At 71.6% G+C, this 54958-nt stretch carries 56 protein-coding genes (1 of these 56 cut by a window edge); 30 read left to right on the top strand and 26 right to left on the bottom strand.

The genetic code is table 11. The features are described from left to right. Positions 1-86 carry the start of a Tim44/TimA family putative adaptor protein gene (locus F6X53_RS11855; protein ID WP_151000233.1) on the bottom strand. Its footprint begins 643 nt before the window's first position, so 86 of the gene's 729 nt are visible here — the first part of the coding sequence; it begins with the start codon at positions 84-86; its stop codon lies beyond the left edge, outside the window. A 388-nt stretch (positions 87-474) separates the two neighbouring features. Here F6X53_RS11855 and secB point away from each other — a divergent pair, with 388 nt between their 5' ends. The 6 genes from secB to hisG all read left to right on the top strand — a co-directional run bounded on the left by secB (position 475) and on the right by hisG (position 6859). Further along, positions 475-981, top strand: a complete 507-nt coding sequence (secB, locus tag F6X53_RS11850) for a protein-export chaperone SecB (protein WP_151000232.1) — start codon at positions 475-477, stop codon at positions 979-981. Positions 982-1152: 171 nt separating this feature from the next. Then, complete coding sequence (locus F6X53_RS11845; protein WP_151000231.1) at positions 1153-2403, top strand: MFS transporter; 1251 nt, start codon at positions 1153-1155, stop codon at positions 2401-2403. 59 nt (positions 2404-2462) lie between these two features. Further along, positions 2463-2957: a DUF3429 domain-containing protein gene (locus F6X53_RS11840; protein WP_151000230.1), complete on the top strand. Its 495-nt coding sequence runs from the start codon at positions 2463-2465 to the stop codon at positions 2955-2957. A 78-nt stretch (positions 2958-3035) separates the two neighbouring features. Then, positions 3036-4571, top strand: coding sequence for a histidine--tRNA ligase (hisS, locus tag F6X53_RS11835; protein WP_151000229.1), 1536 nt, complete (start codon positions 3036-3038; stop codon positions 4569-4571). A gap of 126 nt (positions 4572-4697) precedes the next feature. Then, complete coding sequence (locus F6X53_RS11830; protein WP_151000228.1) at positions 4698-5846, top strand: ATP phosphoribosyltransferase regulatory subunit; 1149 nt, start codon at positions 4698-4700, stop codon at positions 5844-5846. Positions 5847-5860: 14 nt separating this feature from the next. Continuing rightward, on the top strand, positions 5861-6859 hold the full coding sequence (hisG, locus tag F6X53_RS11825) for an ATP phosphoribosyltransferase (RefSeq protein ID WP_151000339.1): 999 nt from the start codon (positions 5861-5863) through the stop codon (positions 6857-6859). A 9-nt stretch (positions 6860-6868) separates the two neighbouring features. On the opposite strand, the gene F6X53_RS11820 is transcribed toward hisG, so the two are convergent. The 3 genes from F6X53_RS11820 to F6X53_RS11810 all read right to left on the bottom strand — a co-directional run bounded on the left by F6X53_RS11820 (position 6869) and on the right by F6X53_RS11810 (position 8895). Then, a complete protein-coding gene (locus F6X53_RS11820; RefSeq protein WP_151000227.1) occupies positions 6869-7219 on the bottom strand; it encodes a lysozyme inhibitor LprI family protein in 351 nt (116 codons plus the stop codon). A gap of 98 nt (positions 7220-7317) precedes the next feature. Continuing rightward, positions 7318-7758, bottom strand: coding sequence for a protoporphyrinogen oxidase HemJ (hemJ, locus tag F6X53_RS11815; RefSeq protein WP_151000226.1), 441 nt, complete (start codon positions 7756-7758; stop codon positions 7318-7320). Between the two features lie 3 nt (positions 7759-7761). Continuing rightward, complete coding sequence (locus tag F6X53_RS11810) at positions 7762-8895, bottom strand: uroporphyrinogen decarboxylase (protein ID WP_151000225.1); 1134 nt, start codon at positions 8893-8895, stop codon at positions 7762-7764. Positions 8896-9396: 501 nt separating this feature from the next. On the opposite strand from F6X53_RS11810, the gene F6X53_RS11805 reads away from it, so the two are divergent. The 10 genes from F6X53_RS11805 (at position 9397) to F6X53_RS11755 (ending at position 17250) form a co-directional block, all read left to right on the top strand. Beyond that, the gene (locus tag F6X53_RS11805) at positions 9397-10227 is read left to right on the top strand and encodes a pyruvate, water dikinase regulatory protein (RefSeq protein ID WP_151000224.1); all 831 of its coding nucleotides are present in this window, start codon (positions 9397-9399) and stop codon (positions 10225-10227) included. A gap of 135 nt (positions 10228-10362) precedes the next feature. Continuing rightward, a complete protein-coding gene (locus tag F6X53_RS11800) occupies positions 10363-10650 on the top strand; it encodes a hypothetical protein (protein ID WP_151000223.1) in 288 nt (95 codons plus the stop codon). Positions 10651-10702: 52 nt separating this feature from the next. Next, positions 10703-11362, top strand: a complete 660-nt coding sequence (locus F6X53_RS11795; RefSeq protein WP_151000222.1) for a Maf family protein — start codon at positions 10703-10705, stop codon at positions 11360-11362. A 57-nt stretch (positions 11363-11419) separates the two neighbouring features. Further along, positions 11420-12451, top strand: a complete 1032-nt coding sequence (locus tag F6X53_RS11790; RefSeq protein WP_151000221.1) for a cation diffusion facilitator family transporter — start codon at positions 11420-11422, stop codon at positions 12449-12451. Between the two features lie 91 nt (positions 12452-12542). Then, positions 12543-13382, top strand: a complete 840-nt coding sequence (locus F6X53_RS11785; RefSeq protein WP_425324690.1) for a shikimate dehydrogenase — start codon at positions 12543-12545, stop codon at positions 13380-13382. Beyond that, a complete protein-coding gene (gene coaE, locus F6X53_RS11780; RefSeq protein ID WP_151000219.1) occupies positions 13379-14047 on the top strand; it encodes a dephospho-CoA kinase in 669 nt (222 codons plus the stop codon). The genes F6X53_RS11785 and coaE overlap by 4 nt, the downstream gene beginning before the upstream one ends. Before the next feature lie 289 nt (positions 14048-14336). Beyond that, the gene (locus tag F6X53_RS11770) at positions 14337-14564 is read left to right on the top strand and encodes a type II toxin-antitoxin system HicB family antitoxin (protein WP_151000218.1); all 228 of its coding nucleotides are present in this window, start codon (positions 14337-14339) and stop codon (positions 14562-14564) included. A 53-nt stretch (positions 14565-14617) separates the two neighbouring features. Continuing rightward, positions 14618-15346 (top strand): DNA polymerase III subunit epsilon, encoded by a 729-nt coding sequence (dnaQ, locus tag F6X53_RS11765; RefSeq protein ID WP_151000217.1) that lies wholly within the window; start codon positions 14618-14620, stop codon positions 15344-15346. A 239-nt stretch (positions 15347-15585) separates the two neighbouring features. Continuing rightward, positions 15586-16011: a CopG family transcriptional regulator gene (locus tag F6X53_RS11760; protein ID WP_151000216.1), complete on the top strand. Its 426-nt coding sequence runs from the start codon at positions 15586-15588 to the stop codon at positions 16009-16011. Positions 16012-16077: 66 nt separating this feature from the next. Next, positions 16078-17250 (top strand): extracellular catalytic domain type 1 short-chain-length polyhydroxyalkanoate depolymerase, encoded by a 1173-nt coding sequence (locus F6X53_RS11755; protein ID WP_151000215.1) that lies wholly within the window; start codon positions 16078-16080, stop codon positions 17248-17250. Here F6X53_RS11755 and panC read toward each other — a convergent pair. The 10 genes from panC to F6X53_RS11705 all read right to left on the bottom strand — a co-directional run bounded on the left by panC (position 17247) and on the right by F6X53_RS11705 (position 26008). Then, on the bottom strand, positions 17247-18110 hold the full coding sequence (gene panC, locus F6X53_RS11750) for a pantoate--beta-alanine ligase (RefSeq protein WP_238297729.1): 864 nt from the start codon (positions 18108-18110) through the stop codon (positions 17247-17249). The genes F6X53_RS11755 and panC overlap by 4 nt on opposite strands. 56 nt (positions 18111-18166) lie before the next feature. Beyond that, positions 18167-18523 (bottom strand): hypothetical protein, encoded by a 357-nt coding sequence (locus tag F6X53_RS11745; RefSeq protein WP_151000214.1) that lies wholly within the window; start codon positions 18521-18523, stop codon positions 18167-18169. A gap of 59 nt (positions 18524-18582) precedes the next feature. Further along, positions 18583-19056, bottom strand: a complete 474-nt coding sequence (ybaK, locus tag F6X53_RS11740) for a Cys-tRNA(Pro) deacylase (RefSeq protein ID WP_151000213.1) — start codon at positions 19054-19056, stop codon at positions 18583-18585. Between the two features lie 28 nt (positions 19057-19084). Then, positions 19085-20428 (bottom strand): BatD family protein, encoded by a 1344-nt coding sequence (locus F6X53_RS11735; RefSeq protein ID WP_151000212.1) that lies wholly within the window; start codon positions 20426-20428, stop codon positions 19085-19087. Next, the gene (locus F6X53_RS11730; RefSeq protein ID WP_151000211.1) at positions 20422-21351 is read right to left on the bottom strand and encodes a tetratricopeptide repeat protein; all 930 of its coding nucleotides are present in this window, start codon (positions 21349-21351) and stop codon (positions 20422-20424) included. Before F6X53_RS11730 ends, F6X53_RS11735 begins: the two co-directional genes overlap by 7 nt. Before the next feature lie 50 nt (positions 21352-21401). Further along, positions 21402-22331, bottom strand: a complete 930-nt coding sequence (locus F6X53_RS11725; RefSeq protein WP_151000210.1) for a VWA domain-containing protein — start codon at positions 22329-22331, stop codon at positions 21402-21404. Then, on the bottom strand, positions 22328-23350 hold the full coding sequence (locus F6X53_RS11720; protein WP_151000209.1) for a VWA domain-containing protein: 1023 nt from the start codon (positions 23348-23350) through the stop codon (positions 22328-22330). The genes F6X53_RS11725 and F6X53_RS11720 overlap by 4 nt, the downstream gene beginning before the upstream one ends. 16 nt (positions 23351-23366) lie before the next feature. Beyond that, a complete protein-coding gene (locus F6X53_RS11715) occupies positions 23367-23831 on the bottom strand; it encodes a DUF4381 domain-containing protein (protein ID WP_151000208.1) in 465 nt (154 codons plus the stop codon). A 180-nt stretch (positions 23832-24011) separates the two neighbouring features. Further along, positions 24012-24863 carry a DUF58 domain-containing protein gene (locus tag F6X53_RS11710; RefSeq protein ID WP_151000337.1) on the bottom strand — a complete coding sequence of 284 codons (852 nt, stop codon included), beginning with the start codon at positions 24861-24863 and terminating at the stop codon, positions 24012-24014. 80 nt (positions 24864-24943) lie between these two features. Then, positions 24944-26008, bottom strand: a complete 1065-nt coding sequence (locus F6X53_RS11705) for an AAA family ATPase (protein ID WP_244965557.1) — start codon at positions 26006-26008, stop codon at positions 24944-24946. Between the two features lie 230 nt (positions 26009-26238). Here F6X53_RS11705 and F6X53_RS11700 point away from each other — a divergent pair, with 230 nt between their 5' ends. Together F6X53_RS11700 and F6X53_RS11695 are read left to right on the top strand one after the other, a co-directional pair. Then, positions 26239-26955: an MgtC/SapB family protein gene (locus F6X53_RS11700; protein WP_151000207.1), complete on the top strand. Its 717-nt coding sequence runs from the start codon at positions 26239-26241 to the stop codon at positions 26953-26955. Between the two features lie 80 nt (positions 26956-27035). Further along, the gene (locus F6X53_RS11695; RefSeq protein WP_151000206.1) at positions 27036-27722 is read left to right on the top strand and encodes an SDR family oxidoreductase; all 687 of its coding nucleotides are present in this window, start codon (positions 27036-27038) and stop codon (positions 27720-27722) included. Positions 27723-27729: 7 nt separating this feature from the next. Here F6X53_RS11695 and F6X53_RS11690 read toward each other — a convergent pair whose 3' ends face one another. Continuing rightward, positions 27730-28098: a hypothetical protein gene (locus tag F6X53_RS11690; RefSeq protein WP_151000205.1), complete on the bottom strand. Its 369-nt coding sequence runs from the start codon at positions 28096-28098 to the stop codon at positions 27730-27732. Positions 28099-28400: 302 nt separating this feature from the next. On the opposite strand from F6X53_RS11690, the gene F6X53_RS11685 reads away from it, so the two are divergent. Together F6X53_RS11685 and F6X53_RS11680 are read left to right on the top strand one after the other, a co-directional pair. Further along, entirely contained in the window at positions 28401-29309 is a 909-nt protein-coding gene (locus F6X53_RS11685) for a C40 family peptidase (RefSeq protein ID WP_151000204.1), read from the top strand. Next, positions 29306-29755 carry a GNAT family N-acetyltransferase gene (locus tag F6X53_RS11680; RefSeq protein WP_151000203.1) on the top strand — a complete coding sequence of 150 codons (450 nt, stop codon included), beginning with the start codon at positions 29306-29308 and terminating at the stop codon, positions 29753-29755. The genes F6X53_RS11685 and F6X53_RS11680 overlap by 4 nt, the downstream gene beginning before the upstream one ends. 327 nt (positions 29756-30082) lie before the next feature. On the opposite strand, the gene F6X53_RS11675 is transcribed toward F6X53_RS11680, so the two are convergent. The 3 genes from F6X53_RS11675 to F6X53_RS11665 all read right to left on the bottom strand — a co-directional run bounded on the left by F6X53_RS11675 (position 30083) and on the right by F6X53_RS11665 (position 33868). After that, on the bottom strand, positions 30083-31222 hold the full coding sequence (locus F6X53_RS11675) for an HPP family protein (RefSeq protein WP_191970807.1): 1140 nt from the start codon (positions 31220-31222) through the stop codon (positions 30083-30085). Positions 31223-31680: 458 nt separating this feature from the next. Continuing rightward, a complete protein-coding gene (locus tag F6X53_RS11670; RefSeq protein ID WP_151000202.1) occupies positions 31681-33354 on the bottom strand; it encodes a formate--tetrahydrofolate ligase in 1674 nt (557 codons plus the stop codon). Between the two features lie 292 nt (positions 33355-33646). Continuing rightward, positions 33647-33868, bottom strand: coding sequence for a heavy-metal-associated domain-containing protein (locus F6X53_RS11665; RefSeq protein WP_151000201.1), 222 nt, complete (start codon positions 33866-33868; stop codon positions 33647-33649). A gap of 206 nt (positions 33869-34074) precedes the next feature. Here F6X53_RS11665 and F6X53_RS11660 point away from each other — a divergent pair, with 206 nt between their 5' ends. Together F6X53_RS11660 and F6X53_RS11655 are read left to right on the top strand one after the other, a co-directional pair. Beyond that, the gene (locus F6X53_RS11660) at positions 34075-35517 is read left to right on the top strand and encodes an EAL domain-containing protein (protein ID WP_151000200.1); all 1443 of its coding nucleotides are present in this window, start codon (positions 34075-34077) and stop codon (positions 35515-35517) included. Between the two features lie 68 nt (positions 35518-35585). Continuing rightward, positions 35586-36500: a TIGR01459 family HAD-type hydrolase gene (locus F6X53_RS11655; RefSeq protein WP_151000199.1), complete on the top strand. Its 915-nt coding sequence runs from the start codon at positions 35586-35588 to the stop codon at positions 36498-36500. A 24-nt stretch (positions 36501-36524) separates the two neighbouring features. Here F6X53_RS11655 and F6X53_RS11650 read toward each other — a convergent pair whose 3' ends face one another. Together F6X53_RS11650 and F6X53_RS11645 are read right to left on the bottom strand one after the other, a co-directional pair. Continuing rightward, complete coding sequence (locus F6X53_RS11650; RefSeq protein ID WP_151000198.1) at positions 36525-37058, bottom strand: protein phosphatase CheZ; 534 nt, start codon at positions 37056-37058, stop codon at positions 36525-36527. 120 nt (positions 37059-37178) lie between these two features. Then, the gene (locus F6X53_RS11645) at positions 37179-37562 is read right to left on the bottom strand and encodes a response regulator (RefSeq protein ID WP_151000197.1); all 384 of its coding nucleotides are present in this window, start codon (positions 37560-37562) and stop codon (positions 37179-37181) included. A 282-nt stretch (positions 37563-37844) separates the two neighbouring features. Between F6X53_RS11645 and F6X53_RS11640 the strand changes: the two genes are divergently transcribed. Continuing rightward, positions 37845-38831 carry a bifunctional riboflavin kinase/FAD synthetase gene (locus F6X53_RS11640; RefSeq protein ID WP_151000196.1) on the top strand — a complete coding sequence of 329 codons (987 nt, stop codon included), beginning with the start codon at positions 37845-37847 and terminating at the stop codon, positions 38829-38831. A 13-nt stretch (positions 38832-38844) separates the two neighbouring features. Here F6X53_RS11640 and F6X53_RS11635 read toward each other — a convergent pair whose 3' ends face one another. The 3 genes from F6X53_RS11635 to F6X53_RS11625 all read right to left on the bottom strand — a co-directional run bounded on the left by F6X53_RS11635 (position 38845) and on the right by F6X53_RS11625 (position 41596). After that, on the bottom strand, positions 38845-39627 hold the full coding sequence (locus F6X53_RS11635) for an anti-sigma factor family protein (protein WP_151000195.1): 783 nt from the start codon (positions 39625-39627) through the stop codon (positions 38845-38847). Between the two features lie 110 nt (positions 39628-39737). Next, positions 39738-40355 carry a sigma-70 family RNA polymerase sigma factor gene (locus F6X53_RS11630; RefSeq protein ID WP_151000194.1) on the bottom strand — a complete coding sequence of 206 codons (618 nt, stop codon included), beginning with the start codon at positions 40353-40355 and terminating at the stop codon, positions 39738-39740. 86 nt (positions 40356-40441) lie between these two features. Next, positions 40442-41596 carry a patatin-like phospholipase family protein gene (locus tag F6X53_RS11625; RefSeq protein WP_425324689.1) on the bottom strand — a complete coding sequence of 385 codons (1155 nt, stop codon included), beginning with the start codon at positions 41594-41596 and terminating at the stop codon, positions 40442-40444. A gap of 371 nt (positions 41597-41967) precedes the next feature. On the opposite strand from F6X53_RS11625, the gene ispG reads away from it, so the two are divergent. The 5 genes from ispG to F6X53_RS11600 all read left to right on the top strand — a co-directional run bounded on the left by ispG (position 41968) and on the right by F6X53_RS11600 (position 49354). After that, positions 41968-43278: a flavodoxin-dependent (E)-4-hydroxy-3-methylbut-2-enyl-diphosphate synthase gene (gene ispG / locus F6X53_RS11620; RefSeq protein WP_151000192.1), complete on the top strand. Its 1311-nt coding sequence runs from the start codon at positions 41968-41970 to the stop codon at positions 43276-43278. A gap of 229 nt (positions 43279-43507) precedes the next feature. After that, positions 43508-45529: a potassium transporter Kup gene (locus F6X53_RS11615; protein WP_151000191.1), complete on the top strand. Its 2022-nt coding sequence runs from the start codon at positions 43508-43510 to the stop codon at positions 45527-45529. 379 nt (positions 45530-45908) lie between these two features. After that, entirely contained in the window at positions 45909-46397 is a 489-nt protein-coding gene (locus tag F6X53_RS11610) for a (2Fe-2S)-binding protein (RefSeq protein WP_151000334.1), read from the top strand. Next, the gene (locus tag F6X53_RS11605; RefSeq protein WP_151000190.1) at positions 46394-48736 is read left to right on the top strand and encodes a xanthine dehydrogenase family protein molybdopterin-binding subunit; all 2343 of its coding nucleotides are present in this window, start codon (positions 46394-46396) and stop codon (positions 48734-48736) included. The genes F6X53_RS11610 and F6X53_RS11605 overlap by 4 nt, the downstream gene beginning before the upstream one ends. 234 nt (positions 48737-48970) lie before the next feature. Next, the gene (locus tag F6X53_RS11600) at positions 48971-49354 is read left to right on the top strand and encodes a hypothetical protein (protein WP_151000189.1); all 384 of its coding nucleotides are present in this window, start codon (positions 48971-48973) and stop codon (positions 49352-49354) included. A 22-nt stretch (positions 49355-49376) separates the two neighbouring features. On the opposite strand, the gene F6X53_RS11595 is transcribed toward F6X53_RS11600, so the two are convergent. After that, positions 49377-50060 carry a DUF1194 domain-containing protein gene (locus tag F6X53_RS11595; RefSeq protein ID WP_238296025.1) on the bottom strand — a complete coding sequence of 228 codons (684 nt, stop codon included), beginning with the start codon at positions 50058-50060 and terminating at the stop codon, positions 49377-49379. 646 nt (positions 50061-50706) lie between these two features. On the opposite strand from F6X53_RS11595, the gene F6X53_RS33665 reads away from it, so the two are divergent. Next, positions 50707-50841 carry a hypothetical protein gene (locus F6X53_RS33665; protein WP_280526023.1) on the top strand — a complete coding sequence of 45 codons (135 nt, stop codon included), beginning with the start codon at positions 50707-50709 and terminating at the stop codon, positions 50839-50841. Between the two features lie 55 nt (positions 50842-50896). Here the strand turns inward: F6X53_RS33665 and F6X53_RS11590 are convergent, their stop codons facing one another. After that, entirely contained in the window at positions 50897-51118 is a 222-nt protein-coding gene (locus F6X53_RS11590; protein WP_151000187.1) for a hypothetical protein, read from the bottom strand. 389 nt (positions 51119-51507) lie between these two features. After that, a complete protein-coding gene (locus tag F6X53_RS11585; protein ID WP_151000186.1) occupies positions 51508-53253 on the bottom strand; it encodes an ATP-binding response regulator in 1746 nt (581 codons plus the stop codon). 452 nt (positions 53254-53705) lie between these two features. Between F6X53_RS11585 and F6X53_RS11580 the strand changes: the two genes are divergently transcribed. Then, complete coding sequence (locus F6X53_RS11580; RefSeq protein ID WP_151000185.1) at positions 53706-54446, top strand: response regulator; 741 nt, start codon at positions 53706-53708, stop codon at positions 54444-54446. The last annotated feature ends 512 nt before the right edge of the window (positions 54447-54958 follow it).

The following is a 54958-nucleotide window of genomic DNA, read 5'->3' as shown; positions in this document are numbered from 1 at the left end:
TGTCCAAGCACCGAGCGCAGGCGCCAGATCACGAAGACCGCGAGCGCCAGGAAGATGATGGTTGTAATATCGAAGCTGTCCTGCATCACCGATCCGCTGGTGGCCGCCGCGCTGCATGCCGTCTGGGGCGCAAAATTCTGTCGCAGCGCCCTTTACCCGACCCTGCCGCAAGGATCGAGCCGAAGTTCACCGGGCGCGATCCCCGCTCTAACGGGCATATGGGGCGGTTTGACGAAGGGTTCCAGGCAGGAACATCGATGAGACGCGAGCGATCCGTTTCAAGCAAGCCAGAGGGTCACCGGGGCCCGGCGCTCTCGCTTGTTCCTGTCGGACGGGCATGTTAGCGCGCTCCCGCACCGGGCCTCACCGAAACGGGCCTGTCCTGCCGCGATCGGAGGCGCGTGCGTGCCCATGGGATTGGGCGCCCGCGCCGATCCGGTCGCACCAGACGATCTTCGAGGAGGAAGAACCGCCATGGCCGACTCTCCGGCACCGAACGGCAACGGTGGCGCCACGGCGCAGCCCGACGACATGCCCGCGATCAACGCGCTGGCGCAATACGCCAAGGATCTCTCGTTCGAGAACCCGAACGCGCCGCGCTCCCTGCAGCCGCAGGAAGGTCAGGGCCCGCAGATCAGCATTCAGGTCAACGTGAATGCGCAGCAGCTCGCCGAGGCGGATTTCGAGGTCGAATTGACCCTCGAGGGCGACGCGAAGGTCAACAACGAGGTCCTCTTCGCCTTCGACCTGAAATATGCGGGCATCTTCCGCATGCGCAACATCCCGCAGGACCAGCTCCATCCGGCCGTGATGATCGAGTGCCCGCGGCTTCTGTTCCCCTTCGCGCGCCAGATCGTCGCCGAGGCCGTGCGCAACGGCGGATTCCCCCCTCTCTACATCGATCCGATCGACTTCGTCGGGCTCTATCGCCAGAAGGCGATGGAAGCGCAGGCCGAAGCCGGCGGCCCGCTCGCCTCGTAAGTCTACGGGGCCGGCGCGCAAGCCGGCTCCCCTGAGAACAACCCCGGTCGCGGCAGGTGCGGCCGGGGTTTTTTCGTGACGTTCGTCGATCGGCAACGCGTTGTCCGCCGGCCTTCCGCGCCCGGATCGAAGGGTCCTGCGGAAGCGTCGGCCGCCTAACCCCCCGGATTCATGAACGCGACCACGCATCTCGGCCTCATCAACGTCTTCATCGGCAATATCCAGGGTGGCCTTGGACCGTTTCTCGGCACCTGGCTCGCGGAGACGAATGGCTGGTCGCCGGCGCGGGTCGGGTTCGTCACCACGCTCGTCGGCATCGGGGCCCTGGTCATGAGCGGCCCAGCGGGAGCCCTCGTTGATCGCCTCGGCCGTCCGCGCCTGCTGATCGGGCTGGCCTGCCTGGCCATCCTGGGAGGCACCCTGCTCATCCTGCCAGCCCACGGCTTCCTGACCGTGCTCGCGGCGCAGCTCCTGGCGGCGGCCGGGGGCGTGCTGCTCCTGCCGGCCGTGACGGAACTCACCCTCGGCATCGTGGGCAAGGACCGCTTCCCGCAGCAGCAGGGCCGCAACCAGGCCTTCAACCACCTCGGCATCCTGATCGCGGCCGGCATCATCAGCTTCGGCACCGCCCATCTCGGGCCGGCCGTCGCCTTCTGGGTGCTCGGCGCCATGGCGGTGCTCGCCATCGTGGCAACCGCGACCACGCCGGGCCATTGCTACAACGGGCGCCGGGCGGTCGGCTGGAAGGAGGACGACGCCGACGACAAGCCGGAACGCGCCAGGACCCGCAGCATCCTGTCGAACCGCAAGCTGCTGGTGCTGGCGGTGGCGCTGGCGCTGTTCAATCTCGGCAATGGCGGCATGCTGACCCTGCTCGGCCAGAAGCTCGTGGCCACGGCCAATGATGCCACCGCCTGGACGGCCCGCTACGTCATGGTGGCGCAGCTCGTGATGATCCCGGTGGCCTTGTTCGCCGGCTCGCTCGCCGACAAGCGCGGGCGGCGCAAGCTCCTGCTCGTGGCGTTTGCCGTGCTGCCGGTGCGCGCGGCGCTCTCCGGCTTCATCGACGACCCGATGTGGCTGATCTCGGCGGAAGTGCTCGACGGCGTCGCCTCCGGCATCGTCGGGGTGGCGGTGCCGGTGGTGGTGGCGGACCTGACCTGGGGATCGGGGCGGACCCAGACGGCGCTCGGGGTCGTCAACGCCGTCCAGGGCATCGGCGGCGCCCTCTCGGCCTGGTACGGCGGCCTTGCCTACGCGCTCCTCGGCTGGACCGGCTCGTTCCTGGCGCTTGGCGCGCCGGCTCTCGCCGCCCTGGCTCTGGTGATCTGGCTCGATGCGACGACCGAGCCCGGTCGCCGCACCCGCCGCCGCGAGACCCTGGCGGCCAGGCGGCCGGCCGAGCAGCCCCATCCGGCCTGACCTGCGGAACCGTGCCATCCTCTCCCCGTTCCCCGTGCAATCCAGGAGCGGGTACGGCGATGCGAGACGACGCGGCAGGGCGGACCATCACGGCCTACGAGCCGCGCGAGACACCCTGGCTCAGCGTCGTGTTCGGATTTGGCCCGATGCTGCCCTTCGCCGCCGGTGCCGCCAGTGCGTGGCTGCTCGGCGGTGATCCCAGCGAGCTGGCCCTCACCCTGACCATCCTGTGGGGCTGCGCGATCCTGCTGTTCCTGTCGGGGGTGCGCCGTGGCGTCTCCTTTCGCACCGAGGGCGGTCCGACCGTCCTGCAGATCGCCACGATGCTCGGCCTGTTCTGTCTCGGTTTCGCGGCGCTTCTGGCCACGACCTTCGGCTGGACCAACACGGCGCTCGCCCTGCTCATCGCGGGCTACGGGATGGTCGCGGTGCTCGATCCGATCGCGGCCGCGCGCGGCGAGGCGCCCCTGTTCTTCGCGCGCCTCCGCCCGCTTCAGATCCCGATCGCGATCCTGAGCCTCGGCGCGCTTCTGGCCCTCAGGATCGGTGTCTGACCCGCGCCGCTTGCCGCTTCTCCCGGCCCGGGATAGAGCCCGGCAGGTTGTTTGAAGCGCGAGACGAAGCGAAGACAGATGGCCAAGGCCGATCCGAAGAAGGCCGACACTCTGAAGCCGCGCCTGCCGCGCGGGTTCCTCGATCGCCGCGAGGAGGAGATCGCCGCCCAGCACAGGATGCTGGAGGAGATTCGTCGGACTTTCGAGCTCTACGGCTTCGAGGCGCTCGAGACGCCCTTCATCGAGTACACCGAGGCCCTCGGCAAGTTCCTGCCCGACCTCGACCGCCCGAACGAGGGCGTGTTCTCCTTCCAGGACGATGACGAATCCTGGCTCTCCCTGCGCTACGACCTGACGGCGCCGCTCGCCCGCTTCGTCGCGGAGCATTTCGACGCGATCCCCAAGCCGTATCGCAGCTTCCGGGCGGGCTACGTCTTCCGCAACGAGAAGCCGGGCCCGGGTCGCTTCCGCCAGTTCATGCAGTTCGACGCCGACATCGTCGGCGCGCCGAGCGTCGCGGCGGATGCCGAGATCTGCATGATGGCGGCCGACACGCTGGATCGCCTCGGCCTCAAGGGCCAGTACGTCATCAAGGTGAACAACCGGAAGGTGCTAGACGGCGTCATGGAGGCGATCGGGCTCGCAGGCGACGACCAGGCCGGTCGCCGCCTCACGGTGTTGCGCGCGATCGACAAGCTCGACCGGCTCGGACCTGACGGCGTTCGTCTCCTCCTCGGCGCAGGCCGCAAGGACGAGAGCGGCGACTTCACCAAGGGCGCAGGCCTGCCCGAGGACGCGATCGAGCGCATCCTCGCCTACGTGTCGTTCCAGGCCTCACCCAGCGACGGCGGCGACCGGGTCCATTTCTGGGAGCAGTTCTTCCGCTCCTGGGGGAACGTGGTGGGTGATTCGGAGACCGGCCGCGAGGGCATCGCCGAGTTGCACGCGATCATGCGGCTCTGCACGGCGGCCGGCTACAGCCACGACCAGATCCGTGCCGATCCAAGCGTGGTGCGCGGGCTCGAGTACTATACGGGTCCTGTCTACGAGGCGGAGCTGACCTTCCCGGTCACGAACGAGGAGGGCCAGGTGGTGCGCTTCGGCTCGGTGGCAGGGGGCGGGCGCTATGACGGTCTCGTCGGGCGCTTCCGCGCAGAGCCCGTGCCGGCCACGGGCTTCTCCATCGGCGTCTCGCGCCTGTTCTCGGCGCTGCAACTCGTGAGGAGCCCGCTCCTCCAGGGGACGCGGAAGCCCGGGCCCGTCGTGGTGCTGGTGCTCGACCGGGAGAACGTCGCGGATTACCAGCGCCTCGTCGCCCATCTGCGGGCGGCCAATATCCGCGCCGAGCTTTATCTCGGAGGCGCCGGCATGAAGGCGCAGATGAAATATGCCGACCGCCGCCGCGCGCCGGTCGCGATCATCCAGGGCTCGAACGAGCGCGAGGCTGGCGAGGTCCAGATCAAGGACCTGATCGAGGGCGCGCGCGCCGCCGAGACGATCGCCAGCAACGCCGAGTGGAAGGCTGCCCGGCCGGCTCAGTTCTCGGTGCCGGAAGCCGAGATGGTGGATCGGGTCCGGGAGGTGCTGGCGCGGCATTTCAGTCCGACGGCCTGAGATGCGCCGCGCCGTGATCCGAACGCGGGCGAGGTTTCCGGCCTCTCCGCAATCATTCCTGCCGGTCGCGGTCGCCAAGGCCCGCCCCGGTTGCTAGAGAGCCGGCCAGAGACGGCGAGTGAACCCATGATGTTACCGGAGGCAGGCAGCCCGAGCGCGGGTGAAGATGCACAGGCGCGGCTCGCCCGGCATCTTGCGGAGGCCGGCTACGGCACCGTGACGCCGCCCGTGCTCCAGCCCGTGGAACCGTTCCTCGAATTGTCCGGCGAGGACATTCGGCGCCGGATCTTCGTCACCCAGGACGAGGGCGGCACCGAACTCTGCCTGCGGCCCGAATTCACCATCCCGGTCTGTCGCCTGCACCGCTCCCGCGCCGACGGGCAGAGTGCCGATTACAGCTATCTCGGGCCGGTCTTCCGGCTCGCCGGCGACGAGCCCGACGAGTTCCTGCAAGCTGGGATTGAATCGATCGGCCGCACCGATACGCCCGCGGCCGATGCCGAGGTGATCGGGCTCGCCCTCGAGGGCCTTGCCCTGTTCGGCCGGACCGATCTCACGGTCCGTCTCGGCGACATGGGCCTGACGGTCGCGCTCCTCGACGGGTTGTCGGTTCCGCCCGCCGCCAAGCGGCGCACCCTGCGGGCCCTCGCCGCCGGCCGCTCGCTCGAGGGCGTGACCAATGCCGCGACCCCGGACGATCCGCATGCGGGCCTCCTGGCAGCAATCCAGGGCCAGGACCCGAAGGGCGTGCGCGCCTTCGTGGAGGACGTGCTCTCGATTGCCGGCATCTCGCGCGTCGGTGGGCGCAGCGCGGGCGAGATCGCCGAGCGCTTCCTCGCCAAGGCCTCGGCACAGGCCCATGGCGGCGCGGGCCTCAACACCGAGAACCGCGCGATCATCGAGCGCTACCAGGCAATCGAGGGTGACCCCGATTCCGCGGCCAAGGCGCTGCGGGCGCTCGCTCGCGATGCGGGGCTCCACCACCCGCCCTTCGAGGCGGCGCTGAGCCTGTTCGAGGAGCGTACCGGCTTCATGGCCGCGCGCGGCCTGCCGGTAGAGCGCTTCCGCTTCTCGGGCGGCTTCGTGCGCAATCTCGACTATTACACGGGCTTCATCTTCGAAGTGACGGCGGGTGTCGCGGGCGCACCCGTCCTCGTCGGCGGCGGCCGCTACGACGGGCTGCTGACGCATCTCGGCAGCCCCGTCCCGCTCCCGGCGGTCGGCTGCGCCTTCTGGCTCAACCGGGTGGTTCAGGCGGGAGGAAGACCGCGGTGAGTGAGACACAGGCCATGACGGGTTCTGCCGAGACCGCGGCCGGCGGCTCCCTGGTGCTGGCGGTCCCCTCGAAGGGACGGCTGCAAGAGAATGCGAGCGCGTTCTTCGCCCGGGCCGGCCTCAAGCTCGCGCAGGGCGCCGGTGCCCGCGATTACCGGGGCAGGCTTGTCGGCGTGCCGAATGTCGAGGTGCGCTACCTCTCGGCCTCGGAGATCGCGAGCCAGCTCGCCTCGGGCGCAGCCCATCTCGGCATCACCGGCGAGGATCTGATCCGCGAGACGCTGCCCGACGTGCGCGGTCAGGTCGAGTTGCTGACGCCCCTCGGCTTCGGGCAGGCCACGGTCGTCGTCGCTGTGCCGCAGGCCTGGATCGACGTGAGGGCCATGGACGACCTCGATGAGGTCGCGGCCGCGATGCGGGCGCATCACGGTAAGCGGCTGCGCATTGCCACGAAATACGTCAATCTCACGCGCCGCTTCTTCGCCGAGAAGGGCGTCGCCGATTACCGGATCGTCGAGAGCCTCGGCGCCACCGAGGGCGCGCCGGCCGCGGGCTCGGCCGAGATCGTGGTCGACATCACCACGACCGGCGCGACGCTCGCGGCGAACGCCCTCAAGATCCTCGAGGACGGGGTGATCCTGCGCTCGGAGGCCAACCTCGTCGCTTCCCTGAAGGCGGTCTGGGGCGAGAGCCAGCGCGAGGCCCTGCGGGCCGTGCTCGGCCGGATCGCCGCCGAGGAGCGCGCCCGCACCACCCGCGAGGTCCGGGCCGGCCTGCCGGAGAGCGGCGCGATCGACCTCCCGACCCTGGCGGGCCTGCACGAGGCCGAGTTGCCCTACGGCGCGCCGAGCGGACCCGACGGCGAGATCGTGCTGCGCTGCCCCGTCGACGCGGTCTTCGACCTCTCGGATGCCCTCGTGAGGGCCGGGGCTCGCTCCGTCACGGTGCGACGCATCGACTACGCCTTCGCGGCGGAGAACCCCCTCACGGAGCGGCTCCTCGCGCGGCTGTGAGGCTCGCGGTCACTGCGGTCCCTGCTTGGCGAATTCCGAGAAGACCGCGCGCAACGTCTTGAGCCGCGTCTCGTAGGCCTGCCGCAGGCAGGCCGTGTCGGCACCGCAGCTGCGGCGCTCGGCGAGCCACGCCTCCTGATCGTCCCGCAGCTTGCCCCGGCCTCCCATGGGCAGCAGGTCCTTCAGGATCTCGAACCGGACCGCCATCTCAACGTCGAGGTCGTTGAGGGGAAGGTTCGCGCAGACCGCTCTCTCGTCGGGCGCCTCGGCCTTGGCGCAGGGGAAGCTCGCGGCCTGCGCGGAACCGGCGCCCGCGGCTGCGAGGACGAGGGCGATCGGCACGATCCATCGAGGCGACATGGGCTTATCCAGATCCGGAGATGGGCTGGAGGCTCGCCCGAAACCGCCCCGGCGGCAAGGCCGCGCCCCCGTCATTGGCGGATCACAGGACGACAGGATCAGACGAAGGCCGGCTTCACCACCGCCAGGATGACGATCCCGATCATCAGGAGCGTCGGGACCTCGTTGAGGATGCGGTAGAATTTAGGGGCGCGCGTATTCCGGTCGGCGGCGAAATCCTTGACCATCCGGGCGAGCCAGCCGTGGATGCCGGACATGGCCAGCACCAGCAGGACCTTCGCCTGGAGCCAGCCCGACGCGTAGAAGCCGCTCATGACGGCGAGGCTCAGGCCGAAGATCCAGGTCGCGATCATGGCCGGGTTCATGATCGCCTTGAGGAGGCGCCGCTCCATGACCTTGAAGGTCGCCGACTGCGCGGCCGAGGCCGGACCGGCCGGCAAGGCTGCGTGATAGACGAAGAGGCGGGGCAGGTAGAGCATCCCCGCCATCCAGGCGATGAGCGCGATGATGTGCCCCGCCTTGATCCACTCGTAGAGCACGGATCAGCGCCCCCGCAGCCGCGCGAGCATCTGCTCGACATGGGCGATGGGCGTCTGCGGCGTGATGCCGTGGCCGAGATTGAAGATGTGCGGCAACCCGCGGGTCGCCGCCAGCACGGCGTCCACCGCGGCGTCGAGGGCCGCTCCGCCCTCGATCAGGGTGTCCGGATGGACGTTTCCTTGCGTTACGGTGGTCGCTGGGACGCGTGCCCGCAATTCCGCGAGGTCCACTGCCCAATCGACGCCGACGGCGTCAGCGCCCGTCTCAGGCACCACGCGGGCATGCCCGTCGAGACCGGAGCCGCGGGCGAAGACGATGATCTTCGCGCCGGGCACCTGCGCGCGGATGCCGGCGATCATCCGGGCGATCGGCCGGAAGGACCAGCGGCTCAGGGCGTCGCGTTCGGGCGCCCCGGGAAGCGCGCTCTCGGAGACCTCGCCCACGGGCTCGACGACATCGTTCGAGAGCGGCACCGCCTTCGGCAGCGTGCCGGCATGGGATTCGAAGATCTGCACCGCGTCCGCGCCGGCCTGGAGCTGGCGCACGAGATAGGCGATCTGGACCGTGACGAGACGATCGATGAGCGCGTCGACGAGGGCGGTGTCGCTCTCGGCGAGGGCGCGCGCCGGTGCGAGATCCGGCGTGCCGCGACCGCCGATCATGTAGCTCGCCACCGTCCAGGGCGCGCCGCAGAAGCCGAGCAGCGTCGTCTCGGCGGGCAGTTCCGCCCTCAAGCGGCGCACGGTCTCGAAGACAGGCGCGAGATGCGCGAAGATCGCCGGATCGTCGGCCTGACGCAGGCGCTCGAATTCCTCCCGCCCGTGGAGCGGATCGAGCCGCGGGCCCTCGCCCTCGACGAAGCGGACGTTCTGCCCGAGGGCGTGCGGCACGACCAGGATGTCCGAGAACAGGATCGATGCCTCGAAGCCGAACCGGCGGATCGGCTGAAGCGTGACCTCGACGGCGAAATCCGGGCTGTAGCAGAGATCGAGGAAGGAGCCGGCCTCGGCCCGGGTCTCGCGGTATTCCGGGAGATAGCGGCCGGCCTGGCGCATGATCCAGGCAGGGGGCGGGGACAGGGCCTCGCCGGAGAGCACGCGCAGGACCTTGCGGTCCGCCTGAACAGATTGGGCCATGGCCCCTCCCTATCCCATGCGCGCCCCCGGCACGATGGGCTTGCTTCCCGAAAACCCCTTGGAATCCGTCCCGGATGGGCGCCACGACGCCATCCCCACCCCGGCCCTCTTCAAAGAGAAGAGAGATTCTAGGACTCTGTTTTTTCTCTTGGAGGCTGGATCACGGGATCGCAACTGCGTCCACAGGCCGTCCCAGCCGCGACGGCGTTAAGAGAGCTTTAACAGATCCGGTCTAATGTCTGCGATAGGACAGACTCGCCAGCGGCTTGGCCGAGGTTGGCGGCCCAGGAGCCTGCCGGCGTCCCGGATTCTCCCACGGATCCGGAATCCGCCATGCCTGTATGACGCCCTGTTGACGGCGGAGTCGACGGAGCGGTGGCCTGTCGCCCTGGACCCTGCGCGCCCGGCATCTTATCCACACTCATCGACTCCCCTGACGGCGCGCGGTGGACAAGGCCCGGTCCCTGCTCCTCCTGCGCGGCCTGAGGAGACTGAGACCGGATGAGCCGCAGCTACTTCCATCTCCACCTCGTCTCGGATTCCACCGGCGAGACGCTGATCAATGTCGGCCGTGCCGCGGCCGCCCAGTACGAGGGCGTCTCGGCGATCGAGCATGTCTACCCGCTGGTGCGCTCGGGGCCGCAGCTGGAGCGCGTCATCTCCGAGATCGAGGCCGCGCCGGGGCTCGTGCTCTACACCCTCGTGGGTCACGATCTCGTGGAGCGCCTGGAGGCCGCCTGCCGGGAGACCGGATCGCCCTGCCTCTCGGTGCTGCAGCCGGTTCATGCCCTGCTGCAATCCTATCTCGGCGCGCAGACCACGGCGCGGCCGGGGGCGCAGCACATGCTGAACGCCGAGTATTTCAAGCGCATCGACGCGATGAACTTCACCCTGGCTCATGACGACGGCAACCTGCCGGACGACCTCGAGGAAGCCGACGTGATCCTGGTCGGCGTGAGCCGGACCTCGAAGACGCCGACCTCGATCTACCTCGCCAATCGCGGCCTCAAGACCACCAACATTCCCCTCGTGCCCGCGATGCCGCTGCCGTCGGCGCTCGAGACGGTGCGGCGCCCGCTGGTGGTCGGATTGCTCGCAAGTCCCGAGCGGATCGTGCAAATTCGCCAGAACCGGTTGCTCAGCCTGAATGCCGGCGACTCGTCCCTCTACGTCGACCGGGACGCGGTGGCGGACGAGGTCGCGGCCTCGCGCCGGCTCTGCGCCAAGCATCGCTGGCCGACCATCGACGTGACCCGGCGCTCGATCGAGGAGACCGCGGCGGCCATTCTCGACCTGTATCGCGAGCACCGGCTCAAGTTCATCGCCGTCTAGGGGGCTGGTGCGCAGGCTCACACGGGGCTTTGCTGGCGGCGACTTGAGCGAAAACCAGTCATGCCGCGGCCACATTCCGGCGGGACCAATCCGGGTGTCCGAAGCCAGAACGGCAGCGAAGTCATGGAACAAATCATGAGCGATTCCACCGTTTCGCGGGGGGATCTCGCCTTTTCCAGCGCGGTCCCGGCGGCCGGGTGCAGCGGTTTCCCGCAAGAGGTGAAGAGCCTCACTCAGGCGCGCCGACTGGTTGAGCGGGAACGGCTGCCCCTGATCCGCTCCAGCCATCGCTGGCTCGAGGTCTACAACCGGCTCGTGGTCGCCGAGGCGAGCGGGACCCGGACCGAGATCGAGGCGGCGCGGGACGCTCTCGCCGCCGCCCTCCAGGCCGAGCGGGACGCGCCCCGGTCCCGCGCCGCCTGATCGCGGCGCAGGATCGGCTTGCGGGCCGGCCCCGATCGGTGACACTGGGGCGATGGATCGCCCCGCCGCCTCGACCGCTTCCCCACCCACCGCTCCTCCGCCGACCGCCTGGACCGGCGCCGCGCCGCTCCTCCTCGCCTCGACGAGCCCGACCCGCCGCGCCCTGCTCGCGGGCGCGGCTTTGCCCGTCGAGACGGCGGCGCCCGAGGTCGACGAGCGCGCGCTCGAGGCGGACTGCGCCGGCCTCGCGGCCCCCGAACTCGCCCGCCGCCTCGCCGAGGCGAAGGCCGGCAGCGTCGCCGCGCGCCATCCCGGCCGGATCGTGGTCGGGGCCGACCAGGTGCTCGAATGCGCCGGCACGATTTTCCACAAGCCGGCCGCCGCCGCGGAGGCCCGCGCCCAGATCGCGCGGCTCGCCGGGCGCACCCACGCGCTCCACGCGGCGGTGGCGATCGCCGAGGGGGGCTGCGTCGCCGAGAGCTTCGTCGAGACGGCGCACCTGACGCTGCGCCCCCTCGATGCGGCGCAGATCGCGGCCTATGTGGACCTCGCCGGCGAGGCCCGCGTCACGGGCAGCGTCGGCGGCTACCAGCTCGAAGGCCTCGGCATCCATCTCTTCGCCGCGGTCGCGGGCGACCACGCGACGATCCTCGGGCTGCCGCTGCTGCCGCTGCTGGCGCGGCTGCGGGCGCGCGGCCTCCTCGCCTTCTGAGGACGGCCGCGCCACCGGCCCCGAACAGGATCGACCCGAACAGGAAGGCGGCGGGACGTGACCGGCCAGGCAGACGAGCACCACCACCATGAACCGGGCGCGCCGCCCGGGCACGATCATCATGGCCAAGACCACGACCACGACCACGACCATCGCCACGATCATGGCCAGGGCCACGCGCATGCGCACGGGCCCGGCGGCCACGTCCACGCCCCGGCGAGCTTCGGCCGCGCCTTCGCGATCGGCATCGGGCTCAACACCGCCTTCGTGGTGATCGAGGCGGCCTACGGCTTCGCCAGCAACTCGATGTCCCTGGTGGCCGATGCCGGGCACAACCTCTCGGACGTGCTCGGCCTCCTGGTCGCCTGGATCGCCTCGGTGCTGGTGAAGCGGCGCGCCTCCGCGCGCTTCACCTACGGGTTGCGCGGCTCCTCGATCCTGGCGGCCCTGTTCAACGCCGTGTTCCTGCTCATCGCCACCGGCGCGATCCTGTGGGAGGCGGTGGCCCGGCTGATCCATCCCGAGCCCGTCGCGGGCGGGACCGTGATGGTGGTCGCCGCCATCGGCATCCTGGTCAACGGCCTCACCGCTTGGCTCTTCGCCTCCGGCGCCGAGGGCGACATCAACATCCGGGGCGCCTTCCTGCACATGGCGGCGGATGCCGCGGTCTCGGCCGGCGTCGTGCTGGCGGGCCTCGTCATCTGGGCGACCGGGCTCGACTGGATCGATCCCGCCGTCAGCCTCGTCATCGCGGGGCTCATCGTCTGGGCCACCTGGGGCCTCCTGCGCGACAGCGTCGGCATGGCGCTGGCGGCCGTGCCCCCCGGCATTGAGCCCGAGCGGGTGCGGCTCTACCTGCGCGAGCGGCCCGGCGTGGCCGATCTGCACGATCTCCATATCTGGCCGATGAGCACCACCGAGATCGCGCTGACCGCCCATCTGGTGATGGAGCAGGGCCATCCGGGCAATCGTTTCCTGATCGAGGTGGCGTCGGAGCTGCGCCTGCGCTTCGGCATCGCCCATGCGACGCTGCAGATCGAGGAGGCGGGCGGGCCCCCCTGCCGGGTCGCGCAAGGCTGCATCGCGTGAGAAGGCTGCATAGCGTGAAAAGGCTGCGCGGCGTGAGAAGGCTTGGCGGCGTGACAAGGATCGTGGCGGGACGCGAGGGGAGATGGAGCGCGTGACGAGAGCCTTCGTGGTCGGGCACCCGATCGCCCATTCGCGCTCGCCCCTGATCCACGGGCACTGGCTCGCCGAGCACGGGATCTCCGGCACCTACGAGCGCATCGACGTGGCGCCCGAAGGGTTCTCGGATTTCGTGCGCGGCCTCCCGGCGGCGGGCTTTGCGGGCGGCAACGTCACCATCCCGCACAAGGAGGCGGCCTTCCGCCTCGCGGACGCGCTGACGCCGCGGGCGGAGAAGATCGGCGCGGTCAACACCCTGGTGGTCGGACCCGACGGACGGATCCGGGGCGACAACACCGACGCGCCGGGCTTCATCGCCCATCTCGACCAGAGCCTCGGGGCCGATTGGCCGGAGGCCGCCGGCGGCACCGCCCTGATCCTCGGGGCCGGGGGGGCGGCGCGCGCCATCGTGGTGGGCCTCGCCGAGCGGGGCGTGTCTCGCATCCTCATCGCCAACCGCACGCGCGGGCGGGCGGAGGCCCTCGTCGCCCTCGAACCGACCCGCGCGCGATCGGTCGCCTGGGCCGACCTGCCGCGCCTCCTGCCCGAATCGGGGCTTCTGGTGAACACGACGTCGCTCGGCATGGCGGGCCAGCCCGCCCTCGATCTCGACCTCGGGGCGCTGCCGAAGCGGGCCGCGGTCGCCGACATCGTCTACGTGCCGCTGGAGACCCCGCTGCTCGCCGCCGCGCGGGCGCGCGGCCTCGCGGCGGTCGACGGGCTCGGCATGCTGCTGCACCAGGCGGTGCCGGGCTTCGAGGCCTGGTTCGGCCGGCGGCCCCAGGTCACCGAGGCCCTGCGCGCCCGCATCGTCGCGGATCTCGCGCCCCGATGAGCGGTGCGACGATCGGATCTGGCGCGAGCGGACGTGACGCCGGCGGAGCCGGAGCCGGCGGGCGCCCGCGCGTCCTCGGGCTGACGGGCTCGATCGGCATGGGCAAGTCCGCGACCGCCGGGATGTTCTCCGCCCGGGGCGTGCCGGTCCACGACGCGGATGCGGCGGTCCACGCCCTCTACGGGCCCGGCGGCGCCGCGGCGGCGGCCATCGGGCAGGCCTTCCCCGGCACCCTGGCGCCGGACGGCTCCGTCGACCGGGGCGCCCTGCGCGCCGTCGTGCTCGGCCATCCCGAGCGCCTCGCGCGGCTCGAAGCCCTGGTGCATCCGCTGGTCCAGGAGGCCGCCCGGGCGTTCCTGCTGCGCCACGCCCAGGCGCCCCTCGTCCTCCTCGACATCCCGCTCCTCTACGAGACCGGCGGGGAGGGGCGCTGCGACGCGGTCCTGGTGGTGACGGCGCCGCCCGAGATCCAGCGCGCCCGCGTCCTCGCCCGCCCCGGCATGACCGAGGCCGCCTTCGCGGCGATCCGGGCCAAGCAGATGCCCGATGCGGAGAAGCGGGCCCGCGCCGATTTCGTGATCGATACCAGCCTGGGCTTCGCCCATGCGGAGGCCGAGGTCGAGCGGATCATCGCGGCGTTGGGGGCGGGACCCCGGTGCGGTTAACCCACGCTTAGGCCGATCAATGAAAAATTAACTCCGATGGACAGGAGTTGATTCGCATGTCGAAGCGTCTGGCCGCGATGCGCGCCAACCCGAAGGCTGGCTGGACGATCGCGGATGTGGAAGCGCTCGGTGCCGAGTTCGGCATTCTCTGAAAGCCGGGGCGCGGCTCGCATCACCGGATCGGCCACGCATCCCAGGCGGAGAAATTGACGATCCCGGCCAGGCGTCCCATCAAGGCTGTCTATATCCGCGACCTCGTCCGCTTCGTCGAGCAAGTCAGAGCCGCGTCATGAGTCAGCTCACCTACCCGGTCGTGATCACGCCTCTGAGCGTCGAGGAGGGCGGCGGTTTCGCCGCGACCGTGCCGGATCTGCCGGGCTGCATGTCGGACGGCGAGACGCCCGAGGACGCTCTGCACAACGTGCTGGACGCGATCGACTCCTGGATCGAAATGGCCGAGGAACTCGGTCATTCCATCCCCGAACCCTCGATGCGGCGCGCGCAGGCGGCCGGTTAACCCGCGCTTAGGCCAATGGCGCTCTGTTGATCTGCCGACGCCACGGACCCGACATGCTGCGCGAGATCGTCCTCGATACCGAGACCACCGGCACCGATGCCAAGGCGGGCGACCGCCTGATCGAGATCGGCTGCGTCGAGCTTTTGAACCACATCCAGACCGGCAAGGTCTTCCACTGCTACATCAATCCGCAGCGGGCCGTGTCCGAGGGGGCTTTCGGGGTCCACGGCCTCTCGGACGCGTTCCTGGCCGACAAGCCGGTCTTCGCCGAAGTGGTCGACGCCTTCCGGGATTTCTGCGCCGATTCGCGGCTCGTGATCCACAACGCGCCCTTCGATGTCGGCTTCCTCAACATGGAATTCGCCCGGCTCGGGGCGGCAGCGCCCCCGGCGATCGACCTCGCGGCGGTCACCGACACGCTGCTGATGGCGCGGCGCAAGCACCCGGGCGCGGCCAACAACCTCGACGCGCTCTGCACCCGCTACGGCATCGACACGACGCGCCGCACCAAGCACGGCGCGCTCCTCGACGCGCAGATCCTCGCCGAAGTCTACATGGAACTGCTCGGCGGCAAGCAGACGAGCCTCGGCCTCGCTCCCGTCGAGACCGCCGCGGCCGGGCCGGCGCTGACGCAGAGCCCGGAGGGCGCCGTCGCGATCGGGCCGCGCATGATCCGCCCCCGCCTGACACCCACCGAGCGCGAGCAGCACGAGGCCTTCCTGGCGACGCTCGGGCCGAACGCGATTTGGCGCGACTATCTCGGCGAGGACGGCACGGCCTGAGAGCGGCCCGGCCTCCGGTTCGGCATCTCCCGCGCCGCCTCGTTCGCGAGCGGCGGCCGGCGCCCCCTCTCGGGTTTCATCCTGACGCTCGCGGATTCGTGAAAGATGCCCGGCGCGGCCTCTCCCCCTGCGGCGCATGCTTGACCGCGCTCTGCAATCCCGCAATGCAATAGGCCTCTATTGCATTGCACAATGAACCGCCCGTATACCATCCGGGCAGATGGTAGCGGGATGGTCGGATGCTCCAGGTGACGCGGCGGCCGGACAACGCCGCGAAGACCGCCGAGAGCGAGAAGATCACGGTCAATCTGGGCTTCGTCGATCTCGGCCATGTCGATCTCCTCGTCTCCGAGGGGGTCTACGGCAACCGGAGCGACTTTATCCGCACGGCGATCCGCAACCAGATCGAGCGGCACGCCGAGCTGACCCGCCAATCGGTGGCCCGCAAGAGCGTGGAACTCGGCCTGCGCCGGTATCACCGCGCCGATCTCGAGGCGGTCCGGGCTGCGGGACACACCCTCGACATCCGTGTTCTCGGCCTCGCCAGCATCGGGCCCGACGTCACGCCCGAACTCGCCCGCGAGACCATCGCGTCCCTCGAAGTGTTGGGCGGCCTCCAGGCCAGTCCCGAGGTCAAGGCGGCGCTCGCCGACCGCCTTCGCTGACATGCGTCCGTCTCCCGACGTGCCCCGCAGCCGCGCCGCGCGCCTCGACCCGATGAAAGCGACCCCATGACCGATCACTTCCTCCGGAGCACCCAGCACCTCGCCGACATGATCGAGGCGACGCGGCTGACCGGGGTCGGGCGTCTGCAGGAGGCGACCGCTCTCATCCAGCGCAGCTTTCAGGAGCGGCCCGCCGAGGACACGCTCCCCCCCTCGGCCCCCCAATCGGCCCCCCTGAAGGCCGAGCCGGTGGCCGAGCGCCTGCGCGAGACCTTCGACGGGGGCGCGGCCGAGTGGGTGCGCGGCGTCGTGCCGGCGCCGCGCGGCCTGAACGACGATGCGCGCCCCGGCGACCGCGTTCCCGGCAAGGGCGGGTTCGTGGCCCGCAGCTTCGCGAACGGCGAGGGCGCGCGCGATTACAAGCTCTTCATCCCGAGCCGGCCCGCCGCCGCCGCGACCCTGGTGGTGATGCTGCACGGCTGCTCCCAATCCCCCGACGATTTCGCGGCGGGCACCGGCATGAACCGGCTGGCCGAGGCGGGCGGGTTCTTCGTCGCCTATCCGGCCCAGAGCGGGCGGGCCAACGGCCAGAAATGCTGGAACTGGTTCGAGCCCCGCGACCAGGGCCGGGAATCCGGCGAGGCGGCGATCATCGCGGGCCTCACCCGGGCGGTGATGGACGAACACCCGATCGACCCGGCGCGGGTCTACATCGCGGGCTTCTCGGCGGGGGCGGCGGCGGCGGCCAATATCGGCCGCGCCTATCCGGACCTCTACGCGGCCGTCGGGGTGCATTCGGGGCTGGCGGCGGGCTGCGCCCGCGACCTGTCCTCGGCCATGATGGCGATGCAGATGGGCGCGCCGGGCCTTGCCGAGCCGAACGGCTTCGGGGCGCCCGAGGGCCTGCGCATCCCCACCATCGTGTTCCACGGGGACGGCGACGGCACCGTGAGCCCGCGCAACGGCGATCAGGTGCTGGCCCAGGCCGGCATCGCCGGCCTCGCGGCGCGCGAGGAGACCGGCAGCGCGAACGGACATCCCTACACGCGCACCCGCTACGCCGATGCCGGGGGCCGGGTTCTGGTGGAGAGCTGGCTGGTGCGGGGCTCGGGCCATGCCTGGTTCGGCGGCGACCCGGCCGGCAGCTACACCGACCCGCGCGGGCCGGACGCCTCGCGGGCGATGCTCGCCTTCTTCGCCGGGCACCCGCTCGGGGCGGGGCGCGGCCCGGCAGCTTAGACGGCCACGTTGTCGATGAGGCGGGTGCGGCCGAGATAGGCCGCGGCGAGCACCCGGGCCGGGCCCTCGACGCGCTCCAGCGGCGCCAGGGTCTCGGCGTCGCGCACCTCCAGGTACTGCACCGGGCCGAAGCCCGCGGCCGTGAGCTCCGCGACCCCCTCGGCGAGGAGCGGGCCGGCGGCGGCGCCCGCCCGCAGGGCGGCGGCGATGCGGGCGAGCACGGCGTGGAGGCGCGGCGCCACCGCGCGCTCCGCCGCGTCGAGGTAGCGGTTGCGCGAGGACAGGGCGAGGCCGTCCGCCTCCCGGATCGTCGGCACGCCGCGGATCTCGACCCCGAGGTCGAGGTCGCGCACCGCCCGGCGGATCACCTGCAATTGCTGGAAATCCTTCTCGCCGAACAGCGCGATGTCGGGCCGCACCTGGTTGAGGAGCTTCGTCACCACCGTGGCGACGCCCGCGAAGTGACCGGGGCGGACCGCGCCGCACAGCCCCTCGGTGAGCCCCGCGACCTCGATCCGGGTGGAGAAATCCGGCGGGTACATGGTGTCGATCTCGGGCGTCCAGGCGGCGTCCGCGCCGGTCTCGGCGAGCCGGTCGAGGTCGGCCGCGACGTCGCGGGGATAGCGGGCGAAATCCTCGCTCGGGCCGAACTGCGTCGGGTTGACGAAGATGCTCACCACCGCGCGCCGGCCGATCGCCTTGGCGTGGGCCACGAGGGCGAGATGGCCCGCATGCAGCGCCCCCATGGTGGGCACCAGCACCACGCTCTCGCCTTGGCGCCGCCAGGCTTCCACCGCGGCGCGCAGGGCCGCGCGGTCGCTGAAGCGGGTGGGGCGCGCATGGGAGATGGGCGGGTCGATCGGGCGCACGGGCGGGCTCCTTCGGTGCGGGCCGGAGCTTTACGACCGCGCGGCGGCTAGCGGCAATAGGGCCGGAGCGGGCGCCCGTAGGGATCGTCGATGCCGGGCGGGGGCGTCAGGCCGTAATAGCTCGGCTTCGACAGGCCGTAGGCCGACCCGACATAGCTCGGATCGTCGGGCGCGTTGGTCGGCACCGGCACCCGGCGGGGCAGGCAGCCCACGGGCCGCGGCAGGGGGCGGACGAAGCGCGGCGGATCCGAGTCGCCGTCGCTGCGCGGGAAGTAGCGCGGGCTCGCCAGGTCGATCGGGCCCGGCCCGGGCTCGATCAGGTCGGCGGCGCGCGATCCCATGCCCGCGAGGATCAGGCCGAGCGCGAGCGCGCCGCGCCAAGCCCCCGCTCCCCCCGCCCGCATGCGCAAACCCCCGGATTCCGGGCCGAACCCTGGCAAGTCAGGGTGAACGAAGCGTTAACTCACGCGAGCGGGACGATGCGGGCCTCCAGCACGGCCGCGAGGTCGCCCGGGCGCAGGCGGACCTGCAGGCCGCGCCCGCCGCCATTGAGGTAGATCGCGTCGCGGCCCTCGATCGAGCCCGCGTCGATCAGCACGGGCAGGCGGCGCTTCTGCCCGAGCGGGCTGATGCCGCCGACATGGTAGCCGGTGATGCGCTCGGCCTCGGCGGGTTTCAACATGGCGGCGGACTTGCCCCCTTGGGCGGCGGCGAGGCGCTTCAGGGCGATCTCCCGGTCCGAGGCGACGAGGACGCAGACGGGGCGCCCGTCCACCTCCGCCATCAGGGTCTTGAGGATCTCGCCCGGCGCCACGCCCAGCGCCTCGGCCGCCTGCAGCCCGATGCGCGCCGCCTCCGGGTCGTACGCATAGGCGTGCACGCTGTAGGCGATCCCGGCCCGGTCGAGGGCCTGCGTCGCGCGGGTGGTCTTGGACATGGCGGCGCGTCCTGGTCTCGTCGCGGGATCAGCCCGGCCGCGCCGGGCCGTCGAGGGGCGCCAGGCGATCCTCCCGGTCCTCCCGCGTGTGGGCGGCCGGCTCCGTCTCGGGCCGCGAGAGGGCGCGGGCGAGGCGGGCAAGGTCCGGCGTCGCGCCGCCCTCCGGGGCGTAGAGCGCGCGTTCGAGGGCGGCGAGGTCGGCGGCGAGGTCGGCCCGCGCCCGCCAGCGCCGGGCGAGCTCCGGCTCCGCCTGCGCGGCGGCCGCGAGGCGCGCGCGGAATTCCGCCGCGTCGCCGGCGGCGGCCGCGCGGGCGAGGGCGCGGCGATGGCCCGCATCGAGGCGCAGGCTGCGGCGGCCCGCGCCGAAGCCCAGCAGGGCGAGGCCGAGCCCGAAGGCGGCAAGGCCCGCGGCCGCGATCACGGCGGGCGCGGTGGCGGCCGGCATCGGCGCCTCCTCGCGGTCGGGCAGGCCGCCGCCGATCTGGCGGGCCGGGATCTCGGCCTCGCGCATCCGGCGCGAGACCGTGTCGAACCACGGGATCGCGATGGCATCGAGGGGAATGATGTCGTCGATCGCCGGCCGCACGTCCCACTGGTAGGTCGCCTTGGCGATCGGACCCTGCGGCGTGATGATGGTCTCCCGCGTCACCGGTCCCGCGAAGGTGAGAATGCCGCGGGTGCGCATCACCGGGCGGGGCGGCAGGCCCTCGGCCACCATGCCCTGCGCCTCGAGGGTGACGATGCGCCGGGTGGTCTCGCCGATCTTCACGGTCTCGGGATCGGGGTTCCAGGAATCCGTGATCGTGACGTCGCGGGCGGGCAGCCACCAGGGATCCTTGGCGTCCGGCCCCCCGGTCGGCTGCGTCCAGGCCGTCACCGGCAGCGGGATCGGCCCGGAGCGGACATCGATCACCTTGCGCTCCCCGACATCGTTGATGGTCAGGCGGTGGATGAAGGGGTCGAGGACGAAATCGCCCGGGTGGTGGGGAAAGATCGCGATGACCCGGTCGAACGCGATGGCGCTCTGCCCGTCCGGGAGCTTGGTCTTGCTCCAGGCGTCGCGGCCGAGCTGGGTCCAGCTGAAATTGGCGAGCGTCGGCTGCACCACCTCCTCCAGCAGGATCGGCTGCTTGTAGACCCCGTGGATCTTGAGCAGCACCATCTCGCGGGGGTAGGGCGCGGTGTTGCCGTTCAGTTCCGGGCTCACCGTCAGGGTCAGGTCGCCGGGCTCGACGGCGCGCGCCGGCGACAGGGCGCCGGCGACGAGGAGGAGCGCCCCCAGGACGGGACCCCCCAGGACGGGATTCCTTAAGACGGGGCCGAGCCGGCGCGCCACGGGGCGCGTGCTCAATCCGGACCGCGCGCTCACCATGGGTTGCTTCCTGCGGGAATCGCGGTGCCGGCCTCGATGCGCCGGGTCTGCTCGGCCTTGAGGCGCAGCTTCAGGTAGCGGCCCGGATCGTCCGGCAGGGTCTGGAGCCAGAGCCGGTCGGGCCGGATCTCGTGGGCCTCGAAGCTCTTCGTCACCCGGCGCACCTCCCGTTCCGGGGCTGCCGCCACCATGGCGGAGCCCGCGCCCGTGCGCCCGCGCCCCGCCGCGTCGCTCGCCGAGCCGCGGGCCTCGCCGCGGCCGGAATCGATCGCGAGCTGCTCGGCCTTGCCGCGCCGCGCCACCTTGCTGTTGCCGGGCAGCGACGCGCTCGAACTCGCCTCCTTGTTGCCGGCCAGGCCCTCGCCGCTCGAATTGGCCTGGATATCGTCGCTCTGGTCCTGGTTCGTGGTGTTGTTGTAGCGGGCGCCGTACTGGGCGGTGCCGTTGGCGATGCCGCCGCCCTTGCCGCGGTCGATCGCCTCGGCGAGCATCCGGGCCACCAGGGAGCGGTTGGCCTGCGCGTCGGCATCGCGCGGGTTGAACTGGAGGGCGGCATCGTAGGCCTCGATCGCCGCCTGGTAATCGCCGGCCCGCGCCAGCGCGTTGCCGAGATTGTAGGCGTTGCGCCGCCCGCCATTGCGGAAGATCGCGGCGGCCTCCGGGTAGCGCCCGGCCTCGTAGAGGGCGGGCCCGCGCCAGGCGGGATCGTCGAGGATCGCGGCCGCCGCGCCCGGCAGGCCGATCCCCATCAGCAGGCGGCCGAGGCCGGTGCGCGGCTGCGAGACCAGGGCGAGGCCGAGGATCGCGGCCCCGGCGAGGCCGAGCCCGCCGAGCCGGGCCCAGCGCCGCCAGCGCCGCGAGAGGCCGAGGCCGAGCCCCGGCAGCGGTCGGCCACTGATCGCGGCGATGCGTGCCTGGATCATCGGGCGCTCTCCATCGTCACGCGCTCTCCCTCATCACGCGCTCTCCCTCATCACGCGCTCCTGCGGAACAGGACGAGGGCGGGCAGGGCCGCCAGGAGGAGGAGCCAGCGCCCGAGATCGGCGAAGGCCAGCACGGTGTAGCCCCCGGCCGCGAGGTGCTGGGCGGTGCTGGCCCCGACCGCGTCGAGGACGGCGCCCGGGGTGGCGATGTCGGCGGTGAGGCCGCCGCCCGCCCGCACCAGCGTGTCGAGGGCGGCGCGGTCGGGCTTCGGCGAGCCCGGCGGCAGGGCGCGGGCGGCCGGCACGAACAGCCCCTGCAGGTGCCAGCCCTTGGCCCGCATCGCCGCGACCTCGCGCGTCGCCGCCTCGCCGAGCCCGTCGCCGTCGGTGATCAGCACCACGTCGGCGGCCACCACCGCGGCCTCGGACAGGGTGCGCCGGGCCAGCGCCAGGCCGCGCTCGGGGTGGCTGCCGCGATCGGGCACGGTGTCGGCGTCGAGGGCGAACAGCGTCGTGGCGAAGCTGTCGCGGTCGGTGGTCGGCGGAATGGCCAGGTAGGCGTCCCCCGCATAGACCACGAGGGAGACGGAGCGCGTGCCCGCGGCCTCCGCCACCCCTTGCGCGACCTGGCGAACCTCCTTGAGGTTTCCGCCCTCCGCGACCGAGCGGGACAGGTCGATGACGATCACCGTGGCGTCGAGGTTGCGGAAGGTCGCGGCGTCCTGGCGCTCGATCGCGGGCCCGGTCAGCGCCAGGGCGATCAGACCCGCCACGATTGCGGCGGCGAGGTTCGCCTGCCGGCGCCCGCCGAGCACCGCGCCGCGCCGGGCGAGGAGCGCCATCAGGGCCGGATCGACCACCCGGTTCCAATCCCCGAGCGGGGCCGAGCGCCACGCGGCGCGCAGCGCCAGGAGCAGCACCAGCGGGATCGCGGCCAGCCACCAGGGCCGCAGCAGGGCGTAGGCGTCGAGGAGGCTCACGCGCCCCTCCGGGTGGCCAGCAGGCCGGCCGCGCACAGGAAGGCGAGGGCGGCGGGCCAGGGCCAGAGGTCGCGGCGCAGCGGCAGCGGGGGCGCCTTGGCGCGTCCCCCCTCCAGCCCGTCGATGGCGTCGGCCACCGCGATCAGGTCCTCGGTGGTCTTGACCCGGAAGGCCTTGCCGCCGCTCACCTGCGCCATCTCGCGCAGGGTCTCCACATCGACCACGTCCTGCTCGCCATCCGCGTTGGCGAGGTCGCGGGGGCCGAGCGCGATGGTGTAGACCTTGATGCCGAGGTCGCGGGCGAGCTCGGCCACGTCCTGGGGCTTGGTCTGGCCGGCATTGTTGGCGCCGTCCGAGAGCAGGATCACCACCTTGGCGGTGGAGGGCGGAGGCTGGCCGGCGCCGGCATCCTGGCCGGCATCCCTGGGGTCGAGGCGCCGGAGCGCCAGGCCGAGCCCGTCGCCGATGCCGGTGGAGCGCCCGACGAGGCCGATATTCGCCTCTTCGAGCGCATGCGCCACCGTGGCGGTGTCGAAGCTCGGGCTCGCGGCGACATAGGCCTGGTCGGCGAAGATCACGAGGCCGATCCGGTCGCCGGCCCGCCGCCGGATGAAGTCCGACCCGATGCGCTTGACGGCGGTCAGGCGCGACACGGTCTCGCCGTCGAGGGCGAAATCGCGCCGCTCCATCGAGCCCGACAGGTCCATGGCGATCATGATCTCGCGCCCCGAGGCCGGAAGCGCCGTGGCCTGCAGGACGAGGCGGGGCCCCGCCAGCGCCCCCACGAGGGCGGCCCAGAGGGTCCAGGTCAGGAGGGTGCGGCCCCGGCCCCGGCCCGCGACCGGGGCGCTCGTCCGCGCCGCTCCGACCAGGGACGCCGGGACCCGCAGGGCCCCGCTGTTGCCAACGGCCTCGGCCGGCATCAGCCGGGCGGCCAGAAGCGGCAGCGGCAGCAGGATCAGCGCCAGCGGGGCCGCGAGATCGAAGGACGAGGCCAGGGCCGTGAGCCAGCCGGGCATCAGGAGACTCATGCGCTCAGGCCTTGATCCGGGCGAGGAGCCGGGCGAGTTCCGCGTCGACCATGCCGGTCTCCGCCTCCCCCCGGCGCCGGTAGAGCCCGTCGACCAGCACGCGGCCGGCGCCCTGGCCGAAGAAATCCGTGGCGAAGATCCGGTCGAGGCGGGCGGCCCAGGCCGCCCCGCGTTCCGCCGTGGCGGCATCGCCCTCCAGCGTGCGGGCGACCCGGCGCAGCAGGCGGGCCTGCGCCACGAGCCGCGCCTCGGGCGCGAGCGCCCGCGCGGCGTCGAGCTCGCGCAGGGCCGCCCGGCGCAGGCTGGCGCGCCGGCGCCCGCGCAGGGCCCGGGCGAGCCCGACCAAGAGCGCGGCCAGGAAGCCGAGGGCCACCGCCGCCACGATCTCCCCCTGGATCGTTCCGGCCGCGCTCGGCAGGTGCAGCCCGCGCAGCCCGTCCAGGCTGACGGGGAGGTCGGCCGGGTTCATGCGGGCCTCCCCGGGGCGGCATCCGGTTCCGCCCGGACCGCCGCCCACAAGGCTGCTCCGGGCCGCGCGGCGGGCACGCGAGGGGAGGGCATGCGAGGGCAGGGCATGCGAGGGCAGGGCACGCGAGGGAAGGCCACGCGATGGGAGGGCGCTGCCGGGCAGGCATTCCGGCGCGCCGCCTCACAGGATCGCATCGAGGCGCTCCATCAGGGGGGCGTACATCTCGGGCCCGGCCTCGACGTCGAGGCGCAGGCCCTCGATGCCGCGATGGGCGTAGTCGGCCAGGCGGTCATCCGCGTCGAGGCGCTCGGCCCGGTTCGCCCGGACGGTGCCGCGCCGGCCATCCGCGGTGGCGAAGGGGTAGAAGCCCGGCGGGCGGCTGCGCTCGAAGGCATCGCTGACGAGGAGCAGGCGGATCGAGAGGCGCTCGGCCAGGATCGTGAGCAGGCGGTCGAAATCCGGGCCCGGCGCGTCGAGGGCGCTCGCGATGACGAGGTGCCCGCCCGACGGCAGCAGGCTCTGGGCCAGCGTCAGGAGCGCGTCGAGGGGCGTGTCGGCGGTGTCGCTCGCCGCGAGCGCCCGGGCATGGGCGAGGGCCAAGGCCCCGGTGACCGCCGTCATGGCCCGCTCGCCGCTGGCGGGGCGGATCGCCGTCGGCTCGCCGGCGCTGCCGATGACGAGGCCGATGCGGCCGCCGTCGCCGACGACGCGCCAGCCCAGCAGCGTCAGGGCCTCGGCCGCCGCCACCGAGCGCAGCGCCCGGCGGGTGCCGAACAGCATGGAGGGGCGGAAATCGGCGAGCAGCACCACGGCGCGGTCGCGCTCGTCGTGGTGGGTGCGCACGTGCAGGATGCCGGTGCGGGCGGTGGCGTTGCGGTCGATGTGGCGGCGGTCGTCGCCCTCCGACCACAGGCGCACGTCGTCGGGCTCGGAGCCGCGCCCGCGCCGCCGGGTGACGATGCCGCCGGGCAGGCCCGCGAGCGTCCGGGTCGCGGGCGAGACGCCGCGCCGGGCGAGGTGGCGCAAGCCCATCAGGACCTCGCCCGACAGGTGGATGCCCGGGCTCGCGAGGGGGTCGGCTTCGGGGGAGGGCGCCGAAAGGGGGGGCACGGTCAGAGGGCCCGCACCCGCTGCACGAGACCCTCGATGATGCCGCGGGCCGTGCGCCCCTCGGCCGCCGCCCGCCAGGTGAGGCCGATGCGGTGGCTGAGCGCGTCGACCGCGAGGTCGGCGACATCCTCCGGGATGACGTGGTCGCGCCCGTGCAGGTAGGCGCGGGCCTTGCCGGCCACCATGAGGGCGAGCGTGCCGCGGGGCGAGGCCGGATGCTCGATCGCGGCGCGCAGGTCCGGGGCCGCCGCGTCGCTGCGGGTGCCGGCCACGAGGCGCACGAGGTAATCCTTGAGGGCGGGCGAGACGTAGGTCTTCAGCGCGGCCTCGCGCGCCGCCAGGATCTCCTCCACCGTGAGCCGCACCGGCATCGCCTCGGCATGGTGGTTCAGCTCGCCCTCGACGAGGTCGAGGATGCGCCGCTCGGAGGCCTCGTCCGGCATGTCGACGACGACGTGGAGCAGGAACCGGTCGAGCTGGGCCTCGGGCAGCGGGAAGGTGCCCGCGTGCTCGATCGGGTTCTGGGTCGCCACCACCATGAAGGGGTCGGGCAGGGGGTGGGTGTGGCCCGAGACCGTGATCTGCCCCTCCGCCATGGATTCGAGCAGGGCCGACTGCACCTTCGGGGGGGCGCGGTTCACCTCGTCGACGAGGATCAGCGAGTGGAACAGGGGGCCGGGCAGGAACTCGAAGCTGCCGCTGTCCTGGCGCCACACCGTCGTGCCGGTGAGGTCGGCCGGCATCAGGTCGGGGGTGCACTGGATGCGCGCGAAGGAGCCGTCGAGCCCGTCCGACAGGCGCTTGACGGCCCGGGTCTTGGCGAGCCCCGGCGCGCCCTCGATCAGCAGGTGGCCGCCGGTGAGCAGCCCGATCAGGAGGCGCTCGACGAGGCCGGTGCAGCCGATGAGCCCGTGTTCCAGGCCCTCCCGCAGGGCATGGATGCGGGCCCGGAGCGCCGCGTCCGTCCGGCTCGCGGCCGGGGCTTCGGCCCGGGGCCCGCCCGGAGGCGCAGCCGAAGTCGCGCCCGGAGGCGCAGCCAGGGTCGCGCTGCTGGCGCCGCCGCTCATGCGCGCACGCCCATTCCACGGTGATGAACCGGCATCCTGTCCGTCTCCTCAATGGGTTCTTAAGGGACCCTCAAGCGGCCCGGTGTGCCCGTTGCCCGGGGCGGGCGTCAATCCCGCGCCCCATCGAATGGCGCCCCCCGGGCAATTTGCCCGAGGGGGCCCGGGCGCGGCCGGAGCGTCACGGTTCCGTCACGGGCGATCGACATGGAGGCGCCATGAATGGAGGCGCCATGACCGGCCTGCTCGCTTCCCCGCTCCCCGAGACCCTCAATTCCGCGATCAGCCTGATCGTGGCCTTCGTGCTCGGCACCCTGATCGGGGCGGAGCGGCAGTACCGCCAGCGCACGGCGGGCCTGCGCACCAACGTGCTGGTGGCGATCGGCGCCGCCGCCTTCGTGGATCTCGGCATGCGCCTCGAAGGGGCGGCCGGCGGCACCCGCACGGTGGCCTACGTGATCTCGGGCGTCGGCTTCCTCGGCGCCGGCGTGATCATGAAGGAGGGGATGAACGTGCGCGGCCTCAACACCGCCGCGACCCTCTGGTGCTCGGCCGCCGTCGGCGCCTTCGCGGGGGCGGACCTGCCGGTCGAGGCCCTGTTCGTCACCGTGGCGGTGCTGGCCGGCAACACCCTGCTGCGGCCGCTCGTCAACGCCATCAACCGGGCGCCCATCGACGAGAGCGCCTCGGAGGCGACCTACGAGGTCCAGGTGACGACGGCCCCGGAGGCCGCCGGTCCCGCCCGCGACCTCCTGGTCGATCGGCTGGAGGCGGCGAGCTACCCGGTCGGCGGGATCGAGGTGGTGGAGCGGGGCGAGGAGGCCGTCGAGGTGGTGGCGACCCTCGTGGCCACCGCGGTCGAGGCGGCCGAGCTCGACGCCGTGACGGCGGCGCTCGCCCGCGCGCCGGGCATCCGCCACGCCACCTGGTCGGTGCAGACCGCCGATTGAGGATGCGCGGGCGCGAAGACCGCTTCAGACTGGGCCGGCGCGGGGACGCCATCGCGGCCCGCGCCGCGGGAGATCACAGCATGACCGACACGCAGAGAAACGCCCTCATCGTCGGGGCCTCGCGCGGCCTCGGCCTCGGCCTCGTCGAGACCTTCGCGGGGCGCGGCTGGCGGGTGAGCGCGACGCAGCGCTCGGCCTCGCCCGGGCTCGCGCGCCTCGCCTCCGGGACCGTGCGGGTCGAGACCGTCGACATCGACGACGACGCGGCGGTCGCGGCCCTGCACGAACGCCTCGCGGGGGAACGCTACGACCTCGTCTTCGTGGTGGCGGGCGTCGCCACCCAGGCGCACGCGCCCCTCCACGCGGTGCCGCGCGAGGTGGCCGCCCAGGTCTACCTCACCAACGCGGTGAGCCCGATCCGCTTCGCCGAGACCTTCGCGGACCGGGTGGCGCCGGGCGGCCTCATCGCCTTCATGAGCTCGGCCCTCGGCAGCGTCGCCCTGAACGAATCCGGCGGCTTCGAGACCTACCGGGCCAGCAAGGCCGCGCTCAACACCTACGCGCGCAGCTTCGCGATCCGCCACCGCGCGGCGGGGTTCGGCGTGCTCCTGCTGCATCCGGGCTGGGTCCGCACCGACATGGGCGGCGCCGAGGCCGATCTCGACGTCGCCACCAGCGCCGCCGGCATGGCGGACGTGATCGAGGAGCAGCTCGGCCGCGCGGGCATCGCCTACCGGGATTACCGGGGCGAGACCCTGGCCTGGTAGCCCGGGCTCAGCGGCGCCCGTCGAAGGGCGGGCGGCCGCGGCGCTCCACCACGACGGGCGGGCGGGTGCGGCGCTCGACGATCACCGTGCGCGGCGCCCGGTTCGGGGCGGACGGGCTCAGGATGCGCTCGGGCGCCCGCTCGAAGCGGGATTCGGGCTTCGGCCGGGGCGCGGCCAGCACGTGCGGGCGGATCTCGTCGGCGGTGAGGCCGATCAGGCCGGCCGCGATCTCGACCTGCTGCTCCACGTCGTCGGCCAGGTCCTGCGCGGCGGCCACCGCCTCGGCGATCGTCGGCGGCTCCCGCCGAACCCGGATCGGCGGCAGATCGGCGTGGGATTTCGAGGGCTTCTTCACGGCGCGGCTCACGATCGGCATGGCGCGAACATAATGCATCGCGTCAAATTGTGCACTGCATCAGAACGCAGCCGTCCCGTCCCTGCAGAGCAATGGTCGGGATCGATGCAGGATGCATTCCAGGGTCCGGCTCGCTATCGCAGAGGTTGAATTCGGCACGATCGTACGGTTCCTACCGCGCCCGGGTCGCGCGGCCTCGCCATTCCGGCCGGTCGAACGCCCGTCTCCCGACCCCGAGCCAGGGCCTGCGGCGCGTCGTCGCAACGGGGCCGGGGCGCATCGGCGATTGCCGCCGACCGGAGGCTCGCGATACCGTCACGCCGATGCAAAACCCCACGAAGACCGATCCCGCCCCCCGCGACGCGCGCCTGACGCCGGGCCGGCCGGATCTCGCCGACAGCGCGCTGGCGGGCGCGGTCGCGGCGGAGCGCTACGTCGCGCCGGAGCCTGCGCGGCTCGTCGCCCCCGCGGCGCCCCTGCGCCGCGAACCCCGGGAGGGAGCCGCCATCGACACCGAGGCGGTGATGGGCGACGCGGTCCGGGTCTACGAGGTGCGGGACGGCTTCGCCTACGTGCAGCTCGTCCATGACGGCTATGTCGGCTATCTCCCCGAGGCGAGCCTCGGCCCGGCCGACCCCGCGCCGACGCACCGGGTGCGGGCGCTGCGGACCTTCCTGTACCCGGCCCCCGACCTGAAGCGGCCGCCCCTCGGGCATCTCGGCCTCGGCGCGGCCCTCCCGGCCCTCGACCAGGAGGGCGATTACCTGCGCCTGCCCGGAGACCGTTTCGTCTTCGCGCCCCATTGCGAGGCATCGGACTGGCGCGCGCCCGATTATGCCGGGACCGCCGAGCGCCTCGTCGGCACCCCCTATCTCTGGGGCGGGCGCACCAGCCTCGGCCTCGATTGCTCCGGCCTCGTCCAGCTCGCCCTCGATCTGGCGGGAATTCCCTGCCCGCGCGACGCCGACCAGCAGGAGCGCGCCCTCGGCACCGCCCTGCCGCTCGAAACCGAAGCCTTGCGCCGGGGCGATCTCGTGTTCTGGCGCGGGCATGTGGGGCTGATGCTCGACCACGAGCGGCTGATCCACGCCAACGGCCACCACATGGCGGTGGCGGTGGAGCCCCTGCGCGTCGCCGCCGCCCGCATCCGCGAGACGAGCTACGGTGCCGTCACGAGCCTGCGGCGCCTTGATGCCGCCCAAGACCTTGGTCCGTCGGGGCGGATTTCATGAGCCCGATGACCATTCGCGCGGTGCGGCCCGACGATTTCGCGGCCTGGCTGCCCCTGTGGCAGGGCTATCAGGCCTTCTACCGCGTCGCGATTTCACCCGCGACGACCGAGGTCACCTGGGCGCGCCTGCTCGATCCGGCCGAGCCGATGGCCGCCGCCCTCGCGTGCCACGAGGACGGGCGGGCGCTCGGCTTCGTCCACACCATACGGCACCGCTCCTGCTGGACGATCGGCGATTACTGCTACCTGCAGGACCTGTTCGTCGCCCCGGAGGCCCGCGGCCTCGGTCTCGGCCGCGCCCTGATCGAGCATGTCTACCGGGAGGCGGCGGCCTCGGGCTGCTCGCGCGTGCACTGGCTGACGCACGAGACCAACCAGGAGGCGATGCTTCTCTACGACCGCATCGGCGACCGCTCGGGCTTCATCCAGTATCGCAAGCAGTTCTGAACGGGGCGGGCGCTCCGGGCCGCGAGGACGCGACAGTCACGCGAGTCCAGCCCGCCGAACACGCGGCCGGATCGCACGCGGCGGAGGCCCGTTACGGCTTGCGGAGGCGATGGACCTGCCAGGTCAGCATCATGCTCGACGCCATCAAGGCGGCGTGCAGCAGGTGAAGAAGCGGCCCGTCGTGCATCGGCTCGATCCTGCGGACCTGTCGGTCCGGGAAAGCCATCGCCCACGCAACAACCAGGCCAATGACCGGCGCGGCGCACGGGCAGACCATCCTTCCGCCGACCCGCGGACCCTGTCCGCCAGGAGCGCGCCGCCGGGGCCTTAAGCCGCGGCCGGGGCGGCGAGGGCGAACGCCTTGGCCGAGAGCAGGCGCGTCAGGGTCGCGAGGAGGTCGGTCTGGGTGATGATCCCCAGGATGCTCCGGTCCTCGGCCGTGACCACGACCGCGTGCGTGTGACCGTCGCTCAGGGCGGCGACCAGCTTGACCACCGGCTCGTCGGGTCGGGCCGTCCTGGCCTTGGACATGGCCTGCGCGATCCGCACGTCGCCGCGCAGCGTCAGCTCGCGCAACCCGACCGTCCCGGCGAGCCGGCCGGCGCCGTCCACCACGGGCAGCGTCCGGATATTATGCGCGAGCAACAGGTCCCGTGCCCGGTCGGCGCTGCTGTCCAGCCCGATGGTCACGACATCGCGCGACATGACCTCGCTGCAGGTGAGATCGCCCTGCGTGCGCACGAGGGCATGCTGTTCGACCTGATGGAGCAGCCGGTCGAGATCGGCCCGGTCGATGTCCAGGGTCTCGTCGAGCGCGACCAGCGCGGCATCGACGTCTTCCGGCTTGAAGCCGACCCGGATCGGGGCGGGCAAATCCGCCGTGCCATGGGTGTTCACCGGTGCCGCGACGGGAACGTGCGGATAATTGCGGCGCGAGATCTTGTGGAACGCGATGCCGAGGGCGACCAGGATCACCGAGTTGATGCAGACCGGAAACAGCGGGAACAGGAAGCCCGCCGAGGTCACGGCCGGGCCGCCGATGAGCGCCGTCAGGGCGGCGGCGCCCCCGGGAGGGTGAAGCGAGCGCGTGACCGACATCGCCGCGATGGCCAGCGACACGCCGACCCCGATGGCCATCACGGGATCCGGGATCCAGTGGGCGGCCAGCACGCCCATGAACGCCGAGATCGTATTGCCCCCGATGATCGGCCAGGGCTGGGCGAGCGGGCTCGCCGGCACGGCAAACAGGAGAACCGCCGAGGCGCCCATCGGCGCGACGATCAGGGGGATATGCGGCCCCTGGCCGAAGAACCACCCGCAGATCAGGCCGGTGAGCGTGATGCCGGCCAGGGCGCCCAGGCAGCCGACCATGCGCTCGCGCAGGGTCGCACCCGCCAGGATCGGCCTGAACAGCCGGAATCGGGATGGGGTCCGGGCTTGTGGTCCTGTGCCGATGGTGTTGGACATCCGGCGCGTCCTCCGCTGACTCGAACCGTCTACGCCGCAGGCATCTGCTGAAATTCTCGGCGCAGCGTACTGGTATACCAGATACCTGTTTACGACTCGCCGCCGGAATTGCAACATGCCTGGGCGCCCTGCCCGTCTGCGAGGCATCGCGGAGCGAGGCAAGCGGCCAGGGAGACCGCGGGACATCGCGGTCCGGGCGCGGATTCGTGCCGCCGACGGGTGCCGCCGACAGCCTCGAAGCGGTGAGGGTTCTTGCCGCCAGGCGCGGATGGCCCGCCCCGCGCGGCGGGCAGACGGACCTGTCGCTGATCAACGCGCCAGATCGGGAATCGGCCGCCACGCGGCGAAGACGCCCTGCGGAGCGGGCCTCCGGGAGGAGGGGCGGGCGTGTCGCGAAAAGGATCCGCGACCGGCTCCGGGTCGATCCTGAGCCCGGAGCCGGTCGCGGCATGGCAGGCTCAGAACAGACCCTCGATCTGGCCGCTCGCGTCGAGGCGGATCGTGTCCGAGGCCGGGACGCGGGGCAGGCCCGGCATGGTCATGATCTCACCGCAGATCACCACCACGAACCCGGCGCCCGCCGAGAGGCGCACGTCGCGCACCCCGATGATGTGGCCGGACGGCGCGCCCATCAGGGCAGGGTCGGTGGAGAACGAGTACTGGGTCTTGGCCATGCAGACCGGCAGGTGGCCGTAGCCCTCCTTCTCGAAGGCCACGAGCTTGGTGGCCGCCTTCGACTCGATCTGGATGTCGGCCGCGCCGTAGAGCTTGGTCGCGATGGTCTTGATCTTGTCGGTGAGCTTGGTCTCGATCTCGTACGTGTACGTGATGGCGCCGGGCTCGCCTTCGCTGAGCTTGACGACGGCCTGCGCCAGCGCCTCGGCGCCCGCGCCCCCCTCCGCCCAGTGCTTGCAGGTGATGGCCTCGACGTCGAGCTTCTCGCGGCAGAGCGCCTTCAGCCGGTCATGCTCCGCGTCGGTGTCGGCGTGGAAGTGGTTGACGCCGACGACGACCGGCAGGCCGAAGCCGCGCACGTTGCTGACGTGGCGGGCGAGGTTGGCGAAGCCGCGCTCCAGGGCCTCGATATTCTCGGAGCCGAGGTCCTTCTTGTTGACGCCGCCGTGCATCTTGAGGGCCCGGACGGTGGCGACGATGACCACCGCCGAGGGCTTGAGCCCGGCCTGGCGGCACTTGATGTCGAGGAACTTCTCGGCCCCGAGATCGGCGCCGAAGCCGGCTTCCGTCACCACGTAATCGCCGAGCTTGAGGCCCGCGCGGGTGGCGATCACCGAGTTGCAGCCATGCGCGATGTTGGCGAAGGGGCCGCCATGGATGAGGGCCGGGTTGCCCTCGAGCGTCTGCACGAGGTTCGGCTGCAGCGCGTCCTTGAGGAGCACCGTCATGGCGCCGGTGGCCTTCACGTCCTTGAGCGTCACGAGCTTGCGGTCGCGGGTCTCCGCGATGACGATGCGGCCGAGGCGCTCCTCAAGGTCGTCGAGGTCGCGCGCGAGGCAGAACACCGCCATGACCTCCGAGGCCACGGTGATGTCGAAGCCGTCCTCGCGCGGGAAGCCGTTGGCGACGCCGCCGAGGGATTGGTTGATGGCGCGCAGAGCCCGGTCGTTCATGTCGACGACCCGGCGCCAGAAGATGCGCCGCACGTCGATGTTGAGCTCGTTGGCCCAGTAGATGTGATTGTCGATGAGCGCGGCCGCCAGGCTGTGCGCCGCCGTGATGGCGTGGAAGTCGCCCGTGAAGTGCAGGTTGATCTGCTCCATCGGCACGACCTGGGACTTGCCGCCGCCGGCCGCCCCGCCCTTCATGCCGAAGCAGGGGCCGAGCGAGGGCTCGCGCAGGCACATCACGGTCTTCTTGCCGATGCGGTTCAGGGCGTCGCCGAGGCCGACCGTCGTGGTGGTCTTGCCCTCGCCGGCGGGCGTCGGGCTGATCGCCGTCACGAGGATCAGCTTGCCCTCGGGCTTGGATTCCAGCGCCTTGATGTAGGCGTGGTCGATCTTGGCGATGTGCTTGCCGTAATTGTGCAGCGCGTCATCCGGGATGCCGAGGCGCTCGGCGACCTGGCTGATCGGCTTCAGGGTCGCCGCGCGGGCGATCTCGATATCTGAGGGCATGGTTTCCTCACCTCGTGGCACGACAGGATCGTGTGGCGTCCATTCTGGGCCACGGGACATCGCGCCTCGGGGATCGGCGGCCGGCCGGGGCCGGGACCGGGAACGCGCGAGAGGTCACCGCGGGGCTCGCCGGCTTTTGCCGTGCGAATGTCGTTGGGCCAAGGGCCAAGCCTGATCCATCGCCGCACTTTGCGCGATGGCGGGGGGAAATGCGCGTCGAAATTTTTCAACGCGCGCGCAAATTTTCGTTCTTGCGCGCGGGGTCCGCGCCGTCCTGCTCAGTCCGTGCTGCTCAGCCCGTCATGGCCGTCGCGGTGTAGCCGGCCTTCGTCAGGGCCTCCGCGACGACGAGGCTCTGGACGCAGGTCGTCACGGCGACGCGGCCGCGCTCCAGGTCGACCGCGACCGTCGCCTCCGGGTCGAGCCGCTGGATCGTGCGGCGCACCGCCTCGGTGCAGCCGGCGCAGGTCATGCCCTCGACCCGCATCAGAAGCTCGGTTCGGATCTCGTCCATGCGGTGGTCTCCGGTCTCGGAACGGCGAGCCGGGGAAGTCTATGTCACAGTTCGGAGAAATCCACCCAGAAGGGGCCCCGGTGCCTTGCCGGGGCCGTGACCCTCGGCGACAACCGATGCTGCCCCGATTCGCCGCCGCCGGCCCGTTCGCCGCGACCGGCTTCGCGGGCACCCGTCCCGCGTATCGAGGGTGTTGAGCTTATCCGATGGCCCGGATCTTCGGCCGGCGTGGCAGCCTGGTGGCTCTCGGCATCCTCGGGCTCATCGCCCTTGCGCCGCTCGCCGCCTACTCGCCGATCCTCGCGCTGGTCGCGCTGGCCCTCCTGGCATGCCTCGCCACGGGCCTCGCCCATCGCCGCGCCACGGCGCTGGCGGCGCGCTGCGACAAGCTCTCGGGGGAGATCGACGTGCTCTCTAAGCGCCTGCTCCGGGTCGAGGGCGCCGCCAAGGCGGGCGCGCTTCCGGCCCCGGGCGCCGACGCGGCCTCGCTGGCGGCGGGCGTCGAGGAGGTCACGGTGGAGATCGGCCTCCTGAGCGGCATCGTGCGCGACCTCGCGGCCGTGGTGGCCACGCAGGACGGCGAGCTCGCCCGGCTGAAGGCCTTGGCCGAGGCTCCCCAAGCGGCGCAGCCCGTTTTGATGCCGGCGCAGCCCATCCTGGCGCCCGTCGTCCCGGCCGCGCCCCCGGTCGCGGCGCCGGCCCCCCATCCGCCGACGCCCCGGCCGATGCCGCCGCGGCGCGACCCCGAGCTCTTCCTGGGCGCCGTGATCGAGGTGGCACCGCCGGCGGATCAGGAGCAAGCGCGCGAGGCCGCCCTGATCGCGGCCTTCGACGCGGAGGGGCTCGAGGTCCATCTCCAGCCCATCGTCACCCTGCCGCAGCGCAAGGTCGCCTCCTATGAGGCCCTGGCGCGCCTGCGCGTCGCGGGGGAGGTTCTGGCGCCGGAGGCGTTCCTGCCGGTGCTGGAGCGCCACGGCCGCACCACCGACCTCGATCGGCGCATGCTCCAGCGCGTCGCCACCATCGCGCGCCACCTCGCGGGCCGCGGCAGCGAGGCGGCGGTGGGCTACGGCCTCTCGCCGCTCTCCCTCTACGAGCCGGGCTTCCTGCGCGGGCTGGCCCGCCTCGTCGCGGCCGAGCCGGGCCTGGCCGGACGCCTCGTGGTGGCCCTGCCGCAGGCGAGCTGGCGCAACCTCGACGCCGAGCAGACCGGGGCGCTCGCGGCCATGCGGGGCAAGATCGGCTTCATCCTCGACCGCCCGACGGATCTGCGCTTCGACGCCCTCTCGCTCGCCGAGCGCGGCGTCACGCAGGTGAAAGCCTCGGCCGACCTGCTGCGGCAGGCCTCCGCCCGCCAGAACCTGTCGGACATCGCCATCGAGGACCTCGTGGCGGCGCTCGCGCGGGCCGGCATCCGCCTCGTGGCCACCGCCGTCGAGCGCGAGACCGACGTGCCCGACCTGATCGACCTCGACGTGCCCTTCGCGCAGGGCGGCGTCTTCGCGGCGCCCCGCGCGGTGCGGGCCGACGTGCTCGTCCCGCCGGCCCCCGCCCAGGCGGCGCCGGCCGCCGCGCCCACGGCCCCCGAGGAGCCCGAGCCGCCGCCGCAGCGGCGCCCCTTCCGCGACTTCCTGCGCCGCGCGAGCTGAACCCCGGCGTTGCTTTCGCGGGCGCGCCCGCCTAACCCGGCCGCCGCATCGCAGCCGCAGGACCCCTCATGACGCGCCCTCTCTCTGCCGGGATGACCCCCGCCGGACCCGTGCCCACCCTCGCGGGCTTCGCGGAGATCGCCGCGCGCTACGACCTGATCCTGTGCGACGTCTGGGGCGTGCTGCACGACGGCACCAACGGCCACCGGGCGGCGGGCGAGGCCCTGATCCGCTTCCGGGCGCTGGAAGGCGCGCGTCCGCGCCGGGTCGTGCTGGTCTCGAACGCGCCCCGCCCCTGGGCCGGCGTGCAGCGCATCCTCGACGGGTTCGACGTGCCCCGGGAGGCCTACGACGCCATCCTGACCTCGGGCGACCTCACCCGCGACCTGATCGCCGAACGCCCCGGCGCCCGGATCTACCATCTCGGCCCGGAGCGGGATGCCGGCATCTTCGAGGGCCTCGACCTGGAACTGGTGGAGGAGGGGGCGTCCGATCTCGTCGTCTGCACCGGCCTGTTCGACGATGCGCGCGAGACCGCCGCGGATTATCGCGACAGCCTGGCGCGGCTCCGGGCGCGCGCGGTGCCGATGATCTGCGCCAATCCCGATCTCGTGGTGGAGCGCGACAAGCAGCTCATCCCCTGCGCGGGCCTGCTCGCGGCGGCCTATGCGGAGATCGGGGGCGCGGTGGTCTATGCCGGCAAGCCCCACCGGCCGGTCTACGAGGCGGCGCTCGCCAAGGCGGCGGCCCTCGACGGTCTCGGGGCGCCCGACCCCGCCCGGGTGCTCGCGGTGGGCGATGCCCTGCGCACCGACATCGCGGGGGCGAACGCGTTCGGGATCCCGTGCCTGCTCGTGGCCCGGGGCATCCACGCGGAGGAGCTCGGGGTCGTGGCCGAGCATGACAGGCTGGGCGACGTGGCCGAGTGGCTGAGTCGCCAAGACGTGCGCCCGGACGCGGTGATCGAGCGCCTGGCCTGGTGAGCCGGGCGTCCGGCCCGGATCGGCTCAGGCGAACAGGGCGTCGATATCGTCCTGCGAGGTCGCCGGGCCGTCGATCTGCGGCCCGTTGAGGAGCAGCACGTCGGCTCGCTTGCGGCGCTCGGCCTCGGTCGGATCGTAGCCCGCCTCGTCGCGCGCCTTCACGGCGCTGGCGAAGCGCGCGAGGCGCAGCTCGAGCTGGCGCAGGGCCTCGACGACCTTGGAGATGCGCTGCCCGGTGATGTCCTGGAAGGCGCAGGCCTCGAAGATCTCGTAGATATGCGCCTCGACGTTCTCCCGGTAGGACGCATCGTGGGGCAGGCTCAGCATCGACTCGGCCGAGGCCATGATCTGGTTGGTGGCGCCGGCGGTGGCGGCCAGCACGTTGCCGAGTTCCTCGTGCGCCATGGGGATGCGGTCACGGGTGAGCTCGTTGGCGCGCAGCGCCGCGATCTCCTGGCGGAGGTGGCTGATGTAATCGGCGATCTCGACCAGCTCGTTGATCACGCGCGGCGAGGCCGGCTCGGCAGCCGGAATCCGTGGCTTGCGGGCGAATTTCATCGGCACGCTACTCCCTGCACGCCGGCGTCGCGCCCGAGCGGCGCCGGTATTCCTTCTCGTCGCGGGCCTCCGGGGTGGTTCCCGCCTGCAGGCCGCGCTCGCGAGCCGTCCGGGCGCCGATCAGGCGCCGCAGACCGCCTCGATCTTGGTCTTGAGGGTGGCGGCGTTGAACGGCTTGACGATGTAGTTGTTCACGCCGGCCTTCTTGGCCGCGATGACGTTCTCGGTCTTCGACTCGGCCGTGACCATGATGAACGGGGTGGTGCGCAGGCCCTCGTCGGCGCGGACGTGGCGCAGCAGCTCGTAGCCCGTCATCGGCTCCATGTTCCAGTCGGAGATGACGAGGCCATACTTGCGGCTCTTGAGGCGGGCGAGGGCCGCGGTGCCGTCGGAGGCGTCGTCGACCTCTTCGAAGCCGAGCTGCTTCAGAAGGTTGCGGATGATGCGGACCATCGTCTGATAATCATCGACGACGAGGATCGGCATGCTGAGATCGAGGGCCATGGGTGGTCTGCTCCGTCTACAGGGCCGGTGCGGCGGCGGCCCCCGATGCATATTGCGGGAGGCACCACCTCCTCGCGGCGCCTCGTGCCTCCGAAATTACGCGACACTGAATTTCAAACCGGTTAACTGCGCACGGAACCGCACCAGACCTTGCGTAACCCGCCCTGCCGCCCCGGCGCGGGCGCCTCGCTTGACCCTCCGGGCGCTTTTCGACAGGGTCCGCCGCGCGCGAAACCGCCGGCCGTATCCGGGCCCGATCCCCTTGCAAGCTTCATGAGTTCGATGTCGTCAGGCGACGAGAGGACGGCACGCCCCTTCACGGTGTGCCGCGAGGATGAGCCGGTCCCGCCGCAGCTCACGGGGGCCATCGCGGCGATCGGCAATTTCGACGGCATCCACCAGGGCCACCGCGTCCTGGTCGAGGCCGTGCGCGAGACCGCCGCGGCCCTGGGCCGGCCGGCCGTCATCCTCACCTTCGAGCCGCATCCGCGCGCCTATTTCGCCCCCGGCCAGCCGATGTTCCGCCTCACCGGGCCGGGTGCCAAGGAGATCGTCTTCCAGCGCCTCGGCCTCGACGGGCTGATCGTGCGCCGCTTCGATGCGGCCCTCGCGGGCACCGGCGCGCGGGACTTCGTCGCGCATCTCCTGAAGGGGGAGCTCGGGCTCGCCGGGGTGGTGATCGGCCACGACTTCCATTTCGGGCGGGGGCGCGAGGGCACCCCGGCGCTGCTCGCCGCCCTGTGCCGCGAGGCGGGCCTGAGCTGCCGCATCATCCCGCCCGTCTCCCTCGCGGCGGAGAGCCTGCCGGTGTCGTCGAGCGGGATCCGGGCGGCGCTGGCGGCCGGGGACATCGACCGGGCCAACGCGCTGCTGGGCTATCGCTGGTTCGTGCAGGCGCCGGTGCGCCACGGCGACAAGCGCGGGCGCACCCTCGGCTACCCCACCGCCAACATGGCCCTGCCCGATTGCGGGCTCGCCCACGGGATCTACGCCGTGCGGGTGCGCCTGCCCGACGGCACGATCCGCGACGGGGTCGCGAGCTACGGGCGGCGCCCGACCTTCGACGACGGGGCGCCCCTCCTCGAGGTCAACCTGTTCGACTTCTCGGGGGATCTCTACGGGCAGGCCATCGCGGTGGAGTTCGTGGCCTATCTGCGCGGCGAGGAACGCTTCGCCAGCGCCGAGGCGCTGATCGCCCGGATGGATGTCGACGCCGCCGAGGCGCGGGCGCGCCTGGCGCGCGACAGGGTGCCGTCGATCCTCGATTGAGGGGCGGGGCCCCTCAGCGGCTCGCCGGATCCGTCGCCGTCATGGACGCGGCGAGCTGCTGCGCCACCTGGCGCAGGCCGGTCTGGTTGCGGGTGCCGCTCACCGCGTAGGACGAACCGCCCGCGGTCCAGTAGGCCGTGGTGCCGTCGCTCGATCCGGTGACCTCGTTCGGGCGCCCGACGGTCCGGCGGTGCGTCGCGAAGAGCTCGATCGGGCCGAGATCGCCCGCGTTGATCGCCACCTCGACTCCGGCGCCGCGATGGGCCGGGAAGACCTGCACGTCCCGCACCGTCCAATCCGCCGGCAGGTCGGGCAGGCGGATGCCGGTGGCGGCCTCGATATCGGCCCGGTCATAGGCCGGCGTGGCGCGCTGCGAGATCATCCGGGCCCGGATCTGCGCGGTCTGACGGGCCTGCTCCGCATCCTCGATCAGGGTCGGGTCCACCGGGGACGCGAAGGTATCGGGCACGCCGAAGCCCCCGACCTCCGCGTGCGCCAGCCAGCCGGCGCCGACCAGGATCGTGATCGCCGCGACGCGTCGGAGGCGCGAGGCCACCTGGCGCCAGCGCAGGTTCCGGTCGAGCCGGCGCGCCGCGATACGGTTGCGTTCCGGGCCGGGCCCCGGATGGCGGGCGAAGGCCTCCCGCAGGGCGTCGCGATCGTGCAGCTCGGCCATGATCTGGGCCGCCACCTCGGGGTGGCGTGCGAGATGCGCCTCCACGTCGAGGCGCCGCATCACGTCGAGCTGTCCGTCGACATAGGCGGTGAGATCGGTGTCTGTAATCGGGTCGACCATGTCGCCACGTCCTATCGTCGTCGCACGTATATCTCGTATCATCGCGATCTGTTGCAGGGGGAGGCCCGGGGTCCCGCAAAGGACTGCCGATCTCGGCCTGCGGTCCGGGATTACTGGGTCCCGAAAGCCCGGTTCTCGTAGGCGGGCGGGCCGTCGCCGGGCGAGTGGCCGTCCCGCGAGACCAGCCGCAGGTGCGGCCGCTCCGGGCCGCCGCGCGGCTCCGCCGCCTTGCCGGCGCGCTCGCCCTCCTCGAAGGCCCGGAGCGCCGCCCGGCCGCGGCCGAGCCGCGACATCAGGGTGCCGATCGGGATGCCCAGCACGGCCGCCGCATCCGCGTAGGCCATGCCCTCGAGGGTCACGAGGTGGAGCGCGGCGCGCTGCTCCTCCGGCAGGGTCAGGAAGGCCTCGCGGATCTGCGCGAGCCGGACTTGCCCCTCCTGGGCGGGGGGCGCCACCTCCTCGCTCATCTGCACCAGCACGTCGGCGTGGCGCGCCTCGACGCGCTTGCGGCGCTGGTCGTCGATGAAGACGTTGTGCAGGACCGTCATCATCCAGGTCCGCAGATTCGTGTTCGGCCGCAGGGTCGCCTGCGACTCGAGGGCGCGCACGAGGGTGTCGTGCACCAGATCGTCCGCCCGGAGCGTGTCGCGGGTGAGGGAGCGCGCGTAGCGCCGCAGCGGCACCAGCAGATCGACGATGTCGGGTCGCTTCGTCTTGTCGGCCATCATACAGGTGCCAACGCGCGGGCAGGTGCCTTTAATCCCGGGACGCGTCCCGGGAATCTCGCCGGCGCATCATGACCCGCCCGAGCGCCTCATTGATAGGCCGAGGGCAGGTCGAGGGTGCAGGTATGCCCGATCTCCGCATAGCGCTCCGCGAGCCAGGACTGCGCGGCGGCGCGGCCCTTGTCGCGCAGCCGCTGGAACACCCGCCAGCGGGCATCGAGCCGGGAGGCGGTGTTGTAATCCTCCAGCGCGTCGGTGCCGTCGATGCGGTGGACGAGGACGCGGCGATAGCGGCCCTGGCCGAGCACGCCCTCGTCGATGAGGCCGTCCACGAAGTCGATCGCCCGCAATTCCCGCATCAGGTTGGCGTTGAAGGTGATCTCGTTCAGCCGGTCCTGGATCTCGCCCTGGGTACGCGGGGTCTCGCGCCGCTCGACCGGGTTGATCTGGACCAGGAGGATGTCGCGGGTCACCGCGCCCCGGTGCAGGGGGTAGAGCGGCGGGTTTCCGAGATAGCCGCCATCCCAGTAGGGCACGCCGTCGATCTCGACCGCCTGGAACACGGTGGGCAGGCAGGCCGAGGCCATCAGGTGGTCGACCGTGAGGGCCCCGCGCTCGAAGACCGCGAGCTTGCCGGTCCAGACATTGGTGGCCGAGACGAAGATCCCGGCGGTGTCGGCCCCGCGCAGCCGCTCGAAATCGACCTGCTTGTCCAGCGCCTTCTTCAGCGGATTGATGTTGAGCGGGTTCGACACGTAGGGGCCGGGCGCCAGCGCCTTGGTCCAGAACTCGGCGACCGGGTTGTTCGCCCAAAAACCCAGGAAGCCGTTGAAGACGCTGCGCTGGGTCGGGCCGAGATCGCCGTCGAGGCTGACCTCGCGCCAGAAGGTTTCCAGCCCCTCGCGGGCGCCCTCCGGGCCGCCCTTGAGCCAGCCGTCGATCATCACGACGCCGTTCATGGCGCCCGCGCTCGCCCCCGTGATGGCCTCGAAGCCGAGGCGCCCGTCCTCGATCAGCGCGTCGAGCACGCCCCAGGTGAAGGCGCCGTGCGCGCCGCCGCCCTGCAGCGCCAGGGCCACGTTCTTCTCCGCGCGCGGCCCCGCCAGGATGGTCAGCGGCGGATGGCGATCCGGATCGTTGCCGATGCCGTCGCGGTCCGGAGCGGGGTCTGGGGCAGGAACTTGTGCAGGGACCGCGGTGGCGGGATTATGCGGCTCGGGCCGGTGTGAATCGTGGTTCATCATGGCATCAAAATGGGATATTGCACCGCGGTAACAACTGTTGGGCAGTGCCGAAGGGTTCACGCCTCCGTCCGATTTTCCGAATCACCGCGCCGGACCGGGCGCGCCGCGCCTCGGATCGGGGAGCGGCGTGGAGGCAAACTCGACAATCGCGCGGCGATGCGACATGACACGCGCGACGCTGCCATGCAGAGTCATCAACTTGACGCCACCGCGCGGCAATCTCAGCTAAACGATCGCGTGCGAGCGCTGATCCGGGTGTCAGGCCGAAGTCCGAAGGGCGGGACCGGCGGCCGGGATCGATGTATTTGTCTCTTCAGGCCGCAGACCGGCCGACCCCGTCTAAGAATCTCAAGGCCCACGCAAGGTCCCCGATGGAAGCCATGGAAGCCGCAGCCGATCTCCAGACCCTCGGCGGAACCGGCCCCGAGATCGCGGGGCCGGCACCCCGGCATCGCACCGTCGGCGTGCGCGTCGGCGAGGGCGAGGGGGCGGTGATCGTCGGCGGCGGCGCGCCCGTCGTGGTCCAGTCCATGACGAACACCGACACCGCCGACATCGACGGCACCGTCGCGCAGGTGGCGCAGCTCGCCCGGGTCGGCTCGGAGCTGGTGCGCATCACCGTCGACCGCGACGAGGCCGCCGCCGCCGTGCCCAAGATCCGCGAGCGCCTCGACCGGATCGGCGTGCACGTGCCCCTCGTGGGCGACTTCCACTATATCGGCCACAAGCTCCTCTCCGACCATCCGGCCTGCGCCGAGGCGCTCGCCAAGTACCGGATCAACCCGGGCAATGTCGGCTTCAAGGAGAAGAAGGACACCCAGTTCTCGACCATCATCGAGCAGGCGATCCGCTACGGGAAGACCGTGCGCATCGGCGCCAATTGGGGCTCGCTGGACGGCGAGCTCCTGACGCACCTGATGGACGAGAACGCCAAGCTGCCCCGCCCCATCGACGCCCGCGCGGTGATGCGCGAGGCGATGGTGCAGTCGGCCCTCACCTCGGCCCGGCGCGCCGAGGATCTCGGCCTGCCCAAGGACCGGATCATCCTGTCCGCCAAGGTCTCGGCCGTGCAGGACCTCATCGCGGTCTACCGCGAGGTGGCGCGCCGCTCGGACTACGCCATCCATCTCGGCCTGACCGAGGCCGGCATGGGCTCGAAGGGCATCGTGGCGGCCTCCGCGGCCATCGGGGTCCTCCTCCAGGAGGGCATCGGCGACACCATCCGGTACTCGCTGACGCCCGAGCCCGGCGGCGACCGGACCCTCGAGGTCAAGACGAGCCAGGAACTCCTGCAGACCATGGGGTTCCGCACCTTCGTGCCGCTGGTGGCCGCCTGCCCGGGCTGCGGCCGCACCACCTCGACGACCTTCCAGGAGCTCGCCCGCGACATCCAGAACTGGATCACCACCTCGATGCCGGAATGGAAGAAGACCTATCCGGGGGTCGAGGGGCTGAACGTCGCCGTGATGGGCTGCATCGTGAACGGGCCCGGCGAATCGAAGCATGCCGATATCGGCATCTCGCTTCCCGGCACCGGCGAGAGCCCCACCGCCCCGGTCTTCATCGACGGCAAGAAGGCGATGACGCTGCGCGGCGCGACGCTGGCCAAGGATTTCGAGACCATCGTCATCGACTACATCGAGCGCCGCTTCGGCCAGGGTGCCCGCAACGCCGCCGAGTGACGGCGCTGCGCCTGACAACGCGTGCGTGAAAGGCCGGGCCGCCCGCCATCCTGGGCGGCCCGCCTGCCGAAAGGTCGCTGTTTCCGTCGAATCGGGCCCGTGCTAGCGTGCCCCCACGATCCCTCGAGCGGGCCGGCCCCCAAGCCGCCTCGCGCGCCTTGGAAGCCTACGCGTCCCCCATGCGCCGCGTCGCGAGCCTCCGGGCCGGCATCACCCCAGATCGCAGTCCATGACGCAATCCGCCTCATCGAGCGCCCCCGGCGCTCAACCCGCGGCCGCGGCCGGCCCTGCCGAGACAGCGGCCGCCCCTGCGGCCGGCGGCCCGGCGGCGGGCGAGGGCGGCGGCGCCGTGCCGATGCCGGCCGGCGCCCTCGACCTTCCCGACGGCGCGCAGGCGCACCCGCCCGTCAGCTTCTGGACCCTCGTGGTCGGCTCGGTCGGCGTGGTCTACGGCGATATCGGCACCAGCCCCCTCTACGCCTTCCGGGAGGCGTTGGGGCCCGCCCGCAGCGACAACATCCTGCTCGCCGAGGAGGTGCTCGGCACCGCCTCGCTGATCCTGTGGGCCCTGCTGCTCATCGTCACGATCAAGTACGTGGCCATCCTCCTGCGCATGGACAACAACGGCGAGGGCGGCATCCTCTCGCTGATGGCGCTGGCCCGCAAATCGCTGGGCGGCTCGCGCGTCGTCCTGACCCTCGGGCTCCTCGGCGCCTCCCTGTTCTACGGCGACGCCGTGATCACCCCGGCGATCTCGGTGCTCTCGGCGGTGGAGGGCCTGAAGCTCGTCACGCCCGCCTTCGAGAACTCGGTGCTGCCGATCACGGTGGCGATCATCGCCGCCCTGTTCCTGGTCCAGAGCCGGGGCACCAGCAAGGTCGCGGCCTTCTTCGGGCCCGTCATGGTGGTGTGGTTCCTGGCCCTCGCGCTCGCGGCCCTGCCCCACATCATCGCCAATCCGAGCGTGTTCTGGGCCTTCCATCCCTGGTACGCGGTGCATTACCTCCTGGGCCACGGCTCGGGCGCGCTGGTCGCCCTCGGCGCCGTCTTCCTGGCGGTCACCGGGGCGGAGGCGCTGTTTGCCGATCTCGGCCATTTCGGGCGGCGCCCGATCCAGGTGGCGTGGCTCGGCCTCGTCGCGCCCTGCCTCGTCCTGAACTATCTCGGCCAGACCGCCCTGGTGCTGGCCAAGCCCGACACCACCGACCCCTTCTACCAGCTCGTGCCGGAGTGGGGCCTGATCCCGATGGTGATCCTGGCCACCCTCGCCACCGTCACGGCGAGCCAGGCCGTGATCACGGGCGCCTTCTCGCTCTCGCGCCAGGCGATCCAGCTCGGCCTGCTGCCGCGCCTCGAGATCCGCCACACCTCGGAAGCGCATTCGGGCCAGATCTACCTGCCGCAGATCAACACCCTGCTGCTGATCGGCGTGGTGGTGCTCGCGGTGATGTTCCGCTCGTCCTCGGCCCTGGCCTCCGCCTACGGCATCGCCGTCACGGGCACGATGCTCCTCACCGCCACCCTCTCGTTCATCGTGCTGTGGCGCTACTGGCGCTGGTCGCCGATCGCGGCGGCGGCGGTGATCATGCCCTTCATCGTGGTCGAGTTCCTGTTCATGCTCTCGAACCTCCTGAAGGTGTTCGAGGGCGGCTACGTGCCCCTCCTGGTGGCCGGCTGCCTCATCGTGCTGATGTGGACCTGGGTGCGGGGCGTCACGATCCTGTTCAACAAGACCCGCAAGACCGACGTGCCGCTGACCGAGCTCGTCGGCATGCTGGAGAAGAGCCCGCCGCACCACGTGCGCGGCACCGCGGTGTTCCTCACGAGCGATCCCGAGATCGCGCCGGCGGCCCTCCTGCACAATCTCAAGCACAACAAGGTGCTGCACGAGAAGAACGTCATCCTGACGGTCGAGACCGTGGACACGCCGCGCTCGAACCTGGCCGACAAGGTGCGGATCGAGCCGATCGGGCCGCATTTCTCCAAGGTCGTGATGAAGTTCGGCTACATGGAGACGCCCAACATCCCCAAGACCCTGACGCTGCTGCGCAAGCAGGGCTTCAAGTTCGACATCATGGCGACGTCGTTCTTCCTGTCGCGGCGCTCGATCAGGCCGGCGGCGCATTCGGGCATGCCGCTCTGGCAGGACCGGATCTTCATCACGCTCGCCAAGAACGCCAACGACGCCACGGACTTCTTCCAGATCCCGACCGGGCGCGTGGTCGAGGTCGGCACGCAGGTCACCGTCTGAGCGCCTGCTTGGTGCGAAAAGTTACGCGCCATGCACCCGGCGCAAGGCGAAGCGCCCTTTGGGGCGATGCCCGCGTTGCACGACGCGAGGCCTCTGTCATAGATTGAAGTCATTCTGAGGAAAGAATGCGGGCCGGGGGCGGCTCTCAATCCTGGCCGGCCCTCGCGCCGTCCGGGATGGGGCAGCCATCGCGGGCCCGCGTCGCGTTCTCGTAGTCTTCCGGGCGGCATCCCGTCGCCCTGCCCGTACATCAGGCGAACAGGAGCGCTCGCAGGCCGGTTGAATCCGGTGTGGGAGCCAGGCCGAACCGTACTTGGTCGCGTGGCGGCAGCGGGTCCGATCCGCCCGGCGCGAGCGACCCATGGATAGGACGATGCTGATGATCAAACTGACCGTGAACGGAGCTGAGCGCAGCTTCGACGGCGATCCCGACATGCCGCTGCTCTGGTACCTGCGCGACGAGCTCGGCCTCACCGGGACCAAGTTCGGCTGCGGCGCGGCCCTCTGCGGCGCCTGCACGATCCATCTCGGCGGCACCGCCGTGCGCGGCTGCGTCACGCCGATCTCGGCGGCCGAGGGACAGGCCGTGGTGACGATCGAGGGGCTCTCCCCGGACGGCAACCACCCGGTGCAGGTCGCGTGGCGCGACCTCAACGTCTCCCAGTGCGGCTACTGCCAGTGCGGGCAGATGATGCAGGCGGCCTCGCTGCTCATGGACACCCCGAAGCCCACCGAGGCGCAGATCGACGAGGCCATGAGCGGCAATCTCTGCCGCTGCGGCACTTATCCGCGCATCCGCGCCGCGATCCACCAGGCCGCCGGCCAGGGTTCGGCCGCCGCGCCCGCCAACAAGGGAGAGCGCCTGTGATCCACGACGCCAAGCTGATGGCCGAACTCGCGGCCGAGACCCCCGCGGCCGAGGTTCCGGCCGTTCTCGCCAATGTCAGCCGCCGCGCGATCCTCGGCGGCCTGGGCGCCTTCGTGCTCGCCCTCTCGCTGCCCGAGCACGCCAGGGCCGAGGAGGCCAAGAAGGAGGCCCCCAAATTCGGCGCCGACGGCATGCCGCATGGCTGGCGCGATGATCCGAAGGTCTTCGTCGCCATCGCGCAGGACGGCACCGTCACGGTGACGAATCACCGCTCCGACATGGGCCAGGGCGTGCGCACCTCCGTGGCCTTCGTGGTCGCCGACGAGCTCGAGGCCGACTGGGACAAGGTCAAGGTCGTGCAGGCCTGGGGCGACGAAGAGCGCTTCGGCAACCAGGACACCGACGGCTCGCGCTCGCTGCGCCACTTCTTCCAGCATTTCCGCCACGCAGGCGCCGCCGCGCGCCTGATGCTGCGGGAGGCCGCCGCCAAGCAATGGGGCGTGCCGGTCGCCGAGGTGACGGCCCAGAACCACGTCCTCACCCACGCCAAGTCGAAGCGCCAGCTCGGCTACGGCGAGGTTGCGGCCGCCGCCGCCGAACTCCCGGTGCCCGCGCGCGAGAGCGTCAAGCTCAAGCCGGCCTCCGATTTCCGCTACATCGGCAAGGGCAAGATCGGCCTCATCGACAACCGGGACATCACGACCGGCAAGGCGATCTACGGCCTCGACACCCGCCTCGACGGGATGCTCTACGCGCTCGTCGCCCGCCCCCCCGTCTATGGCGGCAAGGTCGCGAGCTTCGACGACACCGAGGCCAAGAAGGTCCCGGGCGTCGTGAAGATCTTCAAGATCGACGGCGGCCAGATCCCCTCCGAGTTCATGCCGCTCGGCGGCGTCGCGGTGGTGGCCAAGAACACCTGGGCCGCCATGAAGGGCCGCGATGCCCTCAAGATCACCTGGGACGACGGCCCGAACGCCCAGTACGACACGGACGCGTTCCGCCAGGAGCTGGAGAAGGCGGTGCGCGCCCCCGGCAAGGTCGTGCGCAACCAGGGCGACGTCGACGGCGCGATGGCCAAGGCCAAGAAGCGCGTCACGGCGGAGTATTTCGTGCCCCACCTCGTCCAGGCGCCGATGGAGCCCCCGGCCGCGGTGGCGTGGGTGAAGGACGGCGCCTGCGAGGCCTGGGCCTGCACTCAGGGGCCGCAGGCGGCGCATGACCGCCTCGTCAAGGCGCTCAAGCTCCCGGCCGACAAGGTCAAGGTGAACGTGACGCTGCTCGGCGGCGGCTTCGGCCGCAAGTCGAAGCCCGATTACGTGGTCGAGGCCGCGCTCTGCAGCCAGGCCGTCGGGGGCGTCCCGGTCAAGCTGACCTGGACGCGCGAGGACGACATCCACCACGGCTACTATCACACCATCTCGGTGGAGCGCCTGGAGGCCGGCCTCGACGAGAAGGGCATGCCGGTGGCGTGGCTGCACCGCAGCGCGGCGCCGACGATCGGCTCGATCTTCGCGCCCGACCCCAAGCACGAGCTGCCTTTCGAGCTCGGCATGGGCCTCGTCAACACGCCCTTCAACCTGCCCAACATCCGGCTGGAGAACCCAGAGGCCGCGGCGCATGTGCGCATCGGCTGGTTCCGCTCGGTCTCGAACATCCCGCACGCCTTCGCGATCCAGTCCTTCGTGGCCGAGCTCGCGCATGAGGCGGGACGCGATCCGAAGGATTACCTCCTCGACCTGATCGGGCCGGCCCGGACGATCGACCCGACCTCCATCGGCGACGTCTGGAACCACGGCGAGGACCCGAAGCTCTACCCGATCGATACGGGCCGCCTGCGCCGCGTCATCGAGACGACGGCCAACGGCATCGGCTGGGGCCGCAAGCTGGCCAAGGGCCGGGGCCTCGGCATCGCCGGGCATTACAGCTTCGTCACCTACACGTCGGTCGCGGCCGAGGTCGAGGTGAGCGACAAGGGCCAGGTCTCGGTCAAGAAGGTCCACATCGCCATCGATTGCGGACCGCAGGTGAACCCCGAGCGCGTCCGCTCGCAGATGGAGGGCGCGGTCGTCATGGGGATGGGCCTCGCGCTCACCTCCGAGATCACCTTCAAGGACGGCCGTGCGCAGCAGAACAACTTCGACGGCTACGAGATCATCCGGATCGATGCCTCGCCGGAAGTCGTCGTGCACCTGCTGCCGAACCCCGACTACAACGCGCCGCTCGGCGGCGTCGGCGAGCCGGGCGTGCCGCCGGTGGCGCCGGCCATCGCCAACGCGGTCTTCGCCGCCACGGGACGGCGGGTCCGTCAGCTGCCGATCCGCGACCAGCTGAGCGCGTGAGCCTCGCGCCCGCCTCCGATCCGACGGGTCGGAGGCGGGCCTGCCCAACCCGATCGAGCCCGGTGCCGCATTGCGCGATCCCGGGCTTCGTCATGCCGGGGAAAGGAGCCCGGCCTGCCGTGCATCGGCCGGGACGCGCGACGGTGAAAAAGGGATCGCGATCCCGCCCGACGCGTTCTCCGACACGTCGCGCGCCGACGCCCCACCGCGCGGCCGCCAGCCGAGGATGTTTCGATGACGCGTATTGTTTGGCCCCTGGTGTCCCTCCTGGCCGCGGGGCTCGCGGGCCCCGCCCTGGCCTCGCCCTGCGGCGATCAGATCGCCACCCTGGAGAAGCGGGTGAAGACCGAGGCCACCGAGGCGATCTCGGCCTCCACCAGCGGCAAGGCGACCGCGGGCGCGCGCGAGGGACAGGGCGTGACGGGCTCGACCGGAAGCGCCCCGGCCGTCCCCGAGGCGCCTCCGGAGAAATCCGCCCAGGCCGGCCAGGGCGGCGACAAGGCGCAGCAAGCCAAGGTCGCGCTCGACGAGGCCAGGACCGCCGACAAGAAGGGCGATGCGAGCGCCTGCGAGGCGGCGGTCGGCCGCGCCAAGCAGCAGCTCCAGGCGGCCCCCTGATGGGCACGGTGCCGCGCGCCGGTCAGCGCGGGGATGACGACAGGGCGCTGATCTCGATCACGAATTTCTGGCGCAGCGCCCGCGCGAAATCGCCGTAGCCCCGGGCCGCCAGGACGAAGGCGGCGGGCCCGCCCGTCACGTGGGCCTTGTACCAGCGGTCGAGGGTGGTCTCGCCGCCCTCCCGCAACGCGCGCAGGCCGTAGCCCGGTGCCCGGAAGGCCCCGACCCCGACCACGTCGTTCTCCCCCGGCACCAGGATCGGCAGGCCGTTGATGGTGGCGCCGGCGGCGAGCAGGCCGTCGCGCTCGTCGTGGATCGCCTCCGGGTCGGCGCAATTGTCGATCCCGTCGCCCGAGACGTCGATCACCACCCGGTCGGCCGGGACCGGGAGAGCGGGCAGCACGCTTGCCGAGACCGTCCGGAGCATCTGGCCGAGGCACGTGAAGGTGCCGGCCTGGCGCGGCAGCGCGCGCACGCGGCCCGCGACCGCCGCCGCGTCGCCCCGCGTGGCGATGCGGGTCCAGGGTAGCGTCAGGGCCGCCTTGTCGGCCCAGGTGACGAGCGAGAACAGGATGCCGCCGGGATTGCCCGTGATCGCCGCGAGCACGGCCGGATCCTCCAGGGCCTCGGCGATGCCCTCCATCTGCAGGCGGAAGCGGGCCTCGTCGACGGATTGGGAGACGTCGACGGAGACGACCAGGGCCATCGCGGCGCTCTCCTCCGCGGCCCGGGCCGGGGCGAGGGCCGCGAGCAAGAAGACGAGCAAGTGAACGAGCAAGAGAACGAGCAAGAGAACGAGCGCCCCCCATCCGGCCGGATGCGGGAGGCGCCGGAGCGACATCGAACCCATTTCCCCTCGTCCTCGCGGCCGGTCTTCGGCGCCGGTGCTGGTCCTGCTTAGGACATTTTTCGGAGCGCGGGAAAGCCGAAGAGAACGTGGGAAAGTCGAAGAGGCGGAGCGCCCGCAAGGACGCCCCGCCCGCTCCATGGGTGTTCCCGAGACCTGAGACCCGCGTTCCAGGCCCTGAGCGTCAAGGCCTGGGCCACCGCCCGCCGGCGCATTGGCACGCCGTGTCAGCCGGTCGGACGCCGGTCTCCCGTTGGCTGGCGCGAGAGCCAAGGTTCGGCCCGCCGGCTTCCCGCACCCACACCCGCTCCCACGAGGGGAACAGGGCGCGCTACGGATCCGGGCGCCCGGAAGTTTCAACGAGCGCGGAACGAGACGCTCAAGGTTGCGCCCGCAACGCAATATTCGAGGCGTTCGACGAAATCCGCAGGCAAAAAGCCGCGCTTACATCACCGCCTCAACGAGAGACGCCGGACCACCGGGCTCGACACGAGGGGACACAACCATGCGGGACATCATCAAGATTTTCGCGGCCGGCACGATCCTGACGGGCTACGCCCTTCTGGTGCCGGGCCTGATCGACCTGCCGGGCAAGCCGGATCCGCAGCGGGCGGTGGTGCGGCTGGCGGGCGTTTTCTGAACGAAGCCAACGCGGTGCGGGATCGGGGCGGATCGGCTCCGCCCCGCTGAACGCTTCAAGCGGAAGCGCAGAGCGCGTGCTTATTTCCGTTCAGGCCGGCGCACAGATCGTCGACCTCAGCAATGTCGAGCGCCTCGCCGGTCTCGCTGGCGATCGCATCGATAAGATGATCCTGGCGAGGATCGAAGGGATGACCCTGCATCCGATAGAATTGATAATAGCGTAACGCTGCCAGAACAGTGTCACGCTCGCGGGCAGTCACGGTTATGTTCTGCATGGGTCTTTTATTCCCCTAAGGCTGCAACGAACGCCTGGTTGAGGCCGCGCGACGACTCACCAAGCTTGACGTTTGTAACCTTCGGGTCGCGGGGCCGTCCACATCTTGACGACCCTCCTCGGCACGATTCGGCCCGAATGGCGGGGGCCGGCGCGAGGGTCGGGCAGGGCCCGACTCGGATAAGTCTTTGGATGGAACCGCCTCCTGCGGGCGCCGGCAAGGGAGAGTACGCAAGCGCTCAGTCTCGCGCTCTGTCTCCCTGCGAACTGAACAAGTCATGAACGATTTCGCCGGCCGTACCGCGGCACGGCTCCCGCAGGGTCGGAGGGCCTACGCTTCCGGCCGCGGGTACCGATTCCGGGCGCCGCCGCGAATGGTGAGGGCCGAGCCTATAGCAGCTCGACCGCGATGTTGGGGAAGCGGATCGCGAAGGTGGCGCCCGCGCCGGGCCCGGGACTCTCGGCGCTGGCCCGGCCGCCATGGAGCTCGGCGATGCGCTTGACGATGGAGAGGCCGAGCCCGGTGGAGCCCTCGCCGCCGGTGGGCTTGGCCGAGAGGCGCTGGAAGCGGCCGAAGACGCGGCCCGCATCCTCGGGCGACAGGCCCGGCCCCTGGTCGCTCACGGCGCAGACGGTCTCGACCCCGTCGCGCCAGGCCCGGACCGTGATGGCGCCGCCGGGGAAGCTGTACTTGATGGCGTTGGAGATCAGGTTGTCGATCGCCTCGCGCAGGCGCTCGCCGTCGCCGCAGAGATAGAGCTCCTCGGGCAGGACCGCCTCCAGGCCCTGGTCCTTGAGGTCGGCCAGCGGCTGGTTGGCGGCGCAGACCTCGCGGACGAGGGCGGCGAGGTCGACGGGCTCGCGCCGCAGGGTGATGTCGAGGGCATCCGTCATGGCATCGGCCATCAGGCTCTCGATCATCCCGGTCAGGCGCTTGGCCGAGCTGCGGACATGGTCGACCTGGGCCCGCATCTGCTCGAGGGGCGGGGGCGTCAGGCCGGTCATGTCGGTGAGCATCTCGGCCCGGCCGAGGATCACCGCCAGCGGGTTCTTGAGGTCGTGCGCGATGGTGCCGAGGATCTCGGTCTTGAGCCCGTTGGCCCGGCGCAGGTCCGAGCGCTGCATGGCGAGGCGCCGGTTCGCCCGGATCAGCTCGGCGGTGCGCTCCACCACCCGCTGCTCCAGGCCGACATTGGCCCGCTGCAGCTGCTCGTACAGGATCACGTTGTCGAAGGCGATCGAGAGCCGGCTCGTGAACAGGTCGATCAGAGCCCGGTCGGTCTCGGAGAGCGAGCGGTCGGCGTCGATCAGGGCGACGATCTCGCTGCCCGTCGAGGTCTGCAGGTAGAGGGTCGAGCAGGGCGTGCCGAAGCTGTGCCGGCGCTCCGTGAAGGTGCGCGCGACGATCGGGTGCACGTCGTCGTCGAGGGGCCAGGCGGGCTCGCGCGCAACGTAGTGGTGGTAGCAGCCCGAGCCCGCCAGCACGCAGAAGCGCTCGTCCGTCCCGCCGCTCTCGCGGAGCACCAGGATCCCCGCGCAGGCGACGTTGAGGAGGGAGGCGACCTGGGTCAGCATGCCCTCGGCCAGGCGCTGCATCGACTTGTGGTCGAGGAGCATGGGCGCCGCGTCGATGATGATCTCGAGGCCCCGCCGGGTCTCGTCGAGGCGCTTCAGCTGCTGGTAGGCGCGAAGAGCCGCGGTCAGGCTGGTGAAGAGCTTGTCGGCGGTCAGCTCCGTCTTCGCCTTGTAGTCGTTGATGTCGTAATCGACGATGACGCGCCGCTCGGGCGCCTGGCCCGGCTGGCCCGTGCGCAGGATGATGCGGGCGGTCTCCTCACGCAGGTCGCGGCGGATGTAGTCGACGAGGGCGAGGCCCGCATCGTCGGTTTCCATCACCACGTCGAGGAGCACCACCGCGACGTCGCGGCGCGCGGCGAGGAGCCCGCGTGCCTCGGCGGCGGAATGGGCCGAGAGGATCTCGAGGCCGCGCCCGTCGAGCCGGTAATCGGCCAGCGCGTAGCGGGTGCCCTCGTGCACGGCCGGGTCGTCATCCACCACCGCGATCGTCCAGGCGCCGCCGCGCTGGGGGGGCTCGCCGACCTCGTCGGGGATGAGGTGGAGGATGTCGTCGTCCATTCCGAGGCCCCGGTTGCCCTGCGGCGACTGGCGCGGGCGGCGCGTCAGGGTTTGCCCTGAATCGCCCTGAAGTTGAATCCCCATTGTGGCCCATCTGCGGTGGATTGCGTGCGGAACTGCACCGATCCGCGCGTGCTTTCGCCCGTGCGCGGCAAGGTCACGCCGGTGGTGATCGGGACGAAATCTTGCTGCAATCTTGGAGCGGCAGGTCGGCGCCGGGCCTCCGATGATTCCGTCAAGCTCGCCGGCCCGGGCCGCCGATCTCGCGCCGCCCGGAAACCGGTCGTTGATAGATGGCGGTGCCGCGTCGCCAGAGAGGCATGAATGGTGCACTGTACAATCCTGCCGCGTAATGGCACCGAGAGCCGCCCGGCGGCGCGGCCCGTGATGCGAGATCCTCCGGCTCCCGAGATGATGTGCCTGTTCCTCAATCGATCAGCCCGGAGCGGGGGATGAGCACCGGGCCGACCCACATCGTCGTGGTGGACGACGAGGCAGAGGCGCGCGCGATGATCGGCGACTACCTGCGCCTGCACGGGTTCGACGTGGCCCTCTGCGACGGCGGCCGCGCCCTGCGGGCCCATCTCGACGGGCGCAGCCCCGACCTCATCGTCCTCGACCTCAACATGCCGGAGGAGGACGGGCTCTCGATCGTGCGCGACCTCAAGGCCCGGAGCACGATCCCGATCATCATGCTGACCGCGACCGCGAGCGCCATCGACCGGGTGGTCGGCCTCGAGCTCGGGGCCGACGATTACCTGTCGAAGCCCTGCGAATTGCGCGAGCTCGTGGCGCGGGTCCGCTCGGTCCTGCGCCGGGCGCAGGGGCCGGCGCCCCGGCCCGACGCCGCGCCCGATCCGGCCCCCAGGGAGGCGCCCTCCCGCCGCATCCGCTTCGGGACCAAGTGGCTGGAGACCGATTCCCTGCGGCTGCGCGACGACGCGGGCCTGGAGCAGCCCCTCACCCGCTCCGAGTACGACCTCCTCAAGGCCTTCGCCGACCATCCGAAGCGGGCGCTCACCCGCGAGCGCCTCCTCGACCTCGCGGATGCCCGCGACCCCGACGCCTTCGACCGGGCCATCGACGTGCGCATCAACCGCATCCGCAAGAAGATCGAGCCGGACCCGGCCAATCCCCGCTTCATCCGCACCGTGCGAGGCCTCGGCTACGTCTTCCGGCCCGAGGGGGATTGAGCCCACGCGCGCTGCCGCAGCAGGGACGGGCACCCGCGGCGGGGCACCTCACCTCTCCCCTCCGGGAGAGGTCGAATCCGCGATAGCGGAACGGGGCAGGGATGCGGCTTTTCCGGATAACGCGCAGCCCTCACCCCCATCCTCTTCCGCACGGGAGCGCGTTGCGCCACCTGCGCCCGCATCCCGAGACCGCGAAGCGGAGCCCTGAACGACGATACGCCCCACCTCTCTCGTCCGGGAGAGGTCGAGTCGGCGCGAGCCGACCGGGTGAGGGGTGCGGCCTTTCCGGATAACGCGCACCCCTCACCCCAACCCTCTCCCGCACGGGAGAGGGGGCGCGTCGCGTCATTTGCGCCAGTTCCGACAGCCGCCGCGCATTCTGGGCTCGCCTCTGGCGTCCCGGACCGGCGGCATGACCGAGGCCCGTGCGCCCCACCTCTCCCGTTCGGGAGAGGTCGAGTCGGCGCGAGCCGACCGGGTGAGGGATGCGACTTCTCCGGATAACGCGCACC

This window comes from Methylobacterium soli, assembly GCF_008806385.1.
Lineage (GTDB): Bacteria > Pseudomonadota > Alphaproteobacteria > Rhizobiales > Beijerinckiaceae > Methylobacterium > Methylobacterium soli.
Note: the sequence above shows the minus strand (reverse complement) of the source record. Positions and strands in the feature narration are given on the sequence as shown.

Bases quoted from the DNA above. Each gene is read 5' to 3' on its own strand.
- secB (WP_151000232.1), top strand. From the start codon at position 475: ATGGCCGACTCTCCGGCACCGAACGGCAACGGTGGCGCCACGGCGCAG.
- F6X53_RS11845 (WP_151000231.1), top strand. From the start codon at position 1,153: ATGAACGCGACCACGCATCTCGGCCTCATCAACGTCTTCATCGGCAAT.
- F6X53_RS11840 (WP_151000230.1), top strand. From the start codon at position 2,463: ATGCGAGACGACGCGGCAGGGCGGACCATCACGGCCTACGAGCCGCGC.
- hisS (WP_151000229.1), top strand. From the start codon at position 3,036: ATGGCCAAGGCCGATCCGAAGAAGGCCGACACTCTGAAGCCGCGCCTG.
- F6X53_RS11830 (WP_151000228.1), top strand. From the start codon at position 4,698: ATGATGTTACCGGAGGCAGGCAGCCCGAGCGCGGGTGAAGATGCACAG.
- hisG (WP_151000339.1), top strand. From the start codon at position 5,861: ATGACGGGTTCTGCCGAGACCGCGGCCGGCGGCTCCCTGGTGCTGGCG.
- F6X53_RS11820 (WP_151000227.1), bottom strand. From the start codon at position 7,219: ATGTCGCCTCGATGGATCGTGCCGATCGCCCTCGTCCTCGCAGCCGCG.
- F6X53_RS11810 (WP_151000225.1), bottom strand. From the start codon at position 8,895: ATGGCCCAATCTGTTCAGGCGGACCGCAAGGTCCTGCGCGTGCTCTCC.
- F6X53_RS11805 (WP_151000224.1), top strand. From the start codon at position 9,397: ATGAGCCGCAGCTACTTCCATCTCCACCTCGTCTCGGATTCCACCGGC.
- F6X53_RS11800 (WP_151000223.1), top strand. From the start codon at position 10,363: ATGAGCGATTCCACCGTTTCGCGGGGGGATCTCGCCTTTTCCAGCGCG.
- F6X53_RS11795 (WP_151000222.1), top strand. From the start codon at position 10,703: ATGGATCGCCCCGCCGCCTCGACCGCTTCCCCACCCACCGCTCCTCCG.
- coaE (WP_151000219.1), top strand. From the start codon at position 13,379: ATGAGCGGTGCGACGATCGGATCTGGCGCGAGCGGACGTGACGCCGGC.
- F6X53_RS11770 (WP_151000218.1), top strand. From the start codon at position 14,337: ATGAGTCAGCTCACCTACCCGGTCGTGATCACGCCTCTGAGCGTCGAG.
- dnaQ (WP_151000217.1), top strand. From the start codon at position 14,618: ATGCTGCGCGAGATCGTCCTCGATACCGAGACCACCGGCACCGATGCC.
- F6X53_RS11760 (WP_151000216.1), top strand. From the start codon at position 15,586: ATGCTCCAGGTGACGCGGCGGCCGGACAACGCCGCGAAGACCGCCGAG.
- F6X53_RS11755 (WP_151000215.1), top strand. From the start codon at position 16,078: ATGACCGATCACTTCCTCCGGAGCACCCAGCACCTCGCCGACATGATC.
- F6X53_RS11745 (WP_151000214.1), bottom strand. From the start codon at position 18,523: ATGCGGGCGGGGGGAGCGGGGGCTTGGCGCGGCGCGCTCGCGCTCGGC.
- ybaK (WP_151000213.1), bottom strand. From the start codon at position 19,056: ATGTCCAAGACCACCCGCGCGACGCAGGCCCTCGACCGGGCCGGGATC.
- F6X53_RS11735 (WP_151000212.1), bottom strand. From the start codon at position 20,428: ATGGTGAGCGCGCGGTCCGGATTGAGCACGCGCCCCGTGGCGCGCCGG.
- F6X53_RS11730 (WP_151000211.1), bottom strand. From the start codon at position 21,351: ATGATCCAGGCACGCATCGCCGCGATCAGTGGCCGACCGCTGCCGGGG.
- F6X53_RS11720 (WP_151000209.1), bottom strand. From the start codon at position 23,350: ATGCCCGGCTGGCTCACGGCCCTGGCCTCGTCCTTCGATCTCGCGGCC.
- F6X53_RS11715 (WP_151000208.1), bottom strand. From the start codon at position 23,831: ATGAACCCGGCCGACCTCCCCGTCAGCCTGGACGGGCTGCGCGGGCTG.
- F6X53_RS11710 (WP_151000337.1), bottom strand. From the start codon at position 24,863: ATGGGCTTGCGCCACCTCGCCCGGCGCGGCGTCTCGCCCGCGACCCGG.
- F6X53_RS11705 (WP_244965557.1), bottom strand. From the start codon at position 26,008: ATGAGCGGCGGCGCCAGCAGCGCGACCCTGGCTGCGCCTCCGGGCGCG.
- F6X53_RS11700 (WP_151000207.1), top strand. From the start codon at position 26,239: ATGACCGGCCTGCTCGCTTCCCCGCTCCCCGAGACCCTCAATTCCGCG.
- F6X53_RS11695 (WP_151000206.1), top strand. From the start codon at position 27,036: ATGACCGACACGCAGAGAAACGCCCTCATCGTCGGGGCCTCGCGCGGC.
- F6X53_RS11690 (WP_151000205.1), bottom strand. From the start codon at position 28,098: ATGCCGATCGTGAGCCGCGCCGTGAAGAAGCCCTCGAAATCCCACGCC.
- F6X53_RS11685 (WP_151000204.1), top strand. From the start codon at position 28,401: ATGCAAAACCCCACGAAGACCGATCCCGCCCCCCGCGACGCGCGCCTG.
- F6X53_RS11680 (WP_151000203.1), top strand. From the start codon at position 29,306: ATGAGCCCGATGACCATTCGCGCGGTGCGGCCCGACGATTTCGCGGCC.
- F6X53_RS11675 (WP_191970807.1), bottom strand. From the start codon at position 31,222: ATGTCCAACACCATCGGCACAGGACCACAAGCCCGGACCCCATCCCGA.
- F6X53_RS11670 (WP_151000202.1), bottom strand. From the start codon at position 33,354: ATGCCCTCAGATATCGAGATCGCCCGCGCGGCGACCCTGAAGCCGATC.
- F6X53_RS11665 (WP_151000201.1), bottom strand. From the start codon at position 33,868: ATGGACGAGATCCGAACCGAGCTTCTGATGCGGGTCGAGGGCATGACC.
- F6X53_RS11660 (WP_151000200.1), top strand. From the start codon at position 34,075: ATGGCCCGGATCTTCGGCCGGCGTGGCAGCCTGGTGGCTCTCGGCATC.
- F6X53_RS11655 (WP_151000199.1), top strand. From the start codon at position 35,586: ATGACGCGCCCTCTCTCTGCCGGGATGACCCCCGCCGGACCCGTGCCC.
- F6X53_RS11650 (WP_151000198.1), bottom strand. From the start codon at position 37,058: ATGAAATTCGCCCGCAAGCCACGGATTCCGGCTGCCGAGCCGGCCTCG.
- F6X53_RS11645 (WP_151000197.1), bottom strand. From the start codon at position 37,562: ATGGCCCTCGATCTCAGCATGCCGATCCTCGTCGTCGATGATTATCAG.
- F6X53_RS11640 (WP_151000196.1), top strand. From the start codon at position 37,845: ATGTCGTCAGGCGACGAGAGGACGGCACGCCCCTTCACGGTGTGCCGC.
- F6X53_RS11635 (WP_151000195.1), bottom strand. From the start codon at position 39,627: ATGGTCGACCCGATTACAGACACCGATCTCACCGCCTATGTCGACGGA.
- F6X53_RS11630 (WP_151000194.1), bottom strand. From the start codon at position 40,355: ATGATGGCCGACAAGACGAAGCGACCCGACATCGTCGATCTGCTGGTG.
- F6X53_RS11625 (WP_425324689.1), bottom strand. From the start codon at position 41,596: ATGATGAACCACGATTCACACCGGCCCGAGCCGCATAATCCCGCCACC.
- ispG (WP_151000192.1), top strand. From the start codon at position 41,968: ATGGAAGCCATGGAAGCCGCAGCCGATCTCCAGACCCTCGGCGGAACC.
- F6X53_RS11615 (WP_151000191.1), top strand. From the start codon at position 43,508: ATGACGCAATCCGCCTCATCGAGCGCCCCCGGCGCTCAACCCGCGGCC.
- F6X53_RS11610 (WP_151000334.1), top strand. From the start codon at position 45,909: ATGATCAAACTGACCGTGAACGGAGCTGAGCGCAGCTTCGACGGCGAT.
- F6X53_RS11600 (WP_151000189.1), top strand. From the start codon at position 48,971: ATGACGCGTATTGTTTGGCCCCTGGTGTCCCTCCTGGCCGCGGGGCTC.
- F6X53_RS11595 (WP_238296025.1), bottom strand. From the start codon at position 50,060: ATGGCCCTGGTCGTCTCCGTCGACGTCTCCCAATCCGTCGACGAGGCC.
- F6X53_RS33665 (WP_280526023.1), top strand. From the start codon at position 50,707: ATGCGGGACATCATCAAGATTTTCGCGGCCGGCACGATCCTGACGGGC.
- F6X53_RS11590 (WP_151000187.1), bottom strand. From the start codon at position 51,118: ATGCAGAACATAACCGTGACTGCCCGCGAGCGTGACACTGTTCTGGCA.
- F6X53_RS11585 (WP_151000186.1), bottom strand. From the start codon at position 53,253: ATGGACGACGACATCCTCCACCTCATCCCCGACGAGGTCGGCGAGCCC.
- F6X53_RS11580 (WP_151000185.1), top strand. From the start codon at position 53,706: ATGAGCACCGGGCCGACCCACATCGTCGTGGTGGACGACGAGGCAGAG.